Source organism: Brotomerdimonas butyrica (assembly GCF_025567305.1).
Taxonomy (GTDB): Bacteria; Bacillota; Clostridia; order Peptostreptococcales; family Anaerovoracaceae; genus Lentihominibacter; species Lentihominibacter butyricus.
Genome location: NZ_JAOQJP010000008.1, coordinates 57,672 through 115,342, shown reverse-complemented (window position 1 = coordinate 115,342; position 57,671 = coordinate 57,672). Strand labels below are relative to the sequence as shown.

At 46.8% G+C, this 57,671-nt stretch carries 54 protein-coding genes (3 of these 54 running past the window's edge); 4 read left to right on the top strand and 50 right to left on the bottom strand.

The features are described from left to right. The 5 genes from OCV59_RS07195 to OCV59_RS07175 all read right to left on the bottom strand — a co-directional run. Window positions 1-918 carry the 5' portion of a dipeptide epimerase gene (locus OCV59_RS07195; protein ID WP_147593816.1) on the bottom strand. The gene continues 171 nt to the left of window position 1, outside the view, so 918 of the gene's 1,089 nt are visible here — the first part of the coding sequence; it begins with the start codon at window positions 916-918; its stop codon lies off the left edge, out of view. Between the two features lie 24 nt (window positions 919-942). Beyond that, window positions 943-2,904, bottom strand: a complete 1,962-nt coding sequence (locus OCV59_RS07190) for an OPT family oligopeptide transporter (RefSeq protein WP_262584202.1) — start codon at window positions 2,902-2,904, stop codon at window positions 943-945. Between the two features lie 19 nt (window positions 2,905-2,923). Beyond that, window positions 2,924-3,691 carry a serine hydrolase gene (locus OCV59_RS07185; RefSeq protein WP_147593814.1) on the bottom strand — a complete coding sequence of 256 codons (768 nt, stop codon included), beginning with the start codon at window positions 3,689-3,691 and terminating at the stop codon, window positions 2,924-2,926. Between the two features lie 157 nt (window positions 3,692-3,848). Next, window positions 3,849-4,169 carry a DUF3870 domain-containing protein gene (locus OCV59_RS07180; RefSeq protein ID WP_147593813.1) on the bottom strand — a complete coding sequence of 107 codons (321 nt, stop codon included), beginning with the start codon at window positions 4,167-4,169 and terminating at the stop codon, window positions 3,849-3,851. Between the two features lie 138 nt (window positions 4,170-4,307). Beyond that, window positions 4,308-5,696 (bottom strand): Sapep family Mn(2+)-dependent dipeptidase, encoded by a 1,389-nt coding sequence (locus tag OCV59_RS07175; RefSeq protein ID WP_147593812.1) that lies wholly within the window; start codon window positions 5,694-5,696, stop codon window positions 4,308-4,310. Between the two features lie 529 nt (window positions 5,697-6,225). On the opposite strand from OCV59_RS07175, the gene OCV59_RS07170 reads away from it, so the two are divergent. Next, the gene (locus tag OCV59_RS07170; RefSeq protein WP_147593811.1) at window positions 6,226-7,770 is read left to right on the top strand and encodes a sodium:solute symporter family transporter; all 1,545 of its coding nucleotides are present in this window, start codon (window positions 6,226-6,228) and stop codon (window positions 7,768-7,770) included. 122 nt (window positions 7,771-7,892) lie between these two features. Here the strand turns inward: OCV59_RS07170 and OCV59_RS07165 are convergent, their stop codons facing one another. Beyond that, the gene (locus OCV59_RS07165) at window positions 7,893-10,109 is read right to left on the bottom strand and encodes a VaFE repeat-containing surface-anchored protein (protein WP_147593810.1); all 2,217 of its coding nucleotides are present in this window, start codon (window positions 10,107-10,109) and stop codon (window positions 7,893-7,895) included. 313 nt (window positions 10,110-10,422) lie between these two features. Beyond that, window positions 10,423-10,911, bottom strand: a complete 489-nt coding sequence (locus OCV59_RS07160) for a pyridoxamine 5'-phosphate oxidase family protein (RefSeq protein ID WP_262584200.1) — start codon at window positions 10,909-10,911, stop codon at window positions 10,423-10,425. Between the two features lie 180 nt (window positions 10,912-11,091). On the opposite strand from OCV59_RS07160, the gene OCV59_RS07155 reads away from it, so the two are divergent. The 3 genes from OCV59_RS07155 to OCV59_RS07145 all read left to right on the top strand — a co-directional run bounded on the left by OCV59_RS07155 (window position 11,092) and on the right by OCV59_RS07145 (window position 14,980). Further along, window positions 11,092-11,766: a Crp/Fnr family transcriptional regulator gene (locus OCV59_RS07155; RefSeq protein ID WP_147593808.1), complete on the top strand. Its 675-nt coding sequence runs from the start codon at window positions 11,092-11,094 to the stop codon at window positions 11,764-11,766. A gap of 125 nt (window positions 11,767-11,891) precedes the next feature. Continuing rightward, window positions 11,892-13,334, top strand: a complete 1,443-nt coding sequence (locus OCV59_RS07150; RefSeq protein WP_262584199.1) for a basic amino acid/polyamine antiporter — start codon at window positions 11,892-11,894, stop codon at window positions 13,332-13,334. 179 nt (window positions 13,335-13,513) lie between these two features. Then, on the top strand, window positions 13,514-14,980 hold the full coding sequence (locus OCV59_RS07145; RefSeq protein WP_147593806.1) for a citrate/2-methylcitrate synthase: 1,467 nt from the start codon (window positions 13,514-13,516) through the stop codon (window positions 14,978-14,980). Between the two features lie 181 nt (window positions 14,981-15,161). Here the strand turns inward: OCV59_RS07145 and OCV59_RS07140 are convergent, their stop codons facing one another. Further along, window positions 15,162-16,241 (bottom strand): BMP family ABC transporter substrate-binding protein, encoded by a 1,080-nt coding sequence (locus OCV59_RS07140; protein WP_147593805.1) that lies wholly within the window; start codon window positions 16,239-16,241, stop codon window positions 15,162-15,164. 10 nt (window positions 16,242-16,251) lie between these two features. After that, complete coding sequence (locus tag OCV59_RS07135; RefSeq protein ID WP_147593804.1) at window positions 16,252-17,055, bottom strand: carbon-nitrogen hydrolase family protein; 804 nt, start codon at window positions 17,053-17,055, stop codon at window positions 16,252-16,254. Window positions 17,056-17,148: 93 nt separating this feature from the next. Beyond that, complete coding sequence (locus OCV59_RS07130) at window positions 17,149-17,823, bottom strand: NUDIX hydrolase (RefSeq protein WP_147593803.1); 675 nt, start codon at window positions 17,821-17,823, stop codon at window positions 17,149-17,151. Beyond that, window positions 17,792-18,694: a DMT family transporter gene (locus OCV59_RS07125; RefSeq protein ID WP_147593802.1), complete on the bottom strand. Its 903-nt coding sequence runs from the start codon at window positions 18,692-18,694 to the stop codon at window positions 17,792-17,794. Before OCV59_RS07125 ends, OCV59_RS07130 begins: the two co-directional genes overlap by 32 nt. 85 nt (window positions 18,695-18,779) lie before the next feature. Next, a complete protein-coding gene (locus tag OCV59_RS07120; RefSeq protein WP_147593801.1) occupies window positions 18,780-19,202 on the bottom strand; it encodes a hypothetical protein in 423 nt (140 codons plus the stop codon). Window positions 19,203-19,326: 124 nt separating this feature from the next. Then, window positions 19,327-20,361 (bottom strand): 23S rRNA (adenine(2503)-C(2))-methyltransferase RlmN, encoded by a 1,035-nt coding sequence (gene rlmN / locus OCV59_RS07115; RefSeq protein ID WP_147593800.1) that lies wholly within the window; start codon window positions 20,359-20,361, stop codon window positions 19,327-19,329. After that, entirely contained in the window at window positions 20,361-23,483 is a 3,123-nt protein-coding gene (gene ileS, locus OCV59_RS07110; protein ID WP_449495052.1) for an isoleucine--tRNA ligase, read from the bottom strand. The genes rlmN and ileS overlap by 1 nt, the downstream gene beginning before the upstream one ends. 276 nt (window positions 23,484-23,759) lie before the next feature. Beyond that, window positions 23,760-24,500, bottom strand: a complete 741-nt coding sequence (locus OCV59_RS07105) for a peptidoglycan-binding protein (RefSeq protein ID WP_262584197.1) — start codon at window positions 24,498-24,500, stop codon at window positions 23,760-23,762. Between the two features lie 18 nt (window positions 24,501-24,518). Beyond that, window positions 24,519-24,809: a phage holin gene (locus OCV59_RS07100; RefSeq protein ID WP_147593797.1), complete on the bottom strand. Its 291-nt coding sequence runs from the start codon at window positions 24,807-24,809 to the stop codon at window positions 24,519-24,521. A 54-nt stretch (window positions 24,810-24,863) separates the two neighbouring features. After that, window positions 24,864-25,484, bottom strand: a complete 621-nt coding sequence (locus tag OCV59_RS07095; protein WP_147593796.1) for a flavodoxin family protein — start codon at window positions 25,482-25,484, stop codon at window positions 24,864-24,866. A gap of 12 nt (window positions 25,485-25,496) precedes the next feature. Next, window positions 25,497-25,817, bottom strand: a complete 321-nt coding sequence (locus tag OCV59_RS07090; protein WP_147593795.1) for a hypothetical protein — start codon at window positions 25,815-25,817, stop codon at window positions 25,497-25,499. Window positions 25,818-26,246: 429 nt separating this feature from the next. Further along, window positions 26,247-26,813, bottom strand: coding sequence for a DUF4304 domain-containing protein (locus OCV59_RS07085; RefSeq protein WP_147593794.1), 567 nt, complete (start codon window positions 26,811-26,813; stop codon window positions 26,247-26,249). Window positions 26,814-27,311: 498 nt separating this feature from the next. Further along, a complete protein-coding gene (locus OCV59_RS07080; RefSeq protein ID WP_262584196.1) occupies window positions 27,312-28,466 on the bottom strand; it encodes a tyrosine-type recombinase/integrase in 1,155 nt (384 codons plus the stop codon). Window positions 28,467-28,591: 125 nt separating this feature from the next. Next, entirely contained in the window at window positions 28,592-28,918 is a 327-nt protein-coding gene (locus tag OCV59_RS07075) for a helix-turn-helix domain-containing protein (protein WP_147593792.1), read from the bottom strand. A gap of 34 nt (window positions 28,919-28,952) precedes the next feature. Continuing rightward, window positions 28,953-29,345: a type II toxin-antitoxin system PemK/MazF family toxin gene (locus OCV59_RS07070; RefSeq protein ID WP_147593791.1), complete on the bottom strand. Its 393-nt coding sequence runs from the start codon at window positions 29,343-29,345 to the stop codon at window positions 28,953-28,955. A 12-nt stretch (window positions 29,346-29,357) separates the two neighbouring features. After that, on the bottom strand, window positions 29,358-29,771 hold the full coding sequence (locus OCV59_RS07065) for a hypothetical protein (RefSeq protein WP_147593790.1): 414 nt from the start codon (window positions 29,769-29,771) through the stop codon (window positions 29,358-29,360). A 383-nt stretch (window positions 29,772-30,154) separates the two neighbouring features. Continuing rightward, a complete protein-coding gene (locus OCV59_RS07060) occupies window positions 30,155-30,571 on the bottom strand; it encodes a sigma factor-like helix-turn-helix DNA-binding protein (RefSeq protein ID WP_147593789.1) in 417 nt (138 codons plus the stop codon). A 359-nt stretch (window positions 30,572-30,930) separates the two neighbouring features. After that, the gene (locus OCV59_RS07055; RefSeq protein ID WP_147593788.1) at window positions 30,931-31,110 is read right to left on the bottom strand and encodes a hypothetical protein; all 180 of its coding nucleotides are present in this window, start codon (window positions 31,108-31,110) and stop codon (window positions 30,931-30,933) included. Window positions 31,111-31,152: 42 nt separating this feature from the next. After that, entirely contained in the window at window positions 31,153-31,749 is a 597-nt protein-coding gene (gene lexA / locus OCV59_RS07050) for a transcriptional repressor LexA (protein ID WP_147593787.1), read from the bottom strand. Window positions 31,750-31,936: 187 nt separating this feature from the next. Next, on the bottom strand, window positions 31,937-32,779 hold the full coding sequence (locus OCV59_RS07045) for a nucleotidyl transferase AbiEii/AbiGii toxin family protein (RefSeq protein ID WP_262584194.1): 843 nt from the start codon (window positions 32,777-32,779) through the stop codon (window positions 31,937-31,939). Continuing rightward, the gene (locus tag OCV59_RS07040; protein ID WP_147593786.1) at window positions 32,776-33,369 is read right to left on the bottom strand and encodes a type IV toxin-antitoxin system AbiEi family antitoxin domain-containing protein; all 594 of its coding nucleotides are present in this window, start codon (window positions 33,367-33,369) and stop codon (window positions 32,776-32,778) included. Before OCV59_RS07040 ends, OCV59_RS07045 begins: the two co-directional genes overlap by 4 nt. 339 nt (window positions 33,370-33,708) lie before the next feature. After that, window positions 33,709-34,689, bottom strand: a complete 981-nt coding sequence (locus tag OCV59_RS07035; protein WP_147593785.1) for a helix-turn-helix transcriptional regulator — start codon at window positions 34,687-34,689, stop codon at window positions 33,709-33,711. Between the two features lie 60 nt (window positions 34,690-34,749). Next, window positions 34,750-38,343, bottom strand: coding sequence for a YobI family P-loop NTPase (locus OCV59_RS07030; protein ID WP_147593784.1), 3,594 nt, complete (start codon window positions 38,341-38,343; stop codon window positions 34,750-34,752). 65 nt (window positions 38,344-38,408) lie between these two features. Beyond that, complete coding sequence (locus OCV59_RS07025; RefSeq protein WP_147593783.1) at window positions 38,409-38,834, bottom strand: very short patch repair endonuclease; 426 nt, start codon at window positions 38,832-38,834, stop codon at window positions 38,409-38,411. Then, window positions 38,806-40,092, bottom strand: a complete 1,287-nt coding sequence (locus OCV59_RS07020; protein WP_147593782.1) for an LlaJI family restriction endonuclease — start codon at window positions 40,090-40,092, stop codon at window positions 38,806-38,808. The genes OCV59_RS07025 and OCV59_RS07020 overlap by 29 nt, the downstream gene beginning before the upstream one ends. Before the next feature lie 6 nt (window positions 40,093-40,098). Further along, window positions 40,099-42,027, bottom strand: a complete 1,929-nt coding sequence (locus tag OCV59_RS07015; protein ID WP_147593781.1) for an AAA family ATPase — start codon at window positions 42,025-42,027, stop codon at window positions 40,099-40,101. Window position 42,028: 1 nt separating this feature from the next. Beyond that, entirely contained in the window at window positions 42,029-43,090 is a 1,062-nt protein-coding gene (locus OCV59_RS07010) for a DNA cytosine methyltransferase (RefSeq protein ID WP_147593780.1), read from the bottom strand. A 3-nt stretch (window positions 43,091-43,093) separates the two neighbouring features. Then, the gene (locus OCV59_RS07005) at window positions 43,094-43,303 is read right to left on the bottom strand and encodes a helix-turn-helix domain-containing protein (RefSeq protein WP_147593779.1); all 210 of its coding nucleotides are present in this window, start codon (window positions 43,301-43,303) and stop codon (window positions 43,094-43,096) included. Between the two features lie 214 nt (window positions 43,304-43,517). Further along, a complete protein-coding gene (locus OCV59_RS07000; RefSeq protein WP_147593778.1) occupies window positions 43,518-45,086 on the bottom strand; it encodes a lysozyme family protein in 1,569 nt (522 codons plus the stop codon). Between the two features lie 125 nt (window positions 45,087-45,211). After that, window positions 45,212-47,551: a VirB4-like conjugal transfer ATPase, CD1110 family gene (locus OCV59_RS06995; RefSeq protein ID WP_147593777.1), complete on the bottom strand. Its 2,340-nt coding sequence runs from the start codon at window positions 47,549-47,551 to the stop codon at window positions 45,212-45,214. Then, entirely contained in the window at window positions 47,545-48,006 is a 462-nt protein-coding gene (locus OCV59_RS06990; RefSeq protein ID WP_147593776.1) for a PrgI family protein, read from the bottom strand. The genes OCV59_RS06995 and OCV59_RS06990 overlap by 7 nt, the downstream gene beginning before the upstream one ends. Next, window positions 48,006-48,965 carry a DUF5688 family protein gene (locus OCV59_RS06985; RefSeq protein WP_147593775.1) on the bottom strand — a complete coding sequence of 320 codons (960 nt, stop codon included), beginning with the start codon at window positions 48,963-48,965 and terminating at the stop codon, window positions 48,006-48,008. The genes OCV59_RS06990 and OCV59_RS06985 overlap by 1 nt, the downstream gene beginning before the upstream one ends. 10 nt (window positions 48,966-48,975) lie before the next feature. Beyond that, entirely contained in the window at window positions 48,976-49,812 is an 837-nt protein-coding gene (locus OCV59_RS06980) for a hypothetical protein (RefSeq protein ID WP_147593774.1), read from the bottom strand. A 121-nt stretch (window positions 49,813-49,933) separates the two neighbouring features. Next, window positions 49,934-50,881: a virulence protein RhuM/Fic/DOC family protein gene (gene rhuM, locus OCV59_RS06975; RefSeq protein WP_147593773.1), complete on the bottom strand. Its 948-nt coding sequence runs from the start codon at window positions 50,879-50,881 to the stop codon at window positions 49,934-49,936. 195 nt (window positions 50,882-51,076) lie between these two features. After that, the gene (locus tag OCV59_RS06970) at window positions 51,077-51,322 is read right to left on the bottom strand and encodes a glutamyl-tRNA amidotransferase (RefSeq protein WP_449495051.1); all 246 of its coding nucleotides are present in this window, start codon (window positions 51,320-51,322) and stop codon (window positions 51,077-51,079) included. A gap of 58 nt (window positions 51,323-51,380) precedes the next feature. Beyond that, window positions 51,381-53,231 carry a VirD4-like conjugal transfer protein, CD1115 family gene (locus OCV59_RS06965; protein ID WP_262584192.1) on the bottom strand — a complete coding sequence of 617 codons (1,851 nt, stop codon included), beginning with the start codon at window positions 53,229-53,231 and terminating at the stop codon, window positions 51,381-51,383. Next, entirely contained in the window at window positions 53,221-53,412 is a 192-nt protein-coding gene (locus OCV59_RS06960; RefSeq protein WP_147593770.1) for a hypothetical protein, read from the bottom strand. Before OCV59_RS06960 ends, OCV59_RS06965 begins: the two co-directional genes overlap by 11 nt. A gap of 3 nt (window positions 53,413-53,415) precedes the next feature. Then, entirely contained in the window at window positions 53,416-54,051 is a 636-nt protein-coding gene (locus tag OCV59_RS06955; protein WP_147593769.1) for a PcfB family protein, read from the bottom strand. Beyond that, a complete protein-coding gene (locus tag OCV59_RS06950; RefSeq protein WP_262584191.1) occupies window positions 54,035-55,378 on the bottom strand; it encodes a relaxase/mobilization nuclease domain-containing protein in 1,344 nt (447 codons plus the stop codon). The genes OCV59_RS06955 and OCV59_RS06950 overlap by 17 nt, the downstream gene beginning before the upstream one ends. Further along, window positions 55,369-55,707, bottom strand: a complete 339-nt coding sequence (locus OCV59_RS06945) for a plasmid mobilization relaxosome protein MobC (protein WP_147593767.1) — start codon at window positions 55,705-55,707, stop codon at window positions 55,369-55,371. The genes OCV59_RS06950 and OCV59_RS06945 overlap by 10 nt, the downstream gene beginning before the upstream one ends. 118 nt (window positions 55,708-55,825) lie before the next feature. Further along, on the bottom strand, window positions 55,826-57,193 hold the full coding sequence (locus OCV59_RS06940) for a DUF3846 domain-containing protein (RefSeq protein ID WP_147593766.1): 1,368 nt from the start codon (window positions 57,191-57,193) through the stop codon (window positions 55,826-55,828). Further along, window positions 57,156-57,671 carry the 3' portion of a JAB domain-containing protein gene (locus tag OCV59_RS06935; RefSeq protein WP_147593765.1) on the bottom strand. It continues 12 nt past the right edge of the window, so the window shows 516 of its 528 coding nt (coding positions 13-528); its start codon lies beyond the right edge, outside the window — the gene reads right to left on this strand; the stop codon is at window positions 57,156-57,158. Before OCV59_RS06935 ends, OCV59_RS06940 begins: the two co-directional genes overlap by 38 nt. After that, window positions 57,640-57,671, bottom strand: the 3' end of a protein-coding gene (locus OCV59_RS06930) for a hypothetical protein (protein ID WP_262584190.1). 124 nt of this gene lie beyond the right edge of the window; 32 of the gene's 156 nt are visible here — the last part of the coding sequence; its start codon lies beyond the right edge, outside the window — the gene reads right to left on this strand; it ends in the stop codon at window positions 57,640-57,642. Before OCV59_RS06930 ends, OCV59_RS06935 begins: the two co-directional genes overlap by 44 nt.

Here is a 57,671-nt window from a genome sequence, read left to right as displayed (position 1 = left end):
AGCGGCAGCAAGCCCTACCTTGCTCTCCACCATGCATCCCAGCATGCACTCCACGCCGAAGCTTTCCGCGATACCGGCTATCTTCAGCGCATTGTATATCCCGCCGCATTTCATCAGCTTGATGTTCAGGAAATCGACAGCGTCCATCTGCAGAAGCCGCATCGCATCCTGCGGTGAAAACACGCTTTCGTCTGCCATGATGAGCGTATCGACATTGTCTCTGACCTTCTTCAGTCCCTCAAAATCGCGAGCCTTTACAGGCTGTTCGATGAACTCTATGTTCATGCCGAGTCTGTCCAGCCTGTTTATCACATCTATCGCCTGTTCAGGCGTCCACCCCTGGTTTGCATCGAGCCTGAGCCTTATCTTATCCCCCGCTGCTTCCCGTACGGCCTGCACACGCTTTACATCAAGCTCGGGATCGAGACCGACCTTGAGCTTTAATGCATCAAACCCCTGCGCGAGCGCATCGAGTGCATCAGCTTTCATTTCTTCCGGCTGATTCATACTTATCGTAAGATCCGTTTCAAGAGTTTTTCTGTATCCTCCAAGGAATTTATGCAAAGGTATATCGTAATGTTTTCCGACAAGATCATAGACTGCCATATCGCATGCTGCTTTTGGACTCGTATTTCCCGGGAGCGCATCCTGTATCGCATTCATGATCCCGTCTGTGTTCTCGATGTCCATACCGATTATCGCAGGCGCTATATACCCGCGTATGGCTGAAACAATCGACTCGACTGTATCCCCAGTTATCGCAGCTGTAGGCGGCGCACATCCGAATCCCGTCGCTCCGCTGTCCGTCTGCACCAGAACGATCACGTTTTCAGCGACGCTCACAGTCCTGAGCGCTGTCTTGAAAGTCTTTTTCAATGGTATATCTATGCGTTTCAGCTGAATATCTGTTATCTTCATCTCTGTTACCTTCTTCTGCCGCCGCTACATCTTGAGATCTCTGCCGTCAAGTTTGTCTTCATCGCTCCTGCTGAAGATCTTGTATACAAAGTATGCGATAACAATCAGGAACAGTGCGAATGATACCCATGCATTATCCGTTCTGAGGAAATCGAGGAATCCCCATGAATCGACTCCTGTGCCGAGATATATCAGCACTGTAGCGACTACGCCTATAAGCGCATCTCCGGCAATATAGCCCGATGCATACATCGTTCCCTTTTCGATCTTCTTCGCTCTGGTCTCTTCGCTGTATTTCTTTCTGCTGTCTATTATTCCTCTGATAGCTCCGCCTATCATCATAGTCACACTGAGATGTATCGGCAGGTACAGCCCTACAGAGAACGGCAGCACTTCGCCGCCCATGAGCCATACGGCAACGGCAATGCCCATTCCTATGAGGATCAGCGACCACGGAAGGTTTCCTTCCATTACGCCCTCTGCCAGCGACTTGATCATTGTAGCATGCGGTGCAGCCAGCTTTTCACTTCCTATAGTGTATACTTTGTCCAGCATGATTATTACAGCACCCATGACTGCAGCTGATGTGATGACACCTATCATCTGACCGTACTGCTGGCTTCTTGGAGTAGCTCCAAGAAGGAATCCTGTCTTAAGATCCTGTGCCATATCTCCTGATACACCTATACATATACAGATTATCGAACCCACGATAACGATAGCGATCGCTCCGCTCGTTCCGCTGAATCCCATCACTCTGAAGAGCACAGCAGTAACGAGGAGTCCTCCTATAGACATCGCTACGATAGGATTGTTCGAGCTTCCCACGAAACCTACAAGATGAGCGGAAACCGTAACGAATATGAATCCGAATATCAATACAAGTATCGCTCCGAGGCTTCCTGCCATCGCATTAGGGAATACCGGCAGGAATGCGATGATCCCCAGTATTATTATCGCTGCTATCACTAAGAGCTTAGGAGATACGTTTCTGTCAGTCCTTTTGATCTCTTCATCTTTGAGCTTGTATGCAGCGAACGTTCCCTTGAATGATCTTACTATGATAGGTATCGCCTTGAACAGACTTATGAATCCGCCCATTACGACCGATCCTATTCCTATGTACTTGAGATAGTATGTCCACAGTCCCCAGTGATCCAGCTCTGCGATAGGCACGTCTGCCAGACCTATTGCATCCGGCGCATACTGTCCGATGAAATATATCACAGGAAGTATCACAAACCATCCGATGACTGATCCGGCCAGCGACATCGCCGCGATCCTCGGTCCTACCAGGAATCCTGCACCCAGCAGTGACGGATACACGTCCATACCTACAGCTCCGCCCTTGAGATATCCTTTGAGCGGTATATCGAGTTCCTCAGGGAAAAGGCAGAATCCGTTAGTAAGGAATTTGAACACTCCGCCTATACCGATGCCTTTGAACAGCATCTTCGAAGTGGTCCCACCTTCTTTCCCCGCAACTATAACTTCTGCACACGCAGTGCCTTCAGGATACGGCAGTTTACCGTGCTCATCCTTTATAAGGAACTTCCTGATCGGTATCATGAGTATGCACCCCAGCAGTCCGCCAAGTGCTGCAATGGTGAAAATCGTTATCATCTTGACATTCACACCCATCAACAGCAGTGCCGGCAGCGTGAATGCCACACCTGCAGCAAGGGCTTCTCCCGATGAACCTACAGTCTGTACGATATTGTTTTCCAGAACTGTACTGCCCTTCAATCCCTTGAGCACCGCCATACCTATTACCGCTGCCGGTATCGACGCGCATATCGTCATACCGATCTTCATCGCAAGGTATGCATTTGCCGCCCCGAACAGGCATGCCAGTATGCAGCCGATCACGACAGCCCTTACCGTGAACTCCCTGATATTTTCATCAGGCGAAACATACGGCTTGTAGTTTTCGCCGCTCACCTTTGATGAAAAGTCAGCAGTCCGCTTGTTTTCATTACTCTCCATTTTTCTCCTCCTCATTTGATTATTTACTCATAAAATCATCGAAAACCAGCTTCGACGTTTCAGATAATATCTTTCGAGCATGATTGTTGTCCTTTGCATCCCATGCAAAGAATATATATATATAATTCCCCTTTTCTGTATAAACTATGGCAATGTCATGATCGAGAGCATCGAGTTCTCCGCTCTTGCGGGCTATCACAAGCTCATCCGGCAGCTCCTGCCTCATCATCGTCTCATCTGCCTGACCCTTCATTATATCCAGCATCTGTCCGTCGTAAGGCGATCCCAGAAGTCTGTCCTCATAGAGTCTTTCCATCAGATCCAGCATTTCCTTCACAGATGTAAAGTTCTGGCGTCCTTCTTCGGCAGCCCTGAAGTCCATCATCTTTCGCTGCAGTACGGAATCGCTGTATCCCAGCTCTCTGATAGTGCTGTTGATCCCGTCCATTCCGAACAGATCTATCAGTACATTCGTAGCCGTGTTGTCACTGTACACGATCATCAGTTTCAGCAGCTCTCTCAGGCTGTACTTTCTCGGATCGAGAAACAGCAGTACGCTGAAATCCACGACATCTTCTGCTCTGACTTCGATCTGATCATCCAGCGTCATCTCTCCGGCCCTTATTTTCTGGAAAGCCCTGATAAGTATGAACATTTTTATCAGGCTTGCCGATGCCACGACTTCGTCTTCATTGAAAGAACAGATCTCTCCGCTTCTCAGATCTTTTACTGCAAAAGCGCCGCTTACCCCTTCGCGCTGCAGATATGCGATCAGTTTTTCTCTCATAATACAATCTCTCCTGTCGAATTTTTATGTGATCCGAAACAAAAAAACAGTACGGGCCCGACACAAATCAGACCCATACTGGATTTCACTCACGGAGCCACAGCAGTCCATATCTATGCTGCAGCATATTGAATAAAGCAGTTTCGGTATAAAGCTTTCATATATTTTTTATCTCACTGTACTTTTTCAGGGCATCCTTGTATGCTATCACTATAGCCTTCTGAGACGAGCCGAAATACCGGCGGCCTATATCTGCCACGAGTTTTTCATCGTACCCTGAAAATTTCTTTCCTATAAAAAGATCGTAAACGAATCTTTTCGTTATATCTATCGTTGCCGAACACTCAAGATCCACGATCTCGTCAGTTTCACGATCTATGACAAAGCCTATGAAAAAAATCTTGAAATTGCTTGTTATGGCATTGTCACTGCCTGTCCTGCCATGTCCGACAACATAAACTGTAGTATCTTTATACATGTTTTACCTCATAACGATACGTTGACACTTCCGTATTTTAACATATTTTCAGCAAAATATCCACATCAAAAAACCAAAAAATGCAAGCATCGAAAAAACCGAAAAAACGCGACCGGTCCGAAAGCAGTCGATCCGCTTTTACAGATTTGCCAGTTTCATCATAGCCTTTGCATAGATACGGCTACTTGCCAGAAGATCCTTGATATCGATATATTCGTTGGCCTGGTGCATCGTATCCTCACGCCCCGGGAAGATCGATCCGAAAGCCACCGTATTCGGCAGGCTCTTTGCGTATGTTCCGCCGCCCATGTTTACAGGCGAAGCCTTCTCTCCCGTTTCCTCCTCGTATACTCCCATCAGTGTCTTTACGAGCTCATGGTCCTCAGGAAAATATAGCCCCTGCTTTTTCTTTACGACCTCGAACTCAAGACCCTCTGCACTGCAGACCTGCGCGATCTTTTCAAGATACGGTTCACAGTCTTCATTCGCAGGGCACCTGTAATCCACGAGAACTTCGATATGCTCCTGATCGGCGCCGAGCACTCCCGCATTGAAAGTGGATCCTCCGAGCTTTTCATCGCTGTATCCTGCTCCGAGCTTTATCCCTCTTGTATCACCGCTCATATATTCATTGTAGAACTCAATGAACTGCCTGAGCTCTGCCGGGAATCCCGCATATCTGCTGTCTGCAGCGACTTCTTTCAACAGGCTGTCTATCGCGTTGACACCTGCTTCCGGCGTGCTTCCATGAGCCGCACGTCCTTCGGTATTTCTGATGATCTCCGTTTTTTCTCCGAATTTCAAAATCATCTCAGCCTTATCCGGCACCTGATTGACCGCAAGTCCGCCCGACGCGCTCACAAGTGTGTATTTTCCCGCACCTGATCTGTCCGAAAAGCGCTTTGATATCCTGAACACGACCATACTCTTTTCCGAATTCACGACAGGAAACATCGCATCAGGAGTAAATGCATATACAGGCAGTTCCTCAGTTTTTTTGTAACGCTCCATATCTGTGCTGCCGGTCTCCTCGTCAGTGCCTACGATGAGTCTTATCCGGCGCTTCAGCTCAGCTCCCGAATCTTTTAACGCCTTCATCGCGTAAAGCGCTGCGATCACCGGCCCTTTGTCATCGAGGGCTCCTCTTCCCGTTATCCTTCCGTCAGCTATCACACCTTCGAACGGATCCGTATTCCACCCGTCGCCTGCCGGAACAACATCCATGTGCCCCAGAACACCGATCATTTCGCTGTCATCTGTGCAGTTTTCCGGGCAGTATTCGACATATCCCGCATATCCGTCGACATTCACAGCCTTGAATCCCAGCTCCCTGCCCTTTGCAAGTATGAATCCAAGTGCCTCAGCTACGCCTTTCCCGAAGGGCATGCCCTCCTGCGGCTTGCCGCTGACGCTTTTTATCGCTATGCATTCACATAAGGTCTGAAGCATCGCATCATTATCTATAAACGCTGCAAGTGATTTTTCATTCATCATATATCTCCATTCTGTCTGTACCTGATCTGTCATAATTTAACAGTCCTGAAAAGTTCATTGTAATTATATTCGCTTCCCCTGCATATATCAACATAAAAAAACATGCAGCGGTTTAGTCGGCCGACAAGGTTACAGCGGACTTTTGTGGATTTTTATGAATTTATATGGATTTTTATGAATTTTACTATTGACATGGATATGAATACGTGCGATAATATTTGGCAAATGCGAAGACCGGAAAGCAGTAAGTCTTTACGAATCCAACAGAGAGTTGCCGGGTGGTGAGAGGCGCAGGGAGGAAACTGACTGAATACATTCTGAGAGCAGTCCGCTGAACAGTGATGAAACGTATCTGTTGTTAAATCGTTTCAGAGCTAAATAGGTTGGAACGGGTTCACCCGTAACAGTGAGCGAGTTTTATCAAGAACTCAGTGAGGCTGCAGCTGTGAAGCTGCGGTAAACAGAGGTGGTAACGCGGTAATATCTGCCCTCTGAACATAGTTCGGAGGGCAGTTTTTTTATGCACTGTCCTTCAAAAAAGAAAGGAAAGGACAAAAAAACTATGTTTATCAAAATCTTACTACTTTGTATCTTTTTCGCAGTGATGATCGGAATCGGTCTCTACTGCAGGAAACACGCAACTGATGTAAGCGGCTTCGTGCTCGGCGGACGTTCCGTCGGTCCGTGGCTCACAGCATTTGCTTACGGCACATCATACTTCTCAGCAGTTATATTTATCGGCTATGCAGGTCAGTTCGGCTGGAAATTCGGTATCGCCTCCACCTGGATCGGTATCGGAAACGCGCTCATCGGATCGCTGCTCGCATGGGTGATCCTCGGCAGACGCACAAGGATCATGACTCAGCACCTGGATTCCGCAACAATGCCGGAATTCTTCGGTTCGAGATTCAGCAGCAGATCTCTGAAAATAGGTGCTTCAGTAATCATATTCGTATTCCTGATACCATATACTGCATCTCTGTATAACGGACTGTCACGACTCTTCGGTATGGCATTCAATATAGACTACACAGTATGTATCATCATAATGGCTGTCCTCACAGGTATCTACGTTATCGCCGGCGGCTACATGGCGACCGCGATCAACGATTTCATACAGGGCATAATCATGCTGTTCGGCATCGTCGCTGTTATTGCTGCCGTGCTGATGAGCAAGGGCGGCTTCACCGAAGCTATAGATTCGCTGGCACGTATCGAAGACCCTGCCGCATCATCGACTCCCGGTGTGTTCAATTCATTCTTCGGGCCTGATCCTCTCGGCCTGCTGAGCGTAGTCATACTCACGTCACTCGGTACATGGGGACTTCCTCAGATGGTGCAGAAATTCTATGCGATCGAAAGCGAAAAGGCTATACATAAAGGCACTATCATTTCAACGCTCTTTGCCATCGTCGTTTCAGGCGGATGCTATTTCCTCGGCGGCTTCGGACGACTGTTTTCAGATCAGATAAATGTTGAAACAGACGGCTTCGACTCGATAATCCCGACGATGCTTTCAACTCTGCCTGATATCCTTATCGGTCTCGTGGTACTTCTGGTACTGTCAGCTTCGATGTCGACATTATCTTCACTCGTCATAGCTTCGAGCTCAACGCTGACGCTTGACTTCCTGAAAGATAATTTCATAAAGAACATGAGCGAAAAGACTCAGGTACTCATAATACGCGCCCTGATCATACTGTTCATACTGATATCAGTTGTCATCGCGATAATACAGTACAAGAACAACATCACATTCATCGCTCAGCTCATGGGTGTATCCTGGGGTGCTCTGGCCGGTTCGTTCCTGGCTCCGCTCCTCTACGGGCTCTACTGGAAAAAGACGACAAAAGCTGCCTGCTGGTGCAGTTATATATGGGGCTCCGGTCTCATGATAATGAATCTCCTTTTCAAGAGTTCATTCCCTGAAATACTGCAGTCTCCTATAAATGCAGGTGCTCTGGCAATGCTCGCAGGACTGATCATCGTTCCTGTTGTCAGCCTCATAACACCAAAGCCTGATGACAAGCTCGTTACGGACTGCTTCTCATGCTACGACAGAGAAGTAAAAGTACATGCGAGATTCTCGCTTGGAGACGAAGAGTAAACGATAATATCACAATACGGTCATCTATTTTTAAACGGCCCGCCGGACTTTCATGTCCGACGGGTCATTTTTATTTACATCTCTATTTGCACAGATACATCACGCCCATCCCCCGTGAACCATCACATCTGCGTGTGTTTTCTTCTGTAAAGGACCGCCACGGCGATCACTGCTGATACAGTCATCAATGTCAGCGCCGGCAGCATCGCAGCCGGTATGCGATCTCCTGTTGAAACCGCTGATCCGGTTTCAGGGCGGAGGAATCTTATCGTCTGATCCGTATCATTGATATCCTCATGTCTCGCTATCACCAGACCGCCCTTCACCAGAGTCTCAAACACGACGATCCTGCAGTCTTCGAACGCCGACGCATCAAAAGTGAATTCCACATCGATCTTTCCGTTTTCAGCTTCAGCTGTGAACTCCTTTGTCGAAGTCACCTTTCTGCCGTTCACCAGCAGCTCTTTGCCTGTGGACTTGTCCATCAGCACGCCTTCAAGCGTATATTTCTCTCCTTTCTCCAGGCCCTGGTATTCCACTCTATCGGTAAGCGTCACAGCCTTTCTTGGCAATGTCACGTGCTCCCTGTTCAGTTCACTGTCCCACACACTCGTCTTCAGCTTCACTTTGCTGTTCGTGAGCGTTCCCAGCTCGATCAGACTGCTGTCCCTGCTGACTTTTATCTCTATGCCTTTCAGAAGCTTATATCCTTCGTTGTTCCTGCACGGCAGCTCATCGATCCTGTATCTGCCGTACGGCAGCGCTCCACGCTCATCATTCAGAGCTGATCCCTCTCCGAACCATATGCCCGCCGCTGCATCCAGCGCATCATCATCGATCGATGATCCGTCCCATGCATCGTCATTCGCATTGGTCCTGCATGAATGAGCATTGTCAGCACTGGAAGTCGACGCGTATCCGTTCTCATCAGTGACCAGTATATGACTTTCTCCATCCTCTGCATCGCTGCCGTCCTCCTGCAGCGAGGTTATCATGAACGGTATGCCCGCCATCCTGTGATTCGATCCTTCTTCTATCTTGCAGAACCTGAGATCCCCGCGATTTATCTGTTCCGGTATTTCCGAGACCTGATATACATCTGTCTCTGCAGATGTACCTTCTGCCCTTATCTCCGACACATATACATCATCATTTACAAGATAGCCTTCCGGCGCTTTTACTTCTTTTATCACCACGACTCCAAGCGGCAGCGCCGATGACTCGCCGTCATCCGGGTCAGTGAAAAGCTCCGACTGATCATACCCCGACGCCAGGAATGATTTTTTAAACTCTATCCTTCCATCCTTATCGCTGCTGAAATACCACGTCCTCAGCGGCTTCAAACTGCTGTAGTCCTTGTCATCAGGCATCTCATCATGTCTTATGCCGAAGAAATCCGCCCTGAACACAGCGCCTTCCAGACTTCCGCCTTTCTGCGGGATATAAATTTTTCCGTCTTCAGCGTCCGCTTTCTTTTCAGTCTCCGAATCGTATTTGTAGAGAAGCATTCTGACAGGATTCTTCACCGGCGGTTCCTTCGAAGTTATGCTGACCTTTCCTGAAGTGCCGTCGCATACGTATTCCTTTTCATCCAGTACATATCCTTCCGACGGCTTCAGCTCTCTTATCGTGATCTTTCCTGCCACCTCTTTATTCAGAGTGATCTCAGCTGAAGCCTTCCCATCCTCGTCCGTCGTAACGGTCGTCAGAAGTCTGCTGCCGACATAGATACCATACTGCGCCCCTGCGAGCGAATAGCATACATTGCCGTCGGTAAACGTCTTCTCCACGCTTTCCTTCGTGACAGACACTGACACACTGATATCCGGTGTCCTCGCGATCAGTCGCTGGTACGAGGCCCTGCCGGTCTTGTAAATGATATACGATGTTCCTGACATCGTCGCATCCTTCGTACTCAGAAAGTCCATGAACGCGCTGTAGCTGGCGCTGCCGTCCCCGTTACCGTTGTTGAAATAGTGATCCAGCGCAAGCGATGTCGCAACCAGCGCAGAGCTGCTGTCCGCAAACCCTGACCACTGTTCCGGACCTCCATACCCGTAATACAGTACCTTTGCAACATCTGCACTTTTTCCGACCGAAGCCGAAGCCTTCGTCCCTGTCGGTGGTGTGAACTTTTCATGATCACAGCAGAATGCCGCTTTTCCGTTCACGGAAAAGCGCCCTACTCTGGTCGAACCTTCATAGGCATACCCGCTGTTCTCAACAGTGTACTCAGCGGCTTCCGCTGTCAAAGCCGCTGAAAATGAAGCCGCGATACTCACTGCGGCCAGCAGCACCGCAAGCAGTGCCGCCGATACCCGTCCTCTTGATCTCTGCATTTTAATTCCCCCTTTTAATGCCTTATCTGAGATTTTATAAAATGATCCCGGTGTTTGAAAATATTTTTCATATTTTCTATTTTTTACCATATAAAAATTATACTACACCCTTCTCCTATCCAAAAGCGTTTTATTTCGACATTATTCGACAAATACCGACAGCCAGTAGGCGTTTTCATATCAAGGATGCCTCGCGATCACGACTTCACAATAATAACAGTCTTTTTTACCGCAGAACAAAAAACCGCGATCAGCTCCGAAAACTGTATCCCCAGCTCCGGCACCGTTCGCGGCAGACTGTATACTGCTGTATTTATTTCACATCAAAGGTCTTAGCCATATTCTCCTTGCCCTTGATTTCTTCCACGTCTATGCAGATCAGTGCAGTCTTTCCTATCGCAGCGTCGACGAATTTCATTCCGCCTTCGACAAAGTCAGGTGATAATTTGTAAATGAACTGCTCGAGTATCCTTCTTCTCTCTGCATCATCTTCAACAAATGATGCTCTGCCGAATGCCACGACGCTCTGATACGCTGCGGTGAACATATCCTGCTGCACTCTTGAATTGAGTATTGCCGAGAAGCAGACCCTGTCGCTGTTCTTCAACGCTTCGATCTTATATCCGTACTTTGCTGAATGTATATATATCTTTCCGTTATCATACACGTAATTTACAGGGACCGCATACGGATAACCGTCATCACCGTTGACTGCCAGAGTTCCGTGATTCCCTGCGGAGAATGCCTTTTCTACGGCCTCCGCACTCATCTGTCTGTCTTTTTTATACATTTCTCTTTTCATATCTTTTCCTCCTGTTTCGATTTCTCTTTTTTCATAAAGCATACCATCCTGGTCCCGGCGCACGACGTTGCCGTTGCAACATATACAAAAACATCGTATAATTTTTACATAAAAGTCCGCACGAAAATATGCTGCATATGCATGCAGCACAATCAGATACTAATGTACAGAGGTGATCATATGAACTGCGATATCAACGAAATAAAAAAACTCGATCTTTTCCACGGGATCAAAGAGAGCGATCTTCCCGGCATGATGTCATGCATCGGCGGCCAGATCAAAACGTATGACAAAGGTCAGTTCATTTCTCTTGAGGCTGATGAGATGAAATGGATCCATGTCGTGCTCTCCGGCACCGTGCACATGCTCAAGCTCGATATATGGGGAAACGAAACGATCCTTTCAGTGATAGGCGAAAACCAGCTTTTCGGAGAGACATTCGCAGGCTCGAGCGACCCTGTGGCTTCCGTGTCATTCCGCTCTGCAAAAAACACGCGGCTCCTTTCCATACCGTTCTACAGGATAATGCACACCTGTACGCTTTCCTGCGTTTTCCACCACAGGATAATCGAAAACATGGTATCGCTGATCGCCGAAAAAAACAAACAGCTCATGGAAAAGCTCGCCATCGTGTCTCAGAAGACGCTTCGCAAGAAGATCCTGGCATATCTCTCCGTTCAAGCTCAGGAGTCCGGCTCCGGTGATGAAAACGACGCGTTTGTGATCCCTCTCGGCAGGGTCGAGCTCGCCAGCTACCTGAACGTGGACAGAAGCGCGCTGACACGAGAGCTCAACAATATGAAAGAAGACGGTATCATAGATTTCAGCAGGAACACGTTCCGCCTTCTGGAATAAAACCCAATGATCATACAAGCACTAATTTTTTTCAGCTTTTCAGGAAATACTCCTTATTAGACGATATTCAAAATATCATGTCCGGGCATATTCGCAGCAGCTCGGACATCTGTAAGGAGTTTTTTATGGAGAACAAACAGGATAAAACGCACCAGCTGGGGTTCGGCGGACTGACCGCCATGATAATCGGCTCGACAATAGGCGCCGGGATCTTCACGATAGCCGGAGACATGGCGTCGAACGGAGCCCACACAGGCAGCGTGCTCATAGGATGGAGCATATGCGGCATAGGGATGTACACACTGATGAGATCGTTCTTCGGCCTGAACACTATCAGACCCGAACTGACAAACGGCATCTACAGCTACGCCAAGGAAGGGTTCGGCGAATTCGTCGGCTTCAATTCGGCATGGGGCTACTGGATGAGCGCGCTGATCTCCAACGTTTCTTATATCACTCTGCTCTTCGGTTCCCTGGGTTATTTCTTCCCTGTGTTTGCAAAGGGCACGAATACGGTATCCGTGATATGCGGCTCCGTGCTCGTATGGATGATTGTTGCACTGGTCCTCCGCGGAGTAAAGCAGGCCACGCTCGTCACCACAGTCGCGACGATATGTAAACTGATACCTATCTTCGTATTCATCGCAGCGGTTCCGCTCGCTTCAAAATTCGACCCGGAAATATTCTTTGACAACTTCTGGGGCAACGGCACACTTTCGCTCAATTCACAGATCATGGCCACCACCTCGTCGACCGTATGGGCCTTCATCGGCGTCGAGGGAGCAGTCGTGCTGTCTGCCCGTGCAAAGAAGCCGGATGATGTCGGAAAAGCTTCACTTACGGGATTCCTGGGGCTTCTCGCTCTTTACGTGATCGTTGCAGTCCTCAGTATGGGAGTGCTGCCTGCAGAAGAGCTCGCACGCCTCGACAATCCTCAGATGGCTCATATACTCGAAGCCGCCGTAGGTCCATGGGGCGCCACTATCGTAAACATCGGGGTTATCGTTTCCATCGCCGGAGCACTGCTCGGCTGGACGATAATCGCAGCCGAATGTCCCTACGAAGCCGCCAAGCAGGGCGTCTTCACCAGAGCCTTCGGCAAAAGCAACAAAAACGGCTCTCCCGCAGTATCGCTGATAATAACGAATATCCTGATCCAGATATTCCTCCTCATCGTGCTGCTGAACGAATCATCATATCTGGCGTTTTATACAATAGGAGCTTCTATGATAATGCTTCCTTATCTGCTGAGTGCGCTTTATTATGCAAAGCTCACGTTCAGCGCCGGCATACGCAGCTCTATCGACGGCGGGGCTCTGGTAAGGGAAAGGATCTTCGCTCTTATGGGCACGCTGTACGGCATATGGATGATCGTATCCTCCGGCATGGTCCAGGTGCTGATCACCAGCATACTTTACGCCCCCGGCATACTGGTCTATATGAAAGGCCGCCGCGAAAAGGATCTCTTCGTATTCAGACGCTATGAAAAAAACATAGCCTATATCATAACCGCACTTGCCATACTTTCACTGATACTGCTGTTTACAGGTGCTATCGACCCGTTTTAACCGATTGTATACAAATATACCAGTGTACGCGTGTACATGTGTACATTTTCTAGCTGTTTGCATGTACTATTTTGCGGTCGGCATAAAATAGGCTTTCATGCCATATTTATGTAATTTACTTTAGTGTTCTGATGTGTTATACTCTAGTCTGTAAAGTATTAATTATAAGGAGGTCTTGAATGTTTAACAGGAACAAAAGTAAAAGACACGACATAAAAAAGACCGTAAAAAGTGCGGTGAAGGAGGAGATAAAAAACACTGTCAAATCCACACTCGTCCAGGATTTTCTCGATTATAGCGCTAAAACCATTGAAACTAACGATAAAATCGAATCTGATCTTTATATAAAAAACAACGTAAAACGAGGCTTGAGAAATTCCAACGGAACAGGAGTCGTGGTGGGTCTTACCAAAATCGGAGACGTCCGCGGATACGAAGTGGACTCTGCGGGCAACAAGATCCCTGTCGACGGAAAGCTCTTTTACAGGGGCTACAACATTGAAGATATTGTCGGAAACTGCATAAAGGAAGACCGTTTCGGCTTCGAAGAAATCACTTTCTTGCTGATATTCGGAACGCTCCCGAGCAGATCTGAACTTGAAGCTTTCAAAAAAATGCTCGGTGCCAAGCGCGAACTGCCTAACGGCTTCGCACGTGACATGATACTGACAGCACCGTCAAACAACATCATGAACAAGCTGGCGCGAAGCGTACTGGCACTGTACTGCTACGATGACAATCCGGACGACACATCGATCCCTAACGTACTTCGCCAGTCGATAAATCTGATCGGATATTTCCCGGCGCTGATCGCTTATGCATATCAGGCAAAGGCTTCATTCTACGACAACATGAGCCTTCATCTGCATAACCCTATACCTGAGCTTTCCACTTCGGAAAACATCCTCAGGATGATCAGACCTATGGGAGAATACATGGATATAGAAGCGAAACTGCTGGATCTTTCCATGATACTGCATGCGGAGCACGGCGGCGGAAACAACTCGTCATTCACGACGCATCTGATCTCGTCGACCGGCACCGATACATATTCCGCCATCTCAGCTGCCATTGGCTCGCTGAAAGGTCCTAAACACGGCGGAGCCAATATAGCCGTGATCAACATGATCGCTGATATAAAGGCTCACGTTCCTGACTTCAACAACAGAGGCAAGCTCGACGACTATCTCGTCAAGATCCTCAAAAAGGAAGCAAACGACAAGACCGGTCTCGTATACGGTATGGGACATGCGATATACACACTGTCCGATCCGAGAGCAAAGCTTCTCAAGTCGATGTCCAAGAAGCTCGCAGAGAACAAGAATCTCGTAGACGATTTCCTGCTGTGTGATTACATCGAACGACGCACGCCGCAGCTCTACGCAGAAGTTACAGGCATCGAAAAGCCTATGCCTGCCAACGTGGATCTTTATTCAGGCTTCGTATACGATGCGCTTGATATACCTGTTACCATCGCCACGCCGCTGTTCGCTACAGCAAGGCTTTCAGGCTGGTGCGCACACAGGATAGAGGAACTCGTTGCCGGAGGAAAGCTGATGCGACCTGCTTACAACTCGGTACAGCAGCCGCGCGAATACATCAATATCAAGGACAGGACATCATCTACCCTGCCGATTAAAAAATAATTTTTATCGATCATGCCCCGCATGTCTATATATGCGGGGTTTTTTGATGCTTTTATCTGTCTTCGCAGCATGATCCACGCACAAAAAAGCGCCGCCTCAGGATCTGTGCGCTGATATTCGTCAGCGATATCCTGAAGAGGCGCTTTTTGCATCTCATCAAATAATTGTAGTTTTTCTCCCGCTATTTCTCTGTCACTGTGACTTTCGAAAGCCCGAGCGAAGCGATATCTCCGCTGCTGTGAGCCTTTACAGTCACATTGCCGTCCTTTATCGTATCGAGCACACTGTTGTAATCGGATTCTGAAAATGCTGCAAATCTGCCGTTGCTCATTTCCAGCCATATCCCGTCATTCTCAGCATTATATGTCTGGACTTCGCCGCCCGGGAACTTGTCTCGTCTGTACTGCTTGAGCAATTCTTCAAGCACGCCGTCTATATCCTTTACAGCAGATGTCATCACCGTATCTGACATTTCACTCTTGTCAGTTTCAGCCGCGATCACCTTCCTGTCCGTAAGCTCTGCAGCTTCTATCACAGGCTGCTCTACCGTTTCGCCGCATGCGAATATCACTTCCGTGCCTGCCCCGTACCATTCCGAAGCCGTGCTCAGTATAGACTCTCTCGTATCATCCGAAGTGCAGTAGCGGTAATTCACAGATACTGCAGCGCCTGTTTCCTTGGCTGCCGCATCAGCACCCTGCAGGAATCCGTAACCGTAATCCATCACTACAGACTTTTTCTCATCGCCGATAAAGCCCAGCTGCGTCTTTCCGTCTTTTACAGCGCTGTATCCGGCAAGATAGCCTGCCTGTTCGGATGCGAACATCACTACCGCTGTATTATCTCCGATATCAGTCTTCCCCGACTCCTTGTCCACCGGTTCCGAATCTATCAGTATGAATTTTACATCCTTATATTCTTTCTGTGCACTGCAGACAACGTCCGCAAATGAAGATCCGTCCGCTATTATCAGCTTCGCGCCCTTTTCCACTGCATTGTCTATCGTCTCCATGTAAGCTTCATCTGAAGCCTCCGGCGCTTTGTAATACTTGTGCGACACGCCCTTGTCCGCTCCGAACTCACTTATCGCCGTCCACGCCACCTGGCTGTATCCGCCGTCCATTATCATATCGGCATCTGTCACCATCGCGATCTCGTAGCTCACCTGATCCTCCGGCTGTTCGGCTTCAGGTGCTCCGCATCCGGCTACCGTGAGCATCATCAGTACAGCTGACAGTAGCATCATTATCTTTTTCATCATCCGATCCCTCCTAGTAAAGTTCCTCTCTCCTGTGCCTGAGAAGCGGCAGCTGCTGCCTGACAGCTCCGACACGCTCAAGATCTATATCCCCATAAACGATGCATTCCTTTTCATCGGCATGCGCTATGAACTGGCCCCACGGATCAGCTATACACGAGCCGCCGTAGGCCTGATAAGGTCCGTTTTCATCCCTCGCAGGTGAATTTGCCGCGAAATACACCTGGTTGTCAAGCGCTCTGGCTCTCATCGTGATGTCCCAGTGCGCAGGTCCCGTCGTAAGATTGAATGCTGCCGGGAGGATCATCAGCTCAGCTCCCGCAAGTGTCATCTTCCTGAACCATTCAGGGAATCTCACGTCGTAGCAGATCGCTACGCCTACCTTGCAGAATTCCGTGTCGATGACGGTCATGTCCTTTCCCGCAGTAAGCGTATCCGACTCCATGAATCTGATGCCGCCCTCGACGTCTATATCGAACAGATGGACCTTTCTGTGTCTTCCGATCAAGTTGCCGGCCCTGTCGAATGAAAACGAAGTGTTGTAGACGTTCCCTCCGTCAAGCTCAGGTATCGAACCTCCCACCAGATATATACCCAGATCCGATGCAAGTTTTGACAGGAACTCTACAGTCCTGCCGTCTGCCGGTTCAGAGTACTCTCTGAAGTAGTCATTCGAGTACGGACAGTTCCACATCTCCGGAAGTGAAATTATCTCAGCTCCGTTCTCCGCTGCTTCTCTAACGAATCTTTCTGCAGTTTTCATGCTCTCTGTCTTGTCAAACGAACCTTTCATCTGACACAATCCGATCCTGAACATATTACTTCCTCCATATCATCAAATTACGATAATCTGCCTGATCCGTGTGCATATGCCTCACACGGACTTCACATTCTCACCCATTCCACATTCTTATTCTTCAGTCTGTGCCTGCCGGTCATTTTCACAGAGGCCGCCCTTCAGCGCATCGATTAATCGCTTCGTGATCCTGGCTGTGAGTCCCCATATCACATTTCCGTCAAGCTCGTCATACACCGGCACCGGCGCCCGGCCGTTCCTCCACTTGTATGGAGCTCCTCCCGTGACTTCATCGTACGGAAAATCCTCAGGCGGCTGCGGCACGATCTCAGTCCAGTACACGCGCGGATCGTTCTCCATCAGCCACTCCACCGGAACGAGAAAAGTCTCCTCGACTTCATCGCTGTTCAGCTCCATCGACGCGAGTGCGCTTTCCTCTATTATACCAAGATAACAGTACATTGCAAAATTGCTGTATGTGTATATCGTATCCAGCTGGCATACGATCTTTATCTGCTCCTCACTGATACCGATCTCCTCCCGCGTCTCGCGCAAAGCGCACGTTTCAGTCGTTTCTCCGGGTTCCAGCTCGCCTCCCGGGAAGCATATCTCTCCCGGCTGTCTTTTCATATGTCTCGCCCTATTTTCATAGAGAAGATAAAGTCCGTCGCTGCACTTCACCACCGGTACGAGTACTGAAAAAAACTTAAAGAACTCTTCGCTGCCGTATTCCCTGTTTTCAAAAATGCGCTCCACGTCACTGAGCTTCAGGCGTCTTTCTGATTTCATTTTCTTTCCTCTGATATCTTATATTGATATACGATGCGAGCAGTATGCATCCTATACCTACGTATGTATTCCACAGTATCGTCTCTTTCAGGAAGATCACTGCCATTAGTGGCGCTATAGCCGGCTTCAGGAAAAATGCCAGCGAACCTGTTGAAGCATCCGAAGCTTTTATTGCCATAAAGTAGAAAAAATATCCCAGTCCTGTTACGAATATGCCTACATAAAGCACCAGCGCTATATTGTCTGCAACTCCGGCCACTACCGGTCTTCCCGTTATCAGTATTATTATAAGCAGTATAAGTGATCCCAGTATGAAGCTTATGCTTGTCTGGGCCATTATTCCCATTTTCTGCACGCTTACTTTTCCGGCAACAGTGTATGCCCCGAAGAATACAGCTGCGAGCAGCATGTATATTATACCGATGACCGTATTGCCCTCCTGTATGTTCCATGGCTTTATCATGAAGATAAGCCCTACAAGTCCTACCGCCAGCACGATCATCTTGTTTTTATTCATTTTCTCGTTTGCAAAGAAATGTGCAAATATCATCGTGAACCACGGATTTATACATATCAGTACCGAGGCTGTCGCCGCATTGGAATTCATGATGCCAAGCTGGAAAAACACCATGCTCACAGGGATACCGAGGATCCCCACACCTGCAAGTCTGAGAAAGTCCTTTGCAGTAAGCTTGACGTTGTTTTTCTTCAGCTCCGCCAATGCAAACGGCAGCAGTATCAGTCCTCCTATCGCAAATCTCAGGAATGTCAGCTGGAAAGGGTCCAGCTGGCTGCCCGCCAGTTTGCACGCGACTTCCATCGTACCGAACAGAAATGCCGTAAGTATTACACAGATATATGCTTTTTTCATTAAATTCACGTCCTTAAAAATCCTTAAAAAAGGCGGTGAATTCACCGCCTTTTGATATTTTCTGCTATTATTTTCTTCTGGTTGATTAGTTCAGGATCTCGCATCCGTCAAAGTTCACACCGATCATCTCTTCTTTTTCAGCGCTTACGCTTACTACGAAGTTAAGATCGAACAGCTTCGATATAGCCTTGAGTCTGTCGATAAACTCCGGAAGATCTCCGAGGGAAACATCCGCATGCTTCAGTATGCTGTCGATGAAGATAGTCTCGATGTCGTGATCTGAACTGATGATACCGTATACAAAACCGATATACTCATCAATGTTAGTGATGTTTTCATAGTCTTCCATACAGATGACTCTGATCTCATGAGCCAGCTCGTATGTAAGTCTGTGGTTTTTATTAATAAATATTATGCTTCCATTGCTTTCCTTAACGCTGTCGTTTGCCAGCTGCACCATCTGTCCTGTTTTACCGCTACCTTTATGTCCTATAAGTAATTTCACCATAATATTACCCTCCTCGATATATTGTTATATGCGAATTTATGTTAGCTATAATTATACACCATGTACGCATTTTCAGCAACTGCAAATCAAGTATTAAAATCTGAACATTCGCAAATCATTCACTCTACTGATCTCGCTTCACCTTTCGTCTCAGCTGTCCGCACGCACCGTCTATGTCAGCGCCCATTTCTCTGCGCACGGTCGCCGCAATGCCGTTGTCGCCGAGCCATTCCGCGATCTCCTCAGCACGTTTCCTGCTGCTTCCGTGAAGCCCGGTCTCCTCGACTCTGTTGAGCGGGATCAGATTCACATGGCAGAGCATGCCTCTGAGCTTTTTCTTCATCAGCTCCATATCCCGTGGCATATCGTTCTCACCCTTTATAAGGGTGTACTCAAACGTGACTCTGCGGCCCGTCTTCTCCGCATATTCGCCTGCCGCCTCAAGCAGCCGGTCGACGGGATATGCTCTGTTCACAGGCATCAGTGCACTTCTGCCTTCATCTGTCAGCCTGTGTAATGATATCGCCAGATTGACCTGAGGGAAATCCTCGGCGAACTGCCTTATCACCGGAATGATGCCGCTTGTGGATACCGTGATGTTCCTGTAGCTGAGGTTCCTGCCGTTCTTGGCGTGTAATATATGGAGAAACCTTTTGAGATTCTCATAGTTATCAAAAGGCTCCCCCATTCCCATGACCACGATGTGATCGATCTTTTCTCCGGTCGATGCTTCTGCCGCAAAGATCTGCTCGAGCATTTCCCCGGCAGTCAGATTCCTGACAAAACCGTCGAGCGTAGATGCGCAGAACCTGCAGCCCATCCTGCAGCCCACCTGTGATGACACGCACAGCGAATTGCCGTATCTGTATTTCATGAATACGCTTTCCACCGTGTTGCCATCCTGAAGACCGAACAGGAATTTCCTGGTCCCGTCCTTCCTGTCATGCTGCACATCTATCGTCTCCAACCCGTTCATACATGCTGTCTCTTTCAATTTCTCCCTGAGCTTTACGGAAAGATCCGTCATGTCGTCAAAATCTCTGACGCCTCGCGAAAGCCACTTGAAGATCTGTTTCCCCCGAAACGGAGCCTCGCCCGCAGCCTTTGCAAGATCCATGAGCTCTTCTTCCGTAAGCCCGAGAAGATCTGTTTTTTCCATTAAACTCTCTCCACATCAAGTCCTGTCTTGTGTCCGTTGATGTCGCATGTGTCGATACCTGCCTTGCTTTCAACTGCAACAGCCAGAGTTTCCTTCATTATATAATCTCTGTACGCATCGATAGCTGCAGCAACGTCCTCGTCCGCATCGACAAAGATCCTGATGTTGTCCATCATCTCGTAATCGTTCTGCTTTCTGAGCTGCTGAACCTTTGAAACGATCTCTCTTGCGAGACCCTCGCTGATGAGCGCAGGCGTCAGAGTCGTCTCTAAAATAGTGAACACGTTGTTTTCCATAGCTACTGCAAAGCCGTCCTTCGCGGATATCTTCACATCGACCATATCCTTTGTGATCTCGACCGTCTCGCCGCCGATCTCCATGTTGATCTTTCCGTCTGCCTCGAGCTTTGCAACAGTCTCTGCCGGATCAGCCTTTGCCAGTGCACCGCCGAATGCCTTGATGTTCTTTCCGAGCATCGGGCCTGCGACCTTGAAGTTAGGCTTGAGCGCATAGTTCATGTATTCGTCGAGCTTGCTCTCGAACACTACTTTCTTCACGTTCAGCTCTTCCATGATCAGCGGAGCCAGATCGTCTATCACAGCCTGATATTTGCCTGCAACGAGGATCTCTGCGAGCGGCTGTCTTACCTTGATCCTCTCTTTCTCTCTGGTTCCTCTTCCGAGTCCTACAAGAGTTCTTACGAGGTCCATCCTCTCCTCTACCTTTTCATCGATGAGGCTCTCGTCTGCCACAGGGAAGTATGCAAGATGAACTGATTCCTCGCCTGTCAGGTTCTGATAGATCTCATCTGAAATGAACGGTGCGAACGGAGCTATCATCTTGGCAAGACCTACGAGCACTTCGTAAGTAGTTGCATATACCGCTTTCTTGTCATCGTTGAGTTCTTCGCCCCAGAATCTTCTTCTTGCTCTTCTGATGTACCAGTTCGACAGATCCTCATTGACGAATTCCTGTATCTTTCTTACCGATTTCATGTGATCGTATCTGTCCATGTCGTCAGTCACTTCTTTGATCAGGTTGTTGTACTTCGAGATGACCCATCTGTCAAGCTCAGGTCTCTGATCGTACGCGATCTCGATCGAAGCAGGATCTATTCCGTCCTGGTTCGAATAAAGTGCGAAGAAGTTGTATACGTTCTTCAGTGTTCCGAAGAACTTGCTGACTACTTCGATCAGTCCGTCTTCATCGAATTTCGTCGGTGACCATGCCGGTGACACGTGGAGCAGGTACCATCTTGTCGCATCTGCGCCGTACTTGTCGAACAGTTCGAACGGGTCTACCGTGTTGCCCTTGGACTTGCTCATCTTCTTGCCGTTCTTGTCCAGGATCAGGTCATTTACGAGAACATTCTTGTATGGCGCTCTGCCCTTGATGAATGTGGATATAGCCATCAGCGAGTAGAACCATCCTCTGGTCTGGTCTATACCTTCGCATATGAAATCAGCCGGGAACAGCTCTTCATCGAAGTTCTCGCTGTTTTCAAACGGATAGTGCTGCTGTGCGAACGGCATTGCTCCGCTGTCGAACCAGCAGTCCATTACTTCCGGTATTCTCGTCATCGTCTTGCCGCAGTGAGGGCATGTAAGATGCACGTCGTCAACATACGGTCTGTGCAGTTCGATGTCCTCAGTGATGTTTTCCTGAGCTTTTTCAACAAGTTCAGCTCTGCTGCCTATGCATTCCAGATGGCCGCATTCACATCTCCAGATAGGGATCGGTGTTCCCCAGTATCTGTTTCTGGATATCGCCCAGTCGTTGACGTTTTCGAGCCAGTTTCCGAATCTCTTTTCTCCTACGAAATCAGGGAACCAGTTGACCGTGTTGTTGTTTGCAACGAGCTGATCCTTGAGCTTTGTCATTTCTATATACCAGCTAGGCTTAGCATAGTAAAGGAGCGGAGTGCCGCATCTCCAGCAGTGCGGATAGTTGTGCTCCATCTTTTCCTTCGCATAGATCTTGTTCTCTGCTGCGAGCCACTTTATGATATCTATGTCAAGGCCGTCTTCCATTACGAATCTGCCCTTCCACGGAGTATCTGTGTATTTGCCCTGTTCATCTACAGGATTCACTACAGGAAGATCATATCTCCTGCCTGTGTTGTAGTCATCTTCACCGAAAGCAGGTGCAGTGTGTACGATACCTGTACCGTCTTCGATAGTTACGTAGTCTGCGCATGTAACGAAGAATGCTTTCTTGTCAGGAGTGATGAACGGCATGAGCTGTTCATATTCCACGTACTCGAGATCTTTGCCCTTCATTTCCTCAAGGATCTCATAATTGCCTTCTCCGAGGACTTTGTCCGCAAGGACCTTTGCAACATAGAACACATTGCCCTCTTCGTCACCTGCTGTCATCTTTACTTTGATGTAGTCAACATCAGGACCTACTGTCAGCGCAACGTTCGAAGCGAGCGTCCACGGTGTAGTCGTCCATGCGAGGAAGTATTCGTCTGCATCCTTTCTCTTGAACTTTGCAGTTATAGTGTTTACCTTGATCTCCTTGTATCCCTGTGCAACTTCGTGTGAAGCCAGTCCTGTTCCGCATCTAGGGCAATATGGAAGGATCTTGTGACCTTCGTATACGAGTCCTGCCTTGAAGAATTCCTTGATTATCCACCAGCCGGTCTCGATGTAGTTGTTGTCGAGAGTGATATACGGGTGATCCAGATCGATCAGGTATCCCATCCTCTTCGTCATCTGTCTCCACATGCTTTCATATGTGAACACCGATTCCTTGCACTTTTCATTGAATTCCCTGATACCGTATTTCTCGATATCCTGTTTACCGCTCATCTTGAGCTGTTTTTCGACCTCTATCTCTACAGGCAGTCCGTGAGTATCCCATCCTGCCTTACGCTTTACTGCAAAACCCTGCATGGTCTTGTATCTGCACACCGAGTCCTTGAGCGTTCTTGCTATGACATGGTGTATTCCCGGTCTGCCGTTTGCAGTAGGAGGTCCCTCATAGAATATGAACGACGGCTTGCCTTCTCTCGTGCTGACACATTTGCCTAACAGATCTTCTTTTTCCCAGTTTTCAGCCTGCTCCATCTGAAGCTCGGCGATAGGTTTTTCAGATAAATTTTTGATCATCTTTTGCATTCCTTTCAAAATAAAACGCCCCCAACAGCTGATGTTAGGGACGATAATAAACCGCGGTACCACCCTAGTTACGGGACCATCATCCCGTCTCTCTTAAAGTGTCGGGCTCCGAAGTGATTTTCACGATCCGCTTCACCGATGCACTCTCAGCTAAAATGCATCTCTCTGTAAGGTTATTATGCGGGGTTACTGTCTTCATCACAGCCTCAGTTTTGATTTTTATACTTCTGTAATTTTATCGTGTAGGTGCTGCAAAGTCAAGGGAATTTATGCACATTACACATTAATGTGCACCACATTGCCCATGCCTTTTGTGTTTGCATACGAATATGCCGCTCCGAGCGCATACGCCTTCGCCACGACCTGCCTGCGGCCTTCAGCCGTGCTGCATATGCCCGGAATAAAAATGTCTGCAGCTTTTCCGTATTTGTGCGCAGAATTCGATACACCGCCTACAAGTGCATTGTGCCGCGTGCACCGGAGGCCCGACGTTATCGTTATCGGCTTTCCGTAATACGACCGCAGACTTTCCAGGATGCTCACGAGCCGCGCGCTGACATCAGCCGGATAGCCGTTGCAGTATTTGCCTCCGCATCTGCATACGAACTCCTGCTTCGTAAAGTGCGCGGAGCCTTTCCATGACCCTGAAGATGCGCTGCCTGATGAAGCGCCCGAGCTTCCTGAAGATGCCGCGTTCAGCTTTTCAAACGTCTTCGTTCCCGCGATCCCGTCTGCCGTCAGTCCGTATTTCTGCTGTATCTTCTTTATCGCAGCTACAGTGTTCGGTCCGATCACGCCGTCCTGCTTCACGCCGACTTTGCTCTGCAGAGACATCACGGCCGAAACCAGCCTGGCATCCGTCTTAGGCCCGTATATCCCGTCTGCAAAGATGCTGTGTCCGCGCTGGAAAGCTCTCACGGCCGCCGTCGTCCCGGCTCCGTTTATCCCGTCTGCCGCTCCCGAATAATATCCGTAGTAGTGCTTCAGATCCATCTGATACTGTCTCACCGTAAGCATATCCATCCCTCCGTTTCCTCACAGCTCGCTCTCTTCGGTCTCTTCACTTTCCTCTTCTCCGTCGTCTATATGACTGCCTTTCAGCACCTTGAGAGACTGCTGCGCATACCTCGCCGAGTTCGTCACGTTATTGTTTTTCCACCACACCCAGACGCACGCGGCCACCGCAGCCACTTGGGACGCTATATCGGTCACCTGTGATTCATCCAGCGGTATCGGATTGACGCCTTTAGCCGTCAGTAATGCATTTATCAGTAAAAAGGCTGTTACCACGAGCCTTATGACTGCTTTAGAAAATTCTTTGTCCATAATAAAAACCCTCCTGCATTACAGATATGCTGCAGTGAGGGTTTTGTGAATCGGTCACCTTATGAAATTAGTGCGACTGCCGTCCTCTGTCTGAGGCAGCTGCACGCCCGCTGCCTCGGCGGCTTTGAGGGATTTTATCATCCACGCCATATTTCTCGCAAGGTTACGCATCGTCTGCAGGCCTTCAGCATCCTGAGCCGCTTCGCCCGGCAGACAGCCGTGTGCTATGTTCCAGTACGTGGATCCTACGACAGGCATCTGAGATATCCCGAAATATTTATTCATCACATCGAACGATGCCGTCGTTCCTCCTCTTCTTGCGATCGCGATCGACGCACCCGGTTTGAATGCAAAGTTCGCGCCGCTGCTGAAGAATACTCTGTCGAGGAACGAAAGCACTCTGCCGCTGGGATGTGCATAATACACCGGAGTTCCGAAAATAAAGCCGTCCGCTGCTTTCGCTTTTGCGACGAACTCATTGACCTTGTCATCATCGAACGTGCATCCTTTGTCCGAACACATCCCGCAGCCTATGCAGTCCCTGACGGGATTTCCGCCCATCTGGAATATCTCGTACTCCAGCCCTTCATTCTCGAGTTGCTTTCCGATCTCCTCAAGAGCCAGATTCGTGTTTCCTTTTTTATTCGAACTTCCGTTCAGCATCAGTACCTTCATTAACTTCACCCCTCATTTCTTTTCAGTTCTTTCAAATTTGACTATATATGATCCGAGCACCTGTCTGCATGGTATCGCTGCAGCATTTTCAGGTGTAAAATCCTGCTTTTCATAACGAGTCTTCTGTTCCTCTTCAAATGCAGGGAGCGTCTTTCCGATGCTTACGCCATGTGCATCCCTTTCAGAAAAAGTCCATGCAAATTCGCAGTCGCAGAACTCCTTTTTCTCATTTATAGTCTCAGCCGGTCGAAGCGATACAAACCCATCCGGGAGCATTGCCCGTATCCTGTCCTGTTCCACTCCGTACGCCATTACAAACTGTTCTACTTTCATGTGACATCTACTTACCGCTCGATTTAAATCTTTATCTATAATAATACATACTGCTTACTGTTTGTTCAATAATAATTTGTTCGATAATAATTGTTCGACAATAAAATGGTATCCGGTTTTGTGTATGATCGCAACGATCCAAAAAATATTGCACAAACGGCGCTACAAATGTGTAATATGAGCACCCTTGAAAAAAACATTACACATATTTTTTCCATATATTGTGATTTCTGCCGCAAAATCGCCTGCAAATCGCCATTTTTCACTTTTACAGCAAAATTCTTGTGCAGATGAAAAGCCTCTTCACTCTAAATTGCACAAAAAATCACCCCGATGTGTATTCACGTCCGCGAAAGCCTTTTTCTACACAAATGATGACGAGGAACCGGAAATATTCATATACATGATAATAAGGCATCCACACCGGGATCACACCCTCGATCTTAATTCTTCTGCCAGTTCAAACAGGAATTTATATTTCGGATCAGTATCTTTTATCCGATCATATACCTCTCGCTCATACCCCATATCCGCTAACATTTTTGCAGTATCATACTTCATGACTATCGTATCTGAATACTGCTGCGCTTCATTATTTAAAATTCTTTTTATAGTCTCTTCCCTGCTTTTAAACTCATTAAAGTATTCCTGCACCAGATCCAGGGATCCGACTACATCCTCCTTTACCGCATCGCAGTCAGCATCTGCATCGATGTGCCACCATTTATCAGAAAGCAATCTGTTTCTTATGAGACATTCATATTCTTTAAATTTTTTATTTTGGATAGATACGTCTTTTTCAAAATAGATGCCTGTATTCATCGTGAAAGCTATGGACTCTTTCGTATTCCATCTGTCGCGCTGGAAATTTATGATCTTGCACAATCCATCCTCCTGGAAAAGTCTAAAATTCTGACCATCTTTCTTATATCCCAAAGGCTTCAATTCTGCATATACACTTTCCATGATGTCTTTAAATATATTCTCCATATTCATCTCCTAAATCATGTATCTGAAATAAGGGAACAAAACCAATAACTCTGACCCCTCAACAATCCCACCTGAATTTTACACCTTTTCCTTGCATTATGCACAGCTACAAAGGATCACTACCATAATTACCGTAAGGCAGAGGCACACGATTCCAACTCCCATAAACACTTTCTGAATGCAGGATATCTTTTCAGTCGGGTTTTTACTCCAATAACGGCGATCTGTTTATAGAATTCCACCTCTTCCCATAGAACCAATATTATATGGATTTTATTTTTATGTCCAACCGCAGTTGGACATAGACCGGTTTTAATGCTATCTGAGTGCATCTGGCTGCACTCACCTGCACCGGTGGCAGATCGCCGAAACCGTTGCAATCGCTGGGATACGTTGAAATTAAAAGACCCGAGGCAAAATGCCTCGGGTGTGATTTCTTGGTTGCGGGGATCGTGCGAACCAAAAGGCTGTATCCATTGAAACCAACGCATTCTCAGCTTTTATTCAACACCCTATGTCCAGCACATGTCCTTCAAATTTTTCCATTGCACTGTTATGCATACTGTCGAATACATCGGCATAGATATCCAGTGTCATATGTATGTCTTTATGTCCCAGCCACTTTTTTAATACCACCGGCGGAACATCCGCCTCTATGCACCTTGTTGCGAACGTATGTCTCAGAGCATGCTGTCCTCTGACACTGATCCCTGCTTTTTTACAGATACGGTGAAAGAAACAGTTCACCTGACTCGTTGTGATCAGATCATTCTTCAGATGATCGTAGAATACCAGTCCGAGCGGATTTCTCCGCTTTCTCTCCATAGCCTCCTGCAGAACAGGTTCCAGGGCTTTATTGATTGGAATATCTCTTACCCCTGCATCCGTTTTGGCACCTTCCTTGATGAACACCCTGTACTCCAGTCCCCTTGATACCGTGGATCGTACATGTATCAGTCCATTTTCAAAATCTATATTTTCCGGTTTCAATGCATTGATTTCTCCCATTCTCATCCCGCTGTACAACTCGATCAGAAGCTGCAGCTTGTACTCGTTGCGGTTTCGCGGGACCTTGAAATCTCTCAGAGCTTCCAGAAAGCGTGCCTGTTCCTCCTGTGTAAGACCTCTTACATCCTTATGCTTTTTTGATGACTTCGGCCTTCGTATATCACTTGCATCCATCGGATTTCTCTCAACGACACCCTTTTCCACAGCCACTTTGAATGCTGCCGTGAGCTGCTGATATGTTTTCTTTATCACACTGTCCGAATACTTCGTCATGCTGCGAAGGAATGCTTTGATCTGCATTTCCGTGATGTCCACAATCGGCATTTTTCCGAACCCGGACCGCTCAAGCAATGCGATCCCTCCGAGATTTCTCGCATAACCCTGCTCGCCCACAAAATTCATCGCATAATCTTCTTCATATTTCCTTCTCAGAAGTTCCGGTATCGTTATGTCCGGATCAACGGCAGCGGCTCTTTTCTCCTGTTTTTCCAGAAATTCTTCTGCCCGCTGCAGACATTCATCCTTCGTCACACCTGAAAACGATTTTCTCTTTTTCTCACCGAATTCATCGATATAGAAAAAGCGGTAGTTATATTTCCCATTCACGATCCGGAATGTACCCGATCCATTTTCTTTCTTCTGTTTTTTCATCTGCTGTCGTCTCCTGTATCTTCTCTTCATATTTATCTGTAACGTCTGCAGCTGCTGTTAAAATAATACGGCACAGGGAGAATATCATCCACTGTGCCATTTTCCGATTCGCAGACTTGACTATACTATGCCTTCATGCGCCAGTAACGTTCCTCTTTTTTCGTTCTCCTTCTGGAAAAATATTCGATCAGTGCGTGAGATTCCACGACTTTTCTTTTTCCGAAGTCCACTGCAGGGAATTCCGGATCTCCAAACAGCTTCAGGACCGTATGTCTGCTCCATCCCAGCATCTCCACCAGCTCCGCGATACCATAGAATCTCACCTCACTGGAAAGGCAGGAAGGTTTCTCTATCTTTGAAGTGTCTATCTTTTCATTTTTATCATCCACTTTCTTTCTTTCAGGCTGCAGTGCCTGTCGCTGTTTTCTTATAATTTCAGGGCTTGATGCCATATCTGTTCCTCCTTCCATCCTGCATGGATCTGTTTTATTTTGATACAGATTTCCTTCTGTGTCTGTATCGGATATCAGATCTCTCCGCCAAATCACATGCGTGCTTCACTTTTTTCATTAGATTTTCATTCAGCGTGCATCTGTATTCGATCAGTTCACTTCTGTCAAATGTCCATCTCTGCTCCGCCAGCACCATACTCTTTTTCGGAAGTCCCTTTATCATCGGCAGCACCACATGATAGGATGCATCCTGCTTTTTCAGTATGCTCGTTATCGCTGCTCCGATATATGTAGTGGATGATCTGTTCAGGTGGTCGGACTGAGTGATCACCACCGGTCTTATCCCTTTCTGCAGGCTTCCTTTGCGATCTGAAAGATCCGCATAATATACATCTCCCCGTTTTACTGTTCTGTCTTTATCGATCATTCCAAGCCTCCTCTATATGTACCTAATAAGTGTCCTTCTCATTTCCTGAAGTTCGCTTCTAAAATCCGACATCATCAGATCCATGCTCCTGCACACGTCCTCGACACATCTGTTTTCAAACAGGATCATCTCGATGATCCTGAGCTGTCTGTCCGTCAGATGTGACAATCCTTCTCGAAGGAACTCATCGCTCACCTTTCCGGTCCATCTCCGGCTTCCCTTTGTAAGAAAAGCCTTTTTTACATCAGACGCAGCTAAAAGGTTATCGATCATCCTTCCATAATCTTCATAAGCCTGATCGTACTCATTGTTCATCATTCTCCTCACTTTCCGTGAACACACAGATTTTCTCTGATATCCCGTGCAGAACTCCATGTAGAACGGTGCACCGGCAGAGACCCTGACGGCAGCACCGTTTACTATCATTTCTGGATCCTGCATTTGTCCACGACACCCCGGGATCATCGGGAAACATTCAGGCGACGGTCAGCGAACACCGTCTCACGGGGATCTGCCCCCTCTGTGGTTTTCACAGAGCCGCCCTCATTGCCTGCGGCGGCCGTGGCCGCTCGGACTGTGACTGGACGGGAGTATCATTATCCCTGCCGGAGGTCATTGCATCTGCAGGTTGCTGTCCTGCATTTCAGACGAAGACATTTCCGCTCGCCCCTGCGGGGGTCCTGGCGCATCGTATCCATGCTCGCACCGGTCAGTAAGGTACCCGAATGAATGTGTATCCACTTTCATACTCAAGAGGGAATTTCTCCTCTCATATAAGGTCCACGAAAAGTCCGAAAACTGAACATTTCCTACAAATTATTCTTTAAATTTTTCAAAGTCCTTTTTTTCAGGCTCCATACAGCACGCTCTGTGAGGCCTCGTTTTTTCGCATATTCTTCCACAGAAACGCCTCCGATGATATGCTCCGTGAGAAGTTCTTTCTGCCTGTTTGTCAGTTTCGATGCGGCATCCTTCAGCCTTCTGTCTCCGTGACAGAATGTCCTGCCACCACATCTGATGAGGCACTCTGCTCCTTCCTCCAGTGCCCGCTCATCGATCTGCCAGCTGCTCTTGTCATCATTACAGTCCAGCCTGCTGTGTCTCCTTGTTTCCGTATGATCATTGCATCTTTCCTGCCGTTCGAGTTCCAGGATCACTTCTCCGATCTCCTGATCCGCTTCGATCTCCACGATATCTCCATTGATGAATCTATATGTGATTTTCATTCTGTAACCTCCGAATTCTGAATGTAGTGATATGACTTCTTCAAAATCCGCTGGTCACGGTCCTCTGATCCTCTTCATGAAAAAGCTCCTTACCGGTGCTGGCTCACATCAGTGATCCGGTAAAGAGCTGAAAAAGAGTACAAAAAAAGCCCGGCAAAACATCATCCTGTTAAAGGATCACTAATGTTCTGCCAGGCTCCTGATGACGATTCTCAAATCCAGTCTCTGCAAACTCCCGAATACCATCCGGTGTCTCTGACGGCGACTCCCGAATATGACACTCCCGTGGTATCCTCATCTTATTCGATTTTCATTCTGATACATGCTCGTCTGTTTCCACAGCTGCATCAGCCTTACGTTCATGCGCTGTACGTTGCAGTGATCTCCCTGAGCTGAAGGGATCCTGTCTGCAGCTTCACTTCGTATTTTCTCTTGCATTTCCTGCAGCATACTTCTGCACCGTCTGCTGTCCTTGCCTTGAAAAGCTCTGTGCCGCATTTCGGACACATCGCATAGGATTTTTCATCTTTTCTATCCAATTTCTTCCCTCCTCTGAACGGAATATCTCTGTACTGTCCGTATTACATCAGGTCATGTATGACCTTGACCGCCACGCCCTGTATCCGGCAGTCCGTCACGAAGATATCCTTCATCCGCGGGTTCTCCGGGTGGAGTCTTATCCTGTCACCTTCATGGAAAAAACGTTTCAATGTGGCTTCATCATCCACCAGTGCCACGACGATCTGCCCGTCCTCTGCAGTATTCTGTTCCCGGATCACCACCAGGTCCCCATCATCGATCCCGGCTTCTGTCATGGAACATCCGCTCGCTCGCAGGATGTAGAAGTTCCCCTGTCCGAACAGTGACTCCGGCAGGTTCACATATCCCTCGACATGCTGTTCCGCCAGATTCGGGATCCCGCATGCAATCCGCCCTATGACCGCTGCCCGTATCGTCCCGCGTTGTGATTTATCGATCTTCTCATTTCGGATCGTCTTTCCGTCGTAGCATATCATCCCGCGTTCATTCATCTCCATCAGATACCGGTAGACCGTCGTGCTGCCGATCCCCACGCCATCCGCTATCACCCGGAGCGACGGCGATGAATTGTAATCAAGATGATACGCCTCCACAAAGTCCACGATCCTCTTCATTATATCCGGATCCTTTGACCTCATGCTGCCTCCTTTCTATCCGGAACATTTTGTTCCTGTATTTGTATTATAAACATATGTTCTTTTTTATGCAACAGGGAAATGACTGCAAAATAAAAAGAGGCGTTTTTCGCCTCTTTAGTACCAATCAAGTTTTCAAACCACAGGTTAAATGAAAAAGTAAACCTATGCTGAAACCCCTTTCCTCATCTCAATCTCCAACACACAAATCCATCATCTGTACCACAGCTTCACAAACCTGAGTGAAGCTGATATGTGCGGCATATTCAAAATCTTTCTGATAAATCTGCCATTGCTTTATCATCACGTCGCTGTTTCTTACAACATCAATTATGTTCTTATAATCTTTTAAAAGCTTTTTAGAACCACGCTTTTCAGATGTCGCATCCAGTGCCGCTTTCAAAGCTCCGATTTCAATATTTTTATACTGCAGTTTATCAAGAATATAAATATCATAGTAATCTCTCGGTCTTGTATTCTGATCACCTCTTGAAACAACAGTTTCCAGCTTTTCTGCCATAACTGTTTCCAGGTTATATGCAAGAACAGAAATTTCTCTGTCTTCCAGTAACAGTTTAAAACGGTATTCTATCTCCCTTGGCGTGATTTTATCGCCTGTGGTGATATCGAGTTTCAAAGGCACAGCCATTGGTGGATAATTCGCTGACAACGAAACACGATACCCTGTGTATTCATCGCCCTCACGGATCTCACCGATTTTCTTAAGTTCAAAAGTCACATCATCATGCAGATCGATTTCACAGATATCCAAAAACATCTTCTGAATACTCTCTTCATTAACAGGCCAGCCTTTAATCGTTGCATCCATATCCATAGTGGCACGGGTATCTAAACCTACCATTGCGGCAATCAGGAAACCACCTTTTAATATGAAGTTCTGACGATATTTTGAAATGGAGATTCTTTCCAGCAGACGCTCCAGCATATAGTTTTGCATCACAAGTTGTGCCGAGATGTGTTTATCTTTCGATATATTCTTAATGACAGCTTTAAGCTGCATTGCATTTTTCATAGCAGCACCTCCAGATAAACTCTTACTTTTTCTTCAATATGAAATTTCTTCGCATACTCTGACAAAAGCGGGATGTTCTTATCTTTTCTAGCTACATACCGTTTGAACGCCTCTGTAATAATACCCGTATCTGTTCCCCCTCTTTTACGCAAAATATCACATAAGGTTCGCTCCATATTATATGCTGCTATTTTATTCCCACCCGGAGATTCAGTTTGAGTTTTTCCCTCGAGATACCACTCCCGCTTCACTCTGGAGCAGTTTACTCCTGCGGTCCTTGCATTAGTTAAATTATAATTATTTGGAAATGTCATATCATACTTATTCGGTGTTCGATCTGTCAAATCCCATAAAAAAAGTGCTGTCTCATTGGAAAAAATACCTTTTTTAAATCTCGCCTGCAGATTGACAAATTCATCTTCCCATATTTCTGGCAAAATATATACTCCTCTTGCAGTTTTTTCCAGCCTGCTATCATCAACAAGCTTTTTTAAGTTCCCGCGTAATATTCCATTTTCAGAAAGAACCGCTGTTGTAATAATGCCATTGTTTTCTTTTGCCAGCTCTATTATTTTATCCGAAACATTCATCCTACCACCTTCTTTAAATAGAAAATTGACTTTTATGCCCTTTATTATAATATTTAAGAGCATAAAAGTCAATCGCGTTTGTATGAATACAGCTGAATTGTATTAAACACTATACTATTCTTCCCTATCTTCTTTATCTTTTTCAGACAATGCAGGATGCTGCATATAAAATATTTCTTTCTGCCTTTCTATCTCTGCTTTCACCTGCTCCTTTATCGGCAGATATCCGGCACGCGTAAAATCACCCTAAAATGTGTCCAATTCAGATTGTGAACGCATGTGTTCACAATCTGCTCATCTAAATATGAGCATCGATCGTCCAGGACTCAACCCCGAAACTCAAAACTCCCGCAAAACACTTTCCGCTTTCCTTATGTATTCTTCCCTCGCCTTTTCCGGAGACAGTAGCTGGATCTCACCTGCGAACTTGAACAGCCAGCTATAGAAGTTCGGGCTGAGAGCCACTTCGGGATATGCGTAGAACGTCGTTTCGGTCGCGATCTCCGTCTCCACGGTCTCCCCGAACCGGTCGATCACGTATTTCATAAGCTCATTCCTGCACTCCAGCTTGACTCTTACCGTATCTCCATCGTACATCTCAAAGATCTGGCGGGAATACCGGTCAAGATCGAAGCCCGCAGGCTTCTTTGCAGCATTTTCCTCAGAAAGCCCGATATGGCAGATACGGTCCGCACGGAAAGACGAAATATTATCGTGCTTCTCCGAATGCCCCACGACATAGTAGAAATCCTCATTCCAGAAAAGCGCATACGGACTCAACGTATAGATCTCGCCGTCATTTCGGAGGATCTTCTTTTTATCCGGAGCATATTCCGTGTACTGAAAAGTGATCTGTTTCTTCCGGATGATCGCTTCATTGACCGTATCGACAATGTAAAGCAGGCTCTCATTCTTAGACTTGATACGGTTCGTCGCGTATATATTACGCTGCAGTTCCTTCTTTCCGCTGGTACTGGAAAGTGCCATGATCTTCCTGCAAAGGTCTTTGCTCTTTTTCAGCGTGATGAATCTGGAAGAGGACACCGCATCGATCAGCAGTTTCAGCTCCGCCTGTTCAAAGCTTCTGGCCCCCCAGAAGTACCTGTTGGGTTTGCTCTGCACGGTTATGATATCCATGCCGCACTCCACCATCAGGTCGATGTCGCCTTTTAACGTCTTCCTGTTAGTGACGATCCCCTGCTCCTGCAGGTAGTCCAGTATTTCAAATGTATTGAGCGGGTGCTGCTCGTCCGTGGTCTCGTACAGGAGTTTCTGAACAAGGAGCAACCTCCGCTTCATCGTGTTCGGTTCTGATTTCATGATTATTTCTTCTCCTGCTGCAGGTAGAACATTTTTATTTCAGTCACACTCCTGATTTTCTTATCTAGCTCTCCTTACACGTAAGTCTAAAGTTTTCAAATCCGATCTATTCCCATTATCAGGCTCATGCTCTTCCATTCTGGTAATGTAACCAATTTCCTGTAAATGTTCTGCTAACACCTTGTTCTTTTGAGTTGCCGGCAAAGTCACTGTGTGAAGCCGTGTTCTATCTGCAAGTTCTTTAAATTTACCACCGAGTTCGCCAAAGAACCTCGCGAGCTGATCAGAGTCTAATGCTTTACAATTATCCAATAACAGCTCACTGCGGTTTTCCGGATCAACAGAATTCCATGCAGCTTCAAAAATACTCACTGTTATCATGAAATCCCAATCATGCATTCCAAGGGCGACTTTTTCGGTCATATAGTGTTCAGCATATTCTTCAAACAAAGTTTTCTTGAACTGCTGAGAAAACCGCGTGTTCAACAACAAGCGTTCCAGGAGATCAGCAGACATGGAAATATTTTCTCTCTGTTCCATATAATCTTCCTGATTATTAAGAATAAACTCAACCGCCATCTCCAGAGAACGCTCTGCAATCGCCAGGTAGTATTCTGTCGTGAATTCGAAATAGCCGCAGTCGATCATAATCATTAATGTTGATTCTTCAATCAGAGACAGATCAATATCAAAAGCATCCGTTCTGAGAACAGGAATAAGTTTTTCTTTAACCTCGATTTCAGAATCTGATAAAATGAAAGCTTTAATAAATTCATCATTAATCCCCGATACATCCCCTGTCCTCAATTTCTCGACGTGTATCGATATGTATTGGCTTAATTCTGCGCTGAGTTCATACACATTCCAATATGCTATAACATTTTCCCAGTTTACAGATAGTTTATCTTCTTCTAAAAGTGTATTCCATGCGCTTCGCCAGGTCTCGCTATCATCTCGAACCAGACTTCCGGCACAATCTTGAATGCTATCCAGGCAGAAATTTTCTTTTATAATCAGTTTTCTTTGTATGTCTCCGTGATCATTCAGACGAGTAATCAGATCTACGATATCTTTTTTATCATCAGAAAAATCCCCCTCCTGTATAAGAATATTATTTCTAACATAATCGACAATATTCTCATGAATATATTCCAGCATAGGGAGATATCCCAATGTAACAATAGTCGAATAAGGCTTTACTTCTAACCTTTTAACCAGTTCATTGCATTTATATGCTACTATGATTTTTATCATTGTTTTATTTAAATTGTAATAATTGCCATCAAATACGGGATCCAGTACTTCATGCGAAACTCCATCTGTTGATAGCTTATTGAATTTTACATCCGTACACTTTATAATTGATATGACTTTGGAGGCATCATAAATTCGCAGTTTCTGAAGAATATCTTCGTGTTCCTCAAAAAACCATGATACCGAAGCATTCACATTCTGTGCCTCAAAATCCGCCGAAACATCCATCATTTTCTGCAAATAAAAAATCTGCCGATCATAAGTTAAAGTTTCATTTGTCACAATATATAGCCACATTGAATTCCAGATTGCCGTCAGCATTTGAATAAAAAGTTCCGGATATTTTGTTCTATCTACAAACTCATCAATAAATTTCCAGCTAGTTTCACTTTCATCAGACAACTGTTGTATTAATATGTTCAGTTTTTCTGAAGCTCCTGCAGTCAGCAGACTCTCTGTCAAATCAAAATTATAGACTGCTTTTTCTTCAAATTCATATTCCTGCAGCCTGTCAATAACATTTGGCGTCCTTGTAAGCTTATAGTCAAAATCCAATGGCGATTGATTCTTCACAGACAAAATGAAATTCATATCATCTGTAGTGATACTGGTACCTTTAAAATAGTTAATATAGTTCGCATAGGTTTCATCAATATATCCCCTTCTCAACAGGAGCACAAGCAGTTTATTCTTATACACCTCTTCTGATAAGACCTCTTCTGCAGAATATAATTCTAAAATTCTTTTCAGTGTCATCCCTGACAAATCATGCTGCCGCTGTCTGAATTCCTGTATTTCATTCTTGATATTCTCTTTTCCTTCATTTTCAAGAGTTTTTATGACCTGCCAACGCTCTATATATGAATCCAGATCATCGGTATTAATATACTTTTGCTTTCCTGACATACCAGGATCTGAAAATCTGATCTGAGTACAATTCTTTTTAAGAAGTTCTGTCATATCAAAATCATCACTCATAACAGAAGTCGCCTGAATTTCGCCCCGGCCGGATGTTATAAAAGCTTGAAATAAATAGGGTTCACCCATAAATGTCGCAACCATAGCATACTTTAACTCACGGATGGACTTGATCACATCTTCCTGAGCATTATGTATAAGTTCAGCCTGATTGTCAATTTTTCTCTGAAGTGTATTCTTTTCCTTTAATATAAAATTCTGCTTATCATGGAATGCATCTTTTATTATTCCATTTTCATTCTGAATTGCTGAAAATATATCTGGATAAAGGTTCTTAAAAATAATCATGGCTAACATCTGTTCATCAGATAGCATCAGATCCTGAAAAACAGATAAAGTTCTTTTATAAATCGCAAATTCGTTATAAATATTTATAAGAATGCGCATATCAGAAATATACGGTGCTACATCGAGAATAAAACTCTGTGAAACGTCATGATTTATGCCATTGCTTTTCGATGCATGAATCATCTTGAGCAGTTCTTCTCCTGAATTGGTTGAATTGATAAAGGGAATCACCGGAATAATAAAATCAAAGAATTTTGTTCTGTCATCTTTTGAAAAAATATCATCCTTCACCGCATATACAAAGACTATCGGCTTTTTCTTTATTGCATCATCATTATTTAAAAGATTATTTAATTCCCTAAGATGCACAAATATCTTGGAATCAGACAGGCGATCCAGATCTTCAAAGAAAACGATCCTGTATTTAGTTACTTCAAAGAAATACATAATTTCATCAAGGTTTTTATTAAAAATCGATTCGGTTTCGTCCTTTCCAGTTTGAATAACAGTATCTGCGGGCATTTTTATTTCTTTGACCCGTATTTTTGAAAAAATTGAAAAATATACATATGTACATACTATTGAAAGGATGATACACATTACAACTATAACCGCTATATAAACCAAAACAGGTTGCGGTTGAGTTAAAACATTTCTTATATGCTCCACACTTTTTTCAACCATATCAGGAAATAAAATTGCACATACAAAGCATAATAAAACAACCCCCGATAAACTGCGTAGAAAAACTGAACACCGACTAACCTTATGGAGTTTTCTATAACGGCTTTGCGGGATTTTTTCAGGTTTAACCTTATAAAAAAGCTGTTTTAAAATTCCTGGTTCTATTTCATCCAATCCGATATCTATTCTCTCATTACTATTTCCATCCAAAAATGTCGCCATAGAAATCTTTAATGCGTTTTTTCTGATAGACTTATCCTTGCCACACGTTTTCTCATTTTCCGAAAGAAAGGTCTCAATAATGCTGCTCTTACCGGAGCCATAAGGACCTGTCAAGGCGATATTTTTTATTTTTTTGTTTTTTAATGCCCAGTTCAGTGCCTTAATATATTCACCACAATTCTCAAGATTATCACTTGGTGTTAAATCCCTGTATTCAGAAAAGGTCATGTCTTTTCACCTCCCGGCTATGTTCTTTCAGACATAATGCTATCGGTTGACATACATTCTGTTCTTCATATTATATTGTTATTTATTTTTTCTGCTAACCCCTGCATCGTTTCTTCAAACTGCTTCTTCTTCAGTTCACATTCCCATAATGTGATTACATTCCACCCCATTGCTTCCATCTCCTCTTTATGCTTTATGTCATTGGCTACGTTCCTGTCAAACTTTTTCTGCCAGAACTCAGTTCTTGTTTTGGGTGTTGTTGCATATCTGCAGCCTTCATGTCTATGCCAGAAGCAGCCGTTGATAAAAATAACCGTTCTGTACTTCGGAAGAACAACATCCGGAGTTCCCGGATATCGTCTGTCGTTCTTTCTGAATCTGAACCCGTTCGCAAACAGCCAGCTCCTTACCTTCACTTCTATTTTTGTATCTTTTCCTTTTATCCGGCTCATATTCCAGCTTCTATGTTCCGGAGTGATTCTGTCTGCCATATTCTAAACCCGTCCTGTATTCTCTTACTTTATCTTCAATTAGCTTTGCCAGTCTCAGAATACGATCCTCATTATGAGAACTGTTTTTCATAAGAGTCTTGACATCTACAAGGATTCCGGCCACCTGCTCATATGGTCTGCTTCCATCCGTAATTTTCCAGTCACTCACAGCACTTCCGATGTAATACAGTTCATCATCTGACGCAAAGCGATCATTCGAAGAACTGAACGGCATAAGAAATGCATTATATACATGCGGGCTGTTTCCATTTTCGTCCCGGAACTTTTCGTTCTCAGCAAGGTACTCCCCATAAGTAATCTGTTTGTTGATAGAGGTGGACTCCGGCAGATGTCCCGGATTTCCTGTCCATCCATATTTATAATACTTTGCATCAAGAACGTAGATCCTGCTTCTGTCTCCGTTCACGAGCATGATTGTATCCGGTTCAAGACAGGCATTGTCATGCAATTGTCCTCCGAGCAACCATCTTGTTTTCGGGAAATAGTTTTCTTTGTCCCTGATTCCGTAGACTTTGTCTATCATTGATTCCCAGACATACTCAAACCGATAGGTGCCATATCTGTAGTCTCCAGCCGGATCATCATCACCCAGAAAATCTATAACGGCAAGCATGTTGATGAACAGCTGCCTGTTTCTGTCGTTGAAGGTTTCGGATATTTTCTTCCGCACTGTCCCATGAAACAGTCTTCTGTTAAATCTGATGTTCGGACGGGGCGGTACTGCAGATGTAAAAAGCCAGCCCATCTTATCGAAACTTTCATATACACAGAATTCATGAATAAGAGTTATCAGCTCATTTTCATTGATATTTTTCTTCTTGGTAATAAAATCAAGGTAATATATTTCATCATCCTGAAGATACGCACGCTGTGTTTTAACAGTTCTTCCCCAGTTTATTTTTCCGTTTCGTGAAACCTCATATGATACTTCCCGTTCTCTGTAATATCCTCTTGCATAATAATCCGAAATTATATACAGATATGCCTGTACCGGCATCTCCACCGAATTATAAGCAGGATTATAGTTGATTTCTGAGTCTTTCCGTTCAGTATTTTTTGAAAGTACATTCATAAGAAGAAGGATATCTTTCCTGAGTCCCTTATCATCTTCAGACAATCTGAATCCTAGCGGAAAATTCACCGATACATCTCCATCTACAGCTTTAACCCCTACGAATGTATCCGTATCAATATTTGTATTTATGCTGCACTTGTCTCGCAATGATACATGTGCCATATATTATCACTCTCCGTCATTTATTTCCGCCTCAAATATTTCGGATTCATCTCTCGCTTCTTCCGGACCGGATGCAGACATATCCATCATTTTTCTATATACTTCCGCTCTCATGACTCCCTTTATCGGATCCCTGTCGTTCTTTATTTCAGCATCATAACTGTGAACAAGATCACCGACTGATTTTATTTCAGGCCTGAATATTTTTTCCCTTTCAAGTTTAAATGCATCATCCCACAGATATTTGAGTGCTTTTTCAGGGAATTTATCTGATGTCAGTTCAGCTCTTGTTACAAAATATGCCCCCAGCTGTTTGTCTTCAGCGCTTGAAAGTTCCACATTGCACTCCAGAATTTCTGCATTGACCGCACTGGCAAATCCTCCCCATGTAACATCACTGTACTCTATCTTCTCATTGGCATGTTCCGCTTCAGCAATATTATTCTCAATATACTTCATATTCCATCTTCTCTGGAATGCAGTATCGAGGGTAAAAACGTTCTGGTCGGATGTATTCATTGTTGCAAGGATCGACAGATTGGACGGTATCCTGATTTCTGCATTCTCATCACCATATACCTCTCTTGCGATATCAAAATTCGTGATATGATATTTTCCGTTTCCATCATCATTCCTGTCAAGCAGCTGAAAAACATCTCCAAAAACAGCAGGGGCATTGCCTCTGTTAATTTCCTCAATAACAAGATAGTGCATATTACCTCTATTTTGTATTGCTGCTTTTAATGCCTTGGTAAATGGTCCCGGAACAAATCCGTATGACAGCTTTTCGATCCCGTTCTCATCTTTCTTTAACTGAGGCATTATCTGTCCGACAAAGTCAGAATAGGTGTAATCAGGATGAAAAACAATCCGCTCATACTCTGCGCTGCTTATTTCCTGATCGATTGCATAACTTTTACCTGCGCCAGGGACGCCATAATATAAAATATTCACTCCACCTTTTATCGTTATTGTACTAATACTGTCATTATCATATTTTTCTTCCCGTTCAATTTCTTCTGTAACCGACGCTATTATCTCACTGTTCGATTCTCCATAATTTAACGAAACAGGGAGTAGCTTTCTAACCGCACCTTTTGCCCTATCTAATATATCCTCACCGAATACAGTTCTCAAATTATTTTCCAGGTCAGGATATTTGTCTATTATTGCACGTATAATTGCAACCGCTTTCACTACATCCAGTGAACTTATAGCCTGTGACGGATCACGGGATAATTCCGGTCCAATATATGCTACATCATATGCGTCCAGATAAGGAATAAAATCTTCTCTTTTAAACGGCTTATCAAAGATACAATCCACAAGTATATCTATTTTAAAATATTTTGCCTTTCCATTATATCCAAAATCATATGGCTCTTTTATAATGTGTGCTATACCTATAAAGCCAGGGTCCCAATCAACTTCCGCTTTTCCGGTATCCCCACCAAGCGTGAAAAACACAATTTGTCCGGTCGTCAGTTCCTCTTTTAATGTGTAGATTCCATCAACTGTAACTTGAGATTCGCCTGCCAGTATTCTATGTACAGTTTCTGGAAATCCACATTTCATAGAGACATATTTTACTTCTTCATCTGAAAATTCCTTTAATATTTTCCGGACCGCAAGTTCCAATGCTTCATCATCGCACGCTTTATATGCATCATAGATATTCTGATATCCATATTGCCTTTCATCCAGAAACTTTTCATCTATTGCATCCTCTCTATTATCGGCATCAAAGCACCTGTAAAATGCTTCCTGATCCTTTCTATAACTACTTATCTTTCGGTTAAATCTTTTTTCAAGTACTTGCCAATCTTTAAAGCAATTCCTGATTCTCGAATCTGACTTTGGTAATTTTGCATAAAACAGGCACACCAAGCCTTGTTTTTCAATATTATTTAATGATGTAATATCTATAGTTTCCATTTTACTTATCCTCTGAAATGTTACATTCTACAAACTGATATGTTTCCCCTGCAAAAGTTTTTAATATGGCGTCAAAAATAATTTCCGCACCATCAACCGGAACTGCCATACCTATCTGTTTCCTGACACTTTCTTTACTGCCCAGGAACTCATAATCATCCGGAAATGTCTGTAAACGTGCACGTTCTCTATTTGTTAACGCTCTCGGTTCTTCATAATGATAAATATGCGTACCACCTCCCCCTGATCCGGTGACTGTGTATGCAGGTTTATCCGGATCCAGACGCCTGTAAATCTGACTCAGTCGTGCTTTCTTTACATTCAATTGTAACTCTTCAGGTAAATCAGCAGTCCATGCATTTTCACCAGGCTTAATATGCTTCAGCCTTTCTACTACCGCAACTGACTGTCGTGTTAATTCATTGTTATATGCATTACTTCGTATCTCAGGTATTTCTAAGGCTGTTTTACATGAATTATCAACATTTTCGTAAGGCTTGGTACTAGGCACTTTATACTCATAAGGTAAATCTTTACGAATCCCTACGATTATGATTCGATGCCTTGCCTGCGGTATACCATATTCTTCAAACTTATATAGATGCGGATAAATCTTATAACCAGCTTTCTTTAAATCATCTAATATGACCCTCAACGCACTTCCTTTATTTGCACTTGCAAGTCCTCCGACATTTTCAGCAAGAAACCACTGAGGTTTATATATTTTAAGCGCTTCGACTCCATAAGTATACAAAGGCCCAAAATTCCCTTCAAACCCTTTCTGCTCGCCTACAATTGAAAAATCATTACATGGAAATCCGAAAGCAAGGGCATCTATCGCACCTAATGACGATAGATTCAGTTTTCTCACATCTCCACAAATCACCTTTTCAGGTGTGTTCGGACAAATATTATGAATATAGGTATTACATGTATCTCTATCATAATCATTTGCCCACGCATGTTCTATTTTCATCGTTTCAGATTTTTTACTTGCTTTATCAGCTCCACATGCAATACCTCCTGGTCCACAAAAAAGTTCGCCTAATCTAAATACTGTCATTTTTTATACCTTTTTCCCATCATTAAAATTAAAACTATACTCAAACTCCACACCAACCACTTCAGCTATTTCTTCAAGATCATGAATGGTGAAACTTTCACGTTTCAGTTTTCCGCTAAATGATTGTGGCGATGTATTTAAACGACGTGCAATTTCAGCAATGCTAATATTCTTCATAGCTGCTAAGACTCTTATTTTTTCTGACACACACATTTTTGTTACCTCCACCTACATTATAAACATTTTCATTTAGCATTTCAATATTTTCATTTAGCATTCTTTTCATCTGGCCCTATACTTTTGAATTTATTTATAAAAATATCATGACTCAATTGTTCCTTAAATGCAACACATTTCGTAAAAAGGGAGGGGTGAGGCCCTCCCCTTTTTTTGTATTCCTGTCATACGCCACTCTACATTCGCATCCCTACGGCACGCTCAGCCATCCTTTCTCCGGATTCACATAGTTCCCGTTCAGCATCACTCCGAGGTGCAGATGCGGACCGGTGGAGTTTCCGGTGCTCCCCACGTTTCCGATATACTGTCCACGAACTACTTTCTGACCGGACTTCACCTTTATTTCGCTCAAATGACCATACACCGTCTGCAATCCACCGCCGTGATTGATTATGATGCAGTTACCTAATCCGCCGTTCCATCCTGCAGTGGTCACTGTCCCGGATTCGCAGGAATACACCTTTGTTCCTGTCGGGAAAGCTATGTCGAGTCCTCTGTGATTTGTCGAGCCTATACCTCCCGGAGAGCTTCTCGGTCCGAAGTGAGATGAGATGTTTCCTTTTGTCATTCCCTGTATCGGTAGCCCCAGCTTCCCCGGACCTGTGGTGATCACATCGTAGGAATAGTTCCCATATGGATAATATCTCAGAACATGCTGAACATACTCCGGATCTCCATAGGAACTTACGCCATGTTTCTTTGCCTGATCCTTTGAGAATTCGATAGCTCCTGCATGGCTGTATCCTCCATATTTACTTATTGCCCACGGGATATATCCTGAGCCGAAGTTATAGCCTTGAAGTGCCAGTTTTATCCTGTCCATATCCACCGGACTCTTTGCCTTTGCAGCAGACAGATTATCACTGAGGTAGTGGACACCGCAGCTGATGGAGTATTCCGGGTCTTTTATGGTGTTCGGCTCTTTCGGATATCTCGTGTTATATCCGCATTCGGATGCCTGCATTGGATCAAGACCTTTTCCGCCCGATTCCTGCATCATTACCGCCTTGACAAGTTCTACATATTGAGGGATGCCGTATTCTTTACAGTACTTTTCTATCACCGGGGTGTAGGCCTCCACTTCAGGGCTCACCGGGATATAGCTGTCCGAGCTTTCATCACCGAAGAAGTAGAACGCCGCTCCGAACAGGATACAGCAGACCACCACGACGACTGCTGCTGTGCCTCCTGCAGCGATGGCTGAGACCAGAGCCTTCACACTCTCTGCCAGAAGACGTGCAGCTCTCGCTGCCGCCTTTGCAGTTCTTACCGCTGCCGTTCCGCTTTTCCGGATGATCTTCCCGCTCTTGCGGTATGCGTCCATCATTGCCTTCCTGCTCCGTTCCGCTGCCTTTGCCTTCTCCTTTGCACGGATCCTGACTCCCGCTTCTGCAGCCGCTCCTGATTTCATCTTGCTGTTTTCTCCCCTCCGGAGCCCGGCCTGTCCAAAGGTCCCGTTTTTATATGTTTTCCCTCTCTGCTTTATGAACCTGTCTTTCAGAGCCCTTCTCACCGCTCTTGCCGATGCGGATCCTGTATCGGTGATGCCTTTTTCTGTTGCATATCTTCCTCTCTGCATGCCTTCCTGGAGCCGCTGCGTTGCGTATTCAGAGCCGCTTTCTTCACTGCTCTGTTCCCCTGTTCTTCCTGCCCGCCTGATCTCAGAGGCGGCATCTCGGATCCTCTGCGATGCCACGATGGAATGATCCACCTTCTTTATGCTCGTCCTGTCGACTTTACGCGTCTTGATATCTGCCATCCGATCACTCCTTTCTGTCGTTTCTGTGTCTGTTTTCCCGAAAACGAGAAATGTTTTATTGCTGTTTTTCACGAAAATAAGAAATGTTTGCATGTATCCGGGATGCTTAACGCATCCCGCCCGCCTCAGTGATAGATCTTCTCGTTGACTTTCGTGGACATGAGCCGGTAAAGCTCCGTGTTTTTCGGGAACCTGTTCTCGAAAGGCACCAGTGCGCTTCCCACCTTGATCAGACCGCATCCGGGATTTACATCTTTGATAAAATCCATCTGCTCACTGGAGATATTGATAAGCTTCGCAAGTTCCAGCCTGTCTGTCGGTGCCTGATTCAGCATGATCAGAAACTCCGAGTTGGCAAGCATGGTCCTTGCAGTGTGGGACTGCAGCAGATCCTCCACGTTCTGCGTGATGCCGGTGCAGTATGCCCCGTACTTTCTCACACGCTTCCAGAGCGTGAACAGGAAGTTCGCCGAATACTCATGCTGAAAGAGCAGGTAGATCTCATCGATGAAGATGAAAGTCTTCCTGCCCTTCGCCCTGTTTTTCGTGATGCGGTTCAGGATGCTGTCCAGCACCACCAGCATGCCGATGGGCATCAGCTGCTTTCCCAGATCCAGGATGTCGTAGCATATGAGACGGTTGTTTGTGTCCACATTGGTGTGCTTTGCAAAGGTGTTGAGAGAACCTTCCGTGAAAAGCTCTATCGCAAGTGCTATCTCCTTCGCCTCCGGCTCATCCTGTGACAGGAGCTCCCGATGGAAATCCTGCAGTGTCGGCGGGATCCCTTCGTATCCTCTGCTCTGGTACTGCCTGTATATCCCTGCTGTACACCGGTCAATGATGGACTTCTGCTTCGCACCCAGGTTCTGCCCTCCGATCAGCTGCTCGCACAACGACAGTACAAACTCCGACTTCAGGATCACCGGGTTTGCTCCGTCCCCGTATTCCCGGTTCATATCCATCGCGTTGATGTGGTTTGGACTGGTGGCGGAGATATGGATCACTTCACCTCCCATGGCACGGACAAGAGCACTGTACTCCCGCTCCGGATCCAGAAGGATCACATCGCAGTCGCCTGCCAGCATCAGGTTCACGATCTCGTTTTTCCCTGCAAAGGACTTCCCCGATCCCGATACGCCGACGATGAAGGAGTTCCCGTTCATCAGCTGCTCCCTGTCCGCCACGATCATATTCTTTGAGATCGCATTCTGCCCGTAATAGATGCCGTGTCTGTGTGCGATCTCCTGCACCCGGAAGGGCATCAGCACCGCAAGGCTCTCTGTGGTCAATGTCCTGGTCACGTCTATCTTTCTTACACCGATGGGGAGTGCCGTGTTCAGCCCGTCCATCTGCTGCCATTTCAGCACCGCGAGCTGACACATCCTCTCCCTTGCTGCGGTCCTGATGGCTTCCGTATCCTCATCGAGCTGCTTCTTCGTATCCGCCATATGGACGATCGTCACCAGAGCGAACATCATTTTCTGATCTCTCGTGGTCAGATCCTCAAGGAACTCCTTTGTCTCATTTCTCTGAAGCTCCATGTCATACGGGAGCATCGCAGTGAAGTTGTTGTTGGCGTTCTGTCTTCTCTGCCAGTTTGCAGCATTCGTCTCTACTCCCAGCATCCTGTTTTCCACTTCTCTTACCGCCTCGTCTGTAGGGATGGGGATGATATCGATACTCAGCATCAGATCCCTGGATATCTCCGTGAGCTTCGTCAGGATATCGTCTTTGAGAAATGCCGCATAGTCCTTCAGGAACATGACTCTTCCATACTTTTCACCCAGCATGAAATAGTCATCTGCCACCTCGATATAGTCCGGTGAGATATAGTCCTTGAAACAGTGTCCCTTCTTTGCAGAATCCTCCATGCTGAAACTGAAGGATGACTCCTCCCCGATACGGTAAAAGCCGAACAGGATCTTCAGCCGCTCTTCTGCATCAAGCTCCGTAAGACCTGATCCCAGTCTGCTGAAATGCATCTGCAGCTCCGCGCCTACACGGTTGAAATAACTTCTGGCATCCTCGATACTGTTTCGGAATACCGATATGGTCAGATACTTGTCCTGCACGATGGATGTCGTGGAAAGTGCCTTTGACAGGAGCATCATGTTGTATTCCTTCCGGTACTCATCCAGCCTGTCATCTCTTGCCGGGAGCAGGATGTCCCTTGTGATCTCTCTTCTGTCCATCCGCCTGTTGTTGATGGTGATCTTCGATATCGCTCCGCTGTCAAGAGAGTTCAGGATCTCGCTGTATTTCAGGAACATGGAGTCCTTGTCGCTTCCGGATGCCACCGCATAATTGATATCATCGAACCGGTAGGATCTGCTGTACTTTCCAGGTGCCACCTCGAAGATCCCGTCTGGGTAGATCGTCCTGATGGGGATGAGATCCTGCACAGAGCGCGGGATCCTGAGTCTGTCCTTTTCCTGTCTGTTGATAGATCTCAGTGTCTTTAACATTTTCTTCTGCCTCTCTTTCTTCTTTCTGCTTCTTTTTTCGCTTCACGTGCCTCTGCTTTTTTCTGCTTTTTCTCCCTTCTTCTGATCCTTCGGAGCTCTTTCTTCGAAAAGCTCCCCTGGCGCAGCCCGATGCTTTCCTCCATCGCTTTGAAATACAAAGACTCCGGCCTGCTGAGATACCCTGACGGGAACAGGAACCTGCTTTTCACATAGGCAGCGATGAACTTCTCTGCAGGCATCCCGTTATATCTCAGGAACCCCACTGCTGCAAAAGGCACGACGCCCAGGACGCAGAGCCACGTCGTGATCTCAAGTCCCAGGACGTCACGGCAGAGGAAATAGATCCCCACTGCTGCACCGCACCCCAGGACAGAAAAAAAGAACTGACGAAGTGTCAGTCCGAAAAACATGTTCTCTGAATACTCCCGTATCTCCTTGTTGATCCTGACTTCCATTACCTGCTGCTCCTTTCATCCGTGAGTCTTTCCATAGCTGCCGGTTCCATCAGCCTGTTCTTTTCACGATCGAAAAGGAACACTCTGTCGCTCAGTACATCCCTTGGCTCCACTATCGTCCTGTTCACGTCTCTTACAAGAGCCTGCAGCTCCCTGATCCCGGGAGCATTCCTCTCAGGCGTGATGATGACCTCGTGCCTGCTGGACGGCAGGACGTAATAACTGCTCCCCAGGATCTCGCCGATCCTCGTCTGCACATCCGGATAGAACAGTGCTCCCGCTCCATTGATACTGCTCTCGTTGGTCAGGACATACATCATCCCGTCCGCAGCCTTTCCAAAATCCTCTGTGAGCGGATCGATCCCGCCCTCTGCACAGGATCCGCCCATGAATACGTCGGTCATCTCCGTCAGGACCGGTCTGTATCGCTGCTGCGTGTTCGCATCTGCTTTATCCAGAAGACGCTCCACGTCATACCCGAAATCTTCCGCCATCCTCTTTGTCACCGCAAAGCACAGATTGCCGCTCCCGTCTTCCTCCAGCATCACATAGGCCACCTTGACGAACCCGTTTGCAGCCGGTCTGTAGACAAGATCCTTCAGTCGTTCTCTGTTCCTCTCCGCCTCTGCGACCTGGAACACCAGCTTCTTCTCGACATCCTGATATTCCAGAGAGATATCTGCTGTCTGCGGTGCTTTCTGCAAAGCTCCCCTCAGTGCTTCCGCCACTGCCTCTGCGATCTGCTGCAGCGACCTTCCGTTCTCGTATTCTCTCAGGCAATCCTCCAGATACAGGGTCGGAGCCGCCTCCTGTCCCGGTCTGCGAAGGCTGATCCCGTGAAGTTTCTGGTCATTGTTCTTCACCACTTCACCTGTTTCGACCTGCAGGTCTTCCTGTACTTTACGGATCTCTTTTTTGACCGCTTCTGTGATCTCTTCAAAGAATTTTTCCTTATCCATTTCTCTCCTCCTATATTCCCATCATTTCATGGACCAGACGGTCCGCCATTTTCACAGTCCCCACAAGGACCAGCATATTGAACACCATCTCACCGATATATGCCCATACCATGGACACCACGGTGGCATCCGCATCGATCTCAGGCGGCGAGGAAGCGAACTTCGAGAATATGATGCAGGCAAGCATGATAATCGCTCCTTCCAGGCACACTCCTGCATAGCTCTTGAGAAAGCTTTTCCCGATCTGCTCCGTCGGCTGCCCTGCAAAGGTCGCAAGCGGGATCGGTGCGATCGCCGTGTACAGGTAGATCTTGAAGAACCTTCCGTATACCGTCAGGATCATGATGAACGAGAGGATGGTTATCACCAGGCTCCCGATCAGCGTCACCGCCCACAGCGGGATGCTCTCAAAGAATCCGCAGTCCTCGATGGCCTCTATCATTTTCTTCGGGAGCACCGCCTTGTCAGAACTGAACACTCCTGCCGATCTCATGATCGTCTCGATCACTCCCTGCACGATGCTGAAGATGGCGAGCATCAGTTCCAGCCCGTAGGTCACGACACCTTTCGCGATGGCGAACCTTATGAAGAGCTTCACCGCATGCTCCGGCTTCTTCAGCTCCGCCACCGTACCGCACGTCTTAACGACACCCACAAGAAAAAAGAGCACCAGCAGTGCGATCGCGATCGCCTGCAGTGCTCCGTGTATGTTCAGTATGACCTTCCAGATCTCCCCGCCTTTGAATTTCTCCGGTGACTGCGTCAGCAGCGTCCAGATCTCCGCCAGCTTCTCGTTCCATGTGCCCAGGGTGTTCTCCAGATTCTGTACGACCCAGTTGTCCGACAATGCTCCCTCCTCCTTCCTTCCGCTACGATATTCATCCGATTTCCTCCTTTCCGGGTAAAATAAAAGACCGGAAGTGCGATCCTTCCGGCCATGTAATACAGCTCCGTATCATATGTTTCTTCTATTTCATACAGTTCATGATGACGGTTATCATCATTTCCATTTCCTCCGGTTTTGACTCTGCGATCATGATGGTAAGTGCCACCAGAGTATGATCGTCTATTGTCTTATTCCCATCTACAAACAGTGCTCCGTTTCTATCAAGAAAATACAGGAATATCGTCGCAGCGATCCTCTTGTTTCCATCATGAAAACTGTGATTCTTTGTTATGAAGTATAATAAATGAGCCGCCTTTTCTTCCAGCGTCGGATAGAGATCCTCACCTCCGAAAGACTGATATATATTCCCGATACTGCCTTTGAATGAATCATCTTTCTCCTTGCCGAAAATGTCAGATTCATTCCCGAACCTCATGCTGGATATGATTTCTTTACATTCTTCGTATGTCAATATATAAGCAGCCTCATTACCTTTCGGTCTTTCCATATTCTGATGATCATATGCATCCAGAAGATCAAGGGCTGTGCTGTACTTTTCTATTACCGAAAGCACCTGTCCGCTGTCCAGAGCATCCTGTGTGCGTTTCATGACCTGTATCACCTCACCCAACTGTGTGATACGATTATTATTTACTGCATATCCTCGCAGTATGTACTGCTTCAATACATTGTTTGCCCATCTTCGAAACTCCACACCTCGTCTGGATTTCACCCGATACCCGACTGAAATGATCATATCCAGGTTATAGTATTCCACCATATGAGTTTGCGTTTTTCCATCAACAGCTCCATGTTTAGTGGTTGTCGCAAATTTTGCGACAACCACTTCATCATCCAGTTCTTCTTTCAATGCATTATTTATATGTTTGCCTATCGTTTTGACATCTCTGCCGAACAGGTCGGCCATCTGGTTTCTGTTCAACCACACAGTTTCCTGTTCAAGCGGAACCGACAGTTTTATTTCCTTGTCTTTCGTTTCAAATAAAACCAGTTCATTTATCTTTTCCATGCACATTTTCTCCTATACGAGATTCATCTATATTGACATTATACGTTCCCGTTGGAGTTCGGGCAATAAAAAAAGCAATCCTCAATTCGAACTGTCGCAAATTTTGCGACAACCACTGTTTACCGGATCTGCCATTTTACTGATCCTCGCCATGTACCGGCAGCTCTCACTGCCGTATCCTGTTGCTTCAGGACTCTACCCTGTGATCAGCGCCAGGATCTCTTTCGTGAACGTGATGATGATGCCGCCTGCCAGGGTCAGAAACCCGTTGGCTCTCTGTGACGGGTCATGGCTCTTGAGCGACAGTCCCACCTGCACGATACCGAACCCCAGCAGGATCAGTCCGATCGCACGGATCAGGCTGAAAATAAAGGTGGAAAGATTGTTCACCACCGCCAGCGGATCGTTCGCTGCAAAGCAGGTCTCTGTGGATACCGTCATGACCAGTACCGCTGCAGCGTATCCTGCGAAGATGATCCTGCCTCGCCTGTCAAGGCTTCTATGCCTGCTGCTGTCTGTTTTCTTTCTGTCCATTCTCCTTTTCCTCCTTCTCTATCTCCTTCAGGATGTCCGCCTCTGACAGGAGCTCATATCCCGTCTCCTCCGGTGCAGATCCGTCGGTGTCCTTTTCTTTTATGTCATCCCTGCCGGTATCTCTGTATTCTTCAATAAAAATATCTGCAATGTCCCATTCCACCTTCCCGTGAAGATACGGTTCTGCTCCTCCGTCTTCCGTGAAGCAGACATTCGGATGCTTCAGGATGTCGTACTTCAGATCCTTTACAGCCCGTTCTCCTCTGATGAACAGGATCGCGCAGCGGTTATCGAGCATCCTGACTTCAGCCGCATCCAGCAGCTCTCTCCCGCTGAGCTGATACCCTGTGGAATAGCTCCCGTTCCTTCCGTATGACCGGTTGTAGTTGTTGGTATCGATCGTCTCCTTTCCCAAAAGCTCCGAGACATATTTATGTGTGCTCTGCTCATTTCCTCCCAGATACAGGAACACATCACAGTTGCCTGCGATGCTTTCCCACTGCTTCTCAAAGAGTGCCTTAAGCTGCGCCATGTTCTGCAGGATGATGGACACAGAAACTTCTCTGGATCTCATCACTGCAAGGATCTTGTCGAAATCGTCCGGGAGCGACACGTTTGCGAACTCGTCCATGCAGAAATGCACATGGACCGGCAGCCTTCCTCCATACCTGTGATCCGCCACATAGAACAGCTGCTGGAAAAGCTGCGTGTACAGGATTGACACCAGAAAGTTGAAGCTGGTGTCATTGTCCGGTATCAGTGCGAAGAGTGCAGTCTTCCTCTCCCCCATCCTTTCGAGCTCCAGCTCGTCCGTCATGGTGAGCGACCTCAGCTCTTCCAGATTGAACTTCTCGAGTCTCGATGCCAGCGTGATCTGGATCGACTTCAGGGTCTTTGCTGACCCCGAATGATAATCCTTATAATATTTCACAGCGATGTGATCAGGATCCTTCTGCTCCAGTCTTGCAAAGAGTCTGTCAAGGGGCGTATATTCCCCGCCGTCCTCATCGGTGATCGCACCTGCCCGGAGCATCTCCATGACCATCGGGAAATTCTGTTCCTCCTCCGGCGCCTCATATCTCAGATAGAAGATCAGTGCCAGCAGGAGCATCTGCGCAGCGGTGTCCCAGAACGGATCACTGCTGGTCGCACCTTTCGGCGTGGTGGACTTGAAAAGGTTCGTCACCAGCCTCTGGACATCATTGTCGTCCCTGAGGTAGATAAATGGATTGTAGCAGTGGCTCTTTCTCATGTTGATGAGATCGAGCACCCTGATCTCATATCCTTTTGCCTTCAGCAGGTTCCCGGTCGCCCTGAGGTTCTCTCCCTTCGGATCCAGTACCACAAGAGAGGTGTTTGCCTGCATCAGGTTCGGTTTGCAGTAGAAGCGGGTCTTCCCGGAACCGGAGCCTCCACACACCAGTACGTTGAGGTTTCTCCTGTGCTTCCTGCCGTCCAGCCCGATCCGCACGTTCTGTGTCAGGATCTTGTTTTCCGTGTCCGGCACAGCACGATACTTCCGGTCCAGCTTCGTGGCATCGCCCCATACAGCCGAACCCATCTCTTCTCCTCTCCTGTAATTCCTTCCGGAAGAAATCGCGATCCCGATTCCTATCATATAGGCACATAAAAAAAGGAAGACCGTCTTCATACTGTCTTCGCATATGGTGATCGCAAAGGGGCTGCAGAGAGCATCCGGAAGTCCGGATACGATCTCCGTGAGCCCTCCGCTGAGGAACGGTGCTGTGAGAAGTGCCAGCCACACTGCAGGGATGATGCCGGATGCTGCCGCGATGATCTTCTCTCTACCTTTCACAACCGTCACCCATGACCCTTGTTTTTTTCTTCGGGGCATTGCACAGATCCACGATCACGTCTCCGATCCATCCGGTATCCATCCCCTCCTTACGCTTCTCCTCGCGGAGCATGAGGAGCGCGTTGATGATCAGTCCCTGCGTGTCCTCATCAACAGTCATTATATATTTTTCCTTCGCCATGCGTCACCTCTCCTTTCCCTTTTTCTTTCCTGCCGAAAGGTTCCTTCCCGCGTCTTTTACAGAAGCTGCTTTTTTTCTTTTTTCTGATCCTTCCCTGTATTTCTGAAGCTCTTCTCTCACAGAAGTCCTCTGCTTCCTACCCGTAGGGATATCGTTTTCCTTCTCTGAGTGCTGCAAAGACTGAGGGCTTTTTCCGGTCTTTGCAAGAATGGGGTTTCGGTCCAGTTCCTTCTCCATCGTTTTCACGACCGATGCCTTGTCCACCGTATTCAGATGGAATCTCTCCACTATCCGGTTGATCTTCGGAGCATCCGTCGCTCTTGCGATCACATCGATAGCTGCATCAGGGCTTCCGCTTCCCTTTTCTCTGAGCACACTGTAAAGTACGCCGTATCGTTTTGCTTCCTTTGCGAATCTCTTCAGATCCTTCTGCTGCACTGTGAAGACCTTGAGCTCATTTCCTGATCTTATCATATTGGAAAGTCTCGCCTTTCCATGTGTTTTCTGTTCCTCTTTCAGCACTGCCGCGATGAGGACCGCCAGGTTCTTTGCACCTGAACCTGTGATCCTGGCCGCGACCTCCACTCCTTCCAGCGACATCCTCACGATCTGTTCTGCCGCATCACCGCCTGCGTTCATCTCTTTTCATCTCCTCTCTTTCTATCTGCCGGATGCTTTCCTCCATCCGTACACTCCTTGTTTCGATGTTCTCTGTGAGCCTGATCTCCTTTCGGAGTACTTTCAGCTCTTCGCCGATCTCCGCGATCCGTTCCTTTGCATCTTCTTTTTCTCCCTCCGGGATCTTCCTCCGGATCAGGTTCCGAAGCTGCGTCCGTTCTCCTGTCAGCAGCTCCGCTTTCTCCACCCTGAGATCCCGGCAGACTTTCAGGTGATCCAGATCCTTTATGGACTCCCTGCTGATGAACCGCGCCTCCTCTATGATCATGTCAAGCTTTCTGATATCATCACGGATAAGATGAGGGACTCTTGCCGGAGCTTTCCGGTATCTCGGAAGGTATCCCAGAAGATAGCAGTAGTGAAGGTACAGACCTTTCAGCCCGCCGATCCTGCGTATCTTCTCTCGTCTTGTCGGAAGTCGGTACTGACATCTGACATGGACCGTCTTCTGGAAAACCTCGAAGACCTTGTGCTCCGTCTCTTCTGTGATCCTCTCAAGGATCCGCTGCTTCGTGTAGTCTTCTCCAAGTCCCGAAAGTCTCATGGGCTTTTTCCATTCCTTCATCTTCACCGTCCAGTGTTTCCTGTCGTCCCTGAAGCTGCAGGTATATCCCCTGGACTTCATCACGATCTCGAATTCCTTCAGGTTCGTCGAGACTGCTATCGCCTCATCGACGGCTGCACGCGTCACATTCCTTCGCGTGCTCCCGCCCTGCTGTTCGCTTCGGTGTTCCTGATACGGCAGGCCTTTTCCTTTCGGATGCTCCACCACGCTGAGGCCATACTCCCGGCAGATCTCATCCGATACCCTGTTCAGCTCGTACCACTGCTTTTCCCGCAGTCTCCTGCCATGCCGGAATGAAACGGAATTCACGACGAAATGGTTATGGATATGATCTGTATTGAGATGGGTCGCGACCAGCACCTGATAATCCTCGCCCCAGACCCGCTGTGCGAACTCGACTCCGATCCGGTGAGCAAGCTCTGGGCTGACCTCGCCCTCCTCAAAACTCTGGTATCCGTGATATGCGACGATGCCGCCTTCTTTTCCGAACTGTTTCTTCACGGTCACGAACTGGTCTCTTGCGATCTGCGCACTGCAGTTGATCCCGGTGACAAAGAACTGCTTCTCCGTCTTATCTTCATCTGCAGCATAATGCATCACATCTGTGAGTGCAGAAAGCTCTTCTCTGTTCCACTTCGGATTGGCTGTCTTCATCTCATCCATCACATAGGAAAGCGGGCTGTCCGGCTTTCCCCGCACCGGCCAGATCTTTGTCACAGCCATTTGGCGATACCATCCTCCGGCGTGAGGAACCGCCTTTCGATATCTGCCTGAAAGCTTCTCCATCTTCCGATTTCCTGATGAATCAGCTGCTCTTCGTCCGGGGATGCTCCTTTTGCATGATCGAGGATCCTCTGCAACTGGTCAGCCATGCTGCTCACATCCCGCATAGCATCATAGAACTCGTCACCCGGCTTCTCCCTCGGCTCGTATCCTTTGACCAGCTCTCTCACAAGCCCCGCCTCCGAGCGGCAGGCTTTCTTCGCCTTCTTCTTCAGTTCTTCTGCCTCTTTTCTGTTGAGGGTATAATACTTCCTGATGCTTCTTTTCATCTCTTCTCCTTTCCTTCTCCGGGGTATCAGGGTCCTCCCTGAAAGCTTCTGTTCTGCTCTATGGGGGCAGAATGGTCTGCTTGCTAAAGATAGACACCCGGGATCCCCCACCCTGTTATTACCGCTCATGATCGACTCTTTCCTGACGTAAAGGCACCGCTCTGATGCCGCCTGCCGTCATGAAAAACTTCTCCGGATCGCGGAACCTGTCCATATATTTCTGCTTCAGATCATCCGGCAGCGAGAGAAAATTCTCGCTTTCCACCGGTGCATAGGCAATAAAAAAAGGACCAGCAATTATATCCATGATCTGCCCGTCCTCTCCGTATATCGCCCTGTTTAAGGGCATCCCGTTCATCTTCCCTTCTTCATTGCATATCAGTGCCACCTCATCCTCAAACGGCATATACTCCTCGATGAGTCCTCCCACTGCAGCCTGCATGGCTCCAAGACTGTCGTCCATCACCCTGATCACGGCTCTTTCTCCCGGCTCTACCATGATCACTTCTATTGTTGTCCGTTCCTCCATTTTATCAGCTCCTTTCACTGCCATAAGATATTCATTGTAATCTTTTCCTTCTTCTGCTCTGTTAATCTCCACGCTGTATCTTCCTTCCAGAAACTTTTCTGCCTGCTCGGCCGCCCGTCTTCCTGTCCTGTCATTATCGAAATGCAGAGCGACCGTCTTCGTCTCAGGATGTGCTTCAAGATACCTTCTGAGAGCTGCCGGGATCCTTCCCTCGCTATCCGCTTCTGCTGCCGAAACTCCGGCTGTCGATATCAGGCTTTCCCCTTCATATTCTTTCTCCTGCATCCTGCGGAGAGTCATATAGGAGAGCAGATCGATCGCACTCTCGAACACCCGTACCGTCTCTGCAGTTTTTCTTTCGATCCGGAAAGCATACTCTTTCCGGCTTCCGCGAATATCTCCTTTTCGATTTCCAGACGTTGTCCTGTATGACGCATGTGCCGGAACCCCGGTTTCATCCAGCCCCACAAAGATGACGCTATGATCCTTTGCAGCCTCATAGATCAGTCCTTCATCGATCAGTTCATGCACGATCTTACAGTCGATCCCGCGTCCAGTCAGATATCTGATCACCTTCCCGCTTTCCGGACTTTTTACGAAAAGCCTGAATTCTTTCTTCTCTTCAGGGATCCGCATATCCTGTGTTTTTTCTATGTTCATGACCTTGTTCACTTCTTTCACCGCCATCTGGAACGAATAGCCCTTCACCTTTATCAGATAGTCCACGGCACTCCTGCCGCCAATGCCGCGGGAGAACCAGTGCCAGAGCCCATTGGATATCTTGAAACTGTCGTGTGATCTCAGACACCAGGTATCATGAGAAAATCTTTTCAGCTCAAAAGGATCCGCAATCTTCAGATACGAAAGCAGATCATGCTTTTTCGCCTCTTCTATTTCCTTACCAGTCACCCACATATCGCTACCTTTCCTGTTCCCTGCCCTTTCTGAACTCCTCATGATTCTTCACCACATCACCGATCAGCAGCCCTTCCTTCTGAAAACTGAAGCTTTTCCCGCTGCCGCATCCCACGACCAGATGATCCACCATTTTGATCCCAAGAAGATTTCCTGCCTTCTTCAGCGTCTGCGTCGCTTCCGCATCTTCTCTGGACGGCGACGGGTTTCCTGAAGGATGACAGTGGAATGCTATGAATGCCGCCGCATTGGAAAGTATGCTGCTTTTGAACACCTCCCGCGGACTCACAAGTGCCTGGTTCAGTGTTCCGATACTCACCACGTTCATACTGATCGGTTTTCCATCAGCGGCCATATTTAGGATGCAGAACACTTCCCTGTCGAACTGGGAAATGAGATCCTTTATGAGTGCGACCGCATCATCCGACGAGGTAACCGGCGTGTCGCTGATGAGGGAAGGCTCCTTCACCAGACGCACGTTCACCACCTCAAGGCTTCCGTATTCCGTCGTCTTTTCCTT

Excerpts from the sequence above, each read along its gene's own strand:
- OCV59_RS06950 (WP_262584191.1), bottom strand. The coding sequence starts at position 55,378 with ATGGCTGTGACAAAGATCTGGCCGGTGCGGGGAAAGCCGGACAGCCCG.
- OCV59_RS06955 (WP_147593769.1), bottom strand. The coding sequence starts at position 54,051 with ATGAACGCAGGCGGTGATGCGGCAGAACAGATCGTGAGGATGTCGCTG.
- OCV59_RS07150 (WP_262584199.1), top strand. The coding sequence starts at position 11,892 with ATGGAGAACAAACAGGATAAAACGCACCAGCTGGGGTTCGGCGGACTG.
- OCV59_RS07015 (WP_147593781.1), bottom strand. The coding sequence starts at position 42,027 with ATGGAAACTATAGATATTACATCATTAAATAATATTGAAAAACAAGGC.
- OCV59_RS07000 (WP_147593778.1), bottom strand. The coding sequence starts at position 45,086 with ATGGCAGATATCAAGACGCGTAAAGTCGACAGGACGAGCATAAAGAAG.
- OCV59_RS07145 (WP_147593806.1), top strand. The coding sequence starts at position 13,514 with ATGTTTAACAGGAACAAAAGTAAAAGACACGACATAAAAAAGACCGTA.
- OCV59_RS06945 (WP_147593767.1), bottom strand. The coding sequence starts at position 55,707 with ATGAAAAGAAGCATCAGGAAGTATTATACCCTCAACAGAAAAGAGGCA.
- OCV59_RS07040 (WP_147593786.1), bottom strand. The coding sequence starts at position 33,369 with ATGAATGTTTCGGATAAAATAATAGAGCTGGCAAAAGAAAACAATGGC.
- OCV59_RS07060 (WP_147593789.1), bottom strand. The coding sequence starts at position 30,571 with ATGAAAATCACATATAGATTCATCAATGGAGATATCGTGGAGATCGAA.
- OCV59_RS07010 (WP_147593780.1), bottom strand. The coding sequence starts at position 43,090 with ATGACAGTATTTAGATTAGGCGAACTTTTTTGTGGACCAGGAGGTATT.
- OCV59_RS07065 (WP_147593790.1), bottom strand. The coding sequence starts at position 29,771 with ATGATAGTAAACGGTGCTGCCGTCAGGGTCTCTGCCGGTGCACCGTTC.
- OCV59_RS07090 (WP_147593795.1), bottom strand. The coding sequence starts at position 25,817 with ATGAAAGTAGAACAGTTTGTAATGGCGTACGGAGTGGAACAGGACAGG.
- OCV59_RS06970 (WP_449495051.1), bottom strand. The coding sequence starts at position 51,322 with ATGACGGTATCCACAGAGACCTGCTTTGCAGCGAACGATCCGCTGGCG.
- OCV59_RS07030 (WP_147593784.1), bottom strand. The coding sequence starts at position 38,343 with ATGACCTTTTCTGAATACAGGGATTTAACACCAAGTGATAATCTTGAG.
- rhuM (WP_147593773.1), bottom strand. The coding sequence starts at position 50,881 with ATGGAAAAGATAAATGAACTGGTTTTATTTGAAACGAAAGACAAGGAA.
- OCV59_RS07170 (WP_147593811.1), top strand. The coding sequence starts at position 6,226 with ATGTTTATCAAAATCTTACTACTTTGTATCTTTTTCGCAGTGATGATC.
- OCV59_RS07165 (WP_147593810.1), bottom strand. The coding sequence starts at position 10,109 with ATGCAGAGATCAAGAGGACGGGTATCGGCGGCACTGCTTGCGGTGCTG.
- OCV59_RS07105 (WP_262584197.1), bottom strand. The coding sequence starts at position 24,500 with ATGCTTACGGTGAGACAGTATCAGATGGATCTGAAGCACTACTACGGA.
- OCV59_RS07130 (WP_147593803.1), bottom strand. The coding sequence starts at position 17,823 with ATGAAATCAGAAAGACGCCTGAAGCTCAGTGACGTGGAGCGCATTTTT.
- OCV59_RS07020 (WP_147593782.1), bottom strand. The coding sequence starts at position 40,092 with ATGGCACATGTATCATTGCGAGACAAGTGCAGCATAAATACAAATATT.
- OCV59_RS06985 (WP_147593775.1), bottom strand. The coding sequence starts at position 48,965 with ATGGATAAGGAAAAATTCTTTGAAGAGATCACAGAAGCGGTCAAAAAA.
- OCV59_RS07140 (WP_147593805.1), bottom strand. The coding sequence starts at position 16,241 with ATGATGAAAAAGATAATGATGCTACTGTCAGCTGTACTGATGATGCTC.
- OCV59_RS07095 (WP_147593796.1), bottom strand. The coding sequence starts at position 25,484 with ATGAAGGTACTGATGCTGAACGGAAGTTCGAATAAAAAAGGAAACACG.
- OCV59_RS07125 (WP_147593802.1), bottom strand. The coding sequence starts at position 18,694 with ATGAAAAAAGCATATATCTGTGTAATACTTACGGCATTTCTGTTCGGT.
- OCV59_RS07075 (WP_147593792.1), bottom strand. The coding sequence starts at position 28,918 with ATGGCATCAAGCCCTGAAATTATAAGAAAACAGCGACAGGCACTGCAG.
- OCV59_RS07175 (WP_147593812.1), bottom strand. The coding sequence starts at position 5,696 with ATGACAGATCAGGTACAGACAGAATGGAGATATATGATGAATGAAAAA.
- OCV59_RS07180 (WP_147593813.1), bottom strand. The coding sequence starts at position 4,169 with ATGTATAAAGATACTACAGTTTATGTTGTCGGACATGGCAGGACAGGC.
- rlmN (WP_147593800.1), bottom strand. The coding sequence starts at position 20,361 with ATGGAAAAAACAGATCTTCTCGGGCTTACGGAAGAAGAGCTCATGGAT.
- OCV59_RS07080 (WP_262584196.1), bottom strand. The coding sequence starts at position 28,466 with ATGAAAAAACAGAAGAAAGAAAATGGATCGGGTACATTCCGGATCGTG.
- OCV59_RS07190 (WP_262584202.1), bottom strand. The coding sequence starts at position 2,904 with ATGGAGAGTAATGAAAACAAGCGGACTGCTGACTTTTCATCAAAGGTG.
- ileS (WP_449495052.1), bottom strand. The coding sequence starts at position 23,483 with ATGCAAAAGATGATCAAAAATTTATCTGAAAAACCTATCGCCGAGCTT.
- OCV59_RS07085 (WP_147593794.1), bottom strand. The coding sequence starts at position 26,813 with ATGAATATGGAGAATATATTTAAAGACATCATGGAAAGTGTATATGCA.
- OCV59_RS07155 (WP_147593808.1), top strand. The coding sequence starts at position 11,092 with ATGAACTGCGATATCAACGAAATAAAAAAACTCGATCTTTTCCACGGG.
- OCV59_RS07070 (WP_147593791.1), bottom strand. The coding sequence starts at position 29,345 with ATGATCGATAAAGACAGAACAGTAAAACGGGGAGATGTATATTATGCG.
- OCV59_RS06940 (WP_147593766.1), bottom strand. The coding sequence starts at position 57,193 with ATGAGGAGTTCAGAAAGGGCAGGGAACAGGAAAGGTAGCGATATGTGG.
- lexA (WP_147593787.1), bottom strand. The coding sequence starts at position 31,749 with ATGAGGTCAAAGGATCCGGATATAATGAAGAGGATCGTGGACTTTGTG.
- OCV59_RS07120 (WP_147593801.1), bottom strand. The coding sequence starts at position 19,202 with ATGGTGAAATTACTTATAGGACATAAAGGTAGCGGTAAAACAGGACAG.
- OCV59_RS07045 (WP_262584194.1), bottom strand. The coding sequence starts at position 32,779 with ATGAAAAATGCAATGCAGCTTAAAGCTGTCATTAAGAATATATCGAAA.
- OCV59_RS07100 (WP_147593797.1), bottom strand. The coding sequence starts at position 24,809 with ATGGACAAAGAATTTTCTAAAGCAGTCATAAGGCTCGTGGTAACAGCC.
- OCV59_RS07035 (WP_147593785.1), bottom strand. The coding sequence starts at position 34,689 with ATGAAATCAGAACCGAACACGATGAAGCGGAGGTTGCTCCTTGTTCAG.
- OCV59_RS07135 (WP_147593804.1), bottom strand. The coding sequence starts at position 17,055 with ATGTTCAGGATCGGATTGTGTCAGATGAAAGGTTCGTTTGACAAGACA.
- OCV59_RS07025 (WP_147593783.1), bottom strand. The coding sequence starts at position 38,834 with ATGGCAGACAGAATCACTCCGGAACATAGAAGCTGGAATATGAGCCGG.
- OCV59_RS06995 (WP_147593777.1), bottom strand. The coding sequence starts at position 47,551 with ATGTTAAAGACACTGAGATCTATCAACAGACAGGAAAAGGACAGACTC.
- OCV59_RS07160 (WP_262584200.1), bottom strand. The coding sequence starts at position 10,911 with ATGAAAAGAGAAATGTATAAAAAAGACAGACAGATGAGTGCGGAGGCC.
- OCV59_RS07185 (WP_147593814.1), bottom strand. The coding sequence starts at position 3,691 with ATGAGAGAAAAACTGATCGCATATCTGCAGCGCGAAGGGGTAAGCGGC.
- OCV59_RS06960 (WP_147593770.1), bottom strand. The coding sequence starts at position 53,412 with ATGGCGAAGGAAAAATATATAATGACTGTTGATGAGGACACGCAGGGA.
- OCV59_RS06990 (WP_147593776.1), bottom strand. The coding sequence starts at position 48,006 with ATGGAAGTCAGGATCAACAAGGAGATACGGGAGTATTCAGAGAACATG.
- OCV59_RS07005 (WP_147593779.1), bottom strand. The coding sequence starts at position 43,303 with ATGTGTGTGTCAGAAAAAATAAGAGTCTTAGCAGCTATGAAGAATATT.